The organism is Streptomyces sp. NBC_00503 (genome assembly GCF_036346895.1).
Classification (GTDB): domain Bacteria; phylum Actinomycetota; class Actinomycetes; order Streptomycetales; family Streptomycetaceae; genus Streptomyces.
Genome location: NZ_CP107855.1, coordinates 2,607,201 through 2,663,060, shown reverse-complemented (window position 1 = coordinate 2,663,060; position 55,860 = coordinate 2,607,201). Strand labels below are relative to the sequence as shown.

The 55,860-nt window shown below is 71.5% G+C and carries 55 protein-coding genes and 1 pseudogene (1 of these 56 cut by a window edge); 32 read left to right on the top strand and 24 right to left on the bottom strand.

Features of this window, described 5'->3' with window-relative positions; genetic code table 11:
- A protein-coding gene (locus tag OG490_RS12485; RefSeq protein ID WP_443065795.1) for a YceI family protein crosses the window boundary here: on the top strand, positions 1–877 show its 3' portion. The gene continues 5 nt to the left of window position 1, outside the view; the window shows 877 of its 882 coding nt (coding positions 6–882); its start codon lies beyond the left edge, outside the window; the stop codon is at positions 875–877.
- A gap of 18 nt (positions 878–895) precedes the next feature.
- Here OG490_RS12485 and OG490_RS12480 read toward each other — a convergent pair whose 3' ends face one another.
- Complete coding sequence (locus OG490_RS12480) at positions 896–1,138, bottom strand: hypothetical protein (protein WP_330296362.1); 243 nt, start codon at positions 1,136–1,138, stop codon at positions 896–898.
- Between the two features lie 73 nt (positions 1,139–1,211).
- Between OG490_RS12480 and holA the strand changes: the two genes are divergently transcribed.
- Entirely contained in the window at positions 1,212–2,204 is a 993-nt protein-coding gene (gene holA, locus OG490_RS12475) for a DNA polymerase III subunit delta (protein WP_330296361.1), read from the top strand.
- Between the two features lie 185 nt (positions 2,205–2,389).
- On the opposite strand, the gene OG490_RS12470 is transcribed toward holA, so the two are convergent.
- Positions 2,390–2,878: a hypothetical protein gene (locus tag OG490_RS12470; protein ID WP_330296360.1), complete on the bottom strand. Its 489-nt coding sequence runs from the start codon at positions 2,876–2,878 to the stop codon at positions 2,390–2,392.
- Between the two features lie 511 nt (positions 2,879–3,389).
- Complete coding sequence (locus OG490_RS12465; RefSeq protein ID WP_330296359.1) at positions 3,390–4,754, bottom strand: MFS transporter; 1,365 nt, start codon at positions 4,752–4,754, stop codon at positions 3,390–3,392.
- A gap of 100 nt (positions 4,755–4,854) precedes the next feature.
- On the opposite strand from OG490_RS12465, the gene OG490_RS12460 reads away from it, so the two are divergent.
- A complete protein-coding gene (locus tag OG490_RS12460; RefSeq protein ID WP_330296358.1) occupies positions 4,855–5,469 on the top strand; it encodes a TetR/AcrR family transcriptional regulator in 615 nt (204 codons plus the stop codon).
- 270 nt (positions 5,470–5,739) lie between these two features.
- On the opposite strand, the gene rpsT is transcribed toward OG490_RS12460, so the two are convergent.
- Positions 5,740–6,006: a 30S ribosomal protein S20 gene (rpsT, locus tag OG490_RS12455; protein ID WP_330296357.1), complete on the bottom strand. Its 267-nt coding sequence runs from the start codon at positions 6,004–6,006 to the stop codon at positions 5,740–5,742.
- A 226-nt stretch (positions 6,007–6,232) separates the two neighbouring features.
- On the opposite strand from rpsT, the gene lepA reads away from it, so the two are divergent.
- The 3 genes from lepA to hemW all read left to right on the top strand — a co-directional run bounded on the left by lepA (position 6,233) and on the right by hemW (position 11,566).
- On the top strand, positions 6,233–8,098 hold the full coding sequence (gene lepA, locus OG490_RS12450) for a translation elongation factor 4 (protein WP_330296356.1): 1,866 nt from the start codon (positions 6,233–6,235) through the stop codon (positions 8,096–8,098).
- Positions 8,099–8,350: 252 nt separating this feature from the next.
- The gene (locus OG490_RS12445; protein WP_330296355.1) at positions 8,351–10,243 is read left to right on the top strand and encodes an AMP-dependent synthetase/ligase; all 1,893 of its coding nucleotides are present in this window, start codon (positions 8,351–8,353) and stop codon (positions 10,241–10,243) included.
- A 90-nt stretch (positions 10,244–10,333) separates the two neighbouring features.
- On the top strand, positions 10,334–11,566 hold the full coding sequence (hemW, locus tag OG490_RS12440; protein WP_330296354.1) for a radical SAM family heme chaperone HemW: 1,233 nt from the start codon (positions 10,334–10,336) through the stop codon (positions 11,564–11,566).
- Between the two features lie 47 nt (positions 11,567–11,613).
- Here the strand turns inward: hemW and OG490_RS12435 are convergent, their stop codons facing one another.
- Both OG490_RS12435 and OG490_RS12430 read right to left on the bottom strand, forming a co-directional pair.
- Positions 11,614–12,411, bottom strand: coding sequence for a DUF3097 domain-containing protein (locus OG490_RS12435; protein ID WP_330296353.1), 798 nt, complete (start codon positions 12,409–12,411; stop codon positions 11,614–11,616).
- Positions 12,412–12,439: 28 nt separating this feature from the next.
- Positions 12,440–13,165 carry an MBL fold metallo-hydrolase gene (locus OG490_RS12430; RefSeq protein WP_330296352.1) on the bottom strand — a complete coding sequence of 242 codons (726 nt, stop codon included), beginning with the start codon at positions 13,163–13,165 and terminating at the stop codon, positions 12,440–12,442.
- Positions 13,166–13,328: 163 nt separating this feature from the next.
- Here OG490_RS12430 and hrcA point away from each other — a divergent pair, with 163 nt between their 5' ends.
- From hrcA to OG490_RS12400, 6 genes are all read left to right on the top strand, one after another.
- Complete coding sequence (gene hrcA, locus OG490_RS12425) at positions 13,329–14,345, top strand: heat-inducible transcriptional repressor HrcA (RefSeq protein WP_330296351.1); 1,017 nt, start codon at positions 13,329–13,331, stop codon at positions 14,343–14,345.
- On the top strand, positions 14,346–15,485 hold the full coding sequence (gene dnaJ / locus OG490_RS12420) for a molecular chaperone DnaJ (RefSeq protein WP_330296350.1): 1,140 nt from the start codon (positions 14,346–14,348) through the stop codon (positions 15,483–15,485). It abuts the gene before it with no gap.
- A 191-nt stretch (positions 15,486–15,676) separates the two neighbouring features.
- Positions 15,677–16,768, top strand: coding sequence for a nitronate monooxygenase (locus OG490_RS12415; RefSeq protein ID WP_330296349.1), 1,092 nt, complete (start codon positions 15,677–15,679; stop codon positions 16,766–16,768).
- Positions 16,765–17,511 carry a 16S rRNA (uracil(1498)-N(3))-methyltransferase gene (locus OG490_RS12410; RefSeq protein WP_330296348.1) on the top strand — a complete coding sequence of 249 codons (747 nt, stop codon included), beginning with the start codon at positions 16,765–16,767 and terminating at the stop codon, positions 17,509–17,511. Before OG490_RS12415 ends, OG490_RS12410 begins: the two co-directional genes overlap by 4 nt.
- A gap of 165 nt (positions 17,512–17,676) precedes the next feature.
- The gene (locus tag OG490_RS12405; RefSeq protein ID WP_330296347.1) at positions 17,677–18,036 is read left to right on the top strand and encodes a histidine triad nucleotide-binding protein; all 360 of its coding nucleotides are present in this window, start codon (positions 17,677–17,679) and stop codon (positions 18,034–18,036) included.
- 3 nt (positions 18,037–18,039) lie between these two features.
- Positions 18,040–18,945: a ribonuclease Z gene (locus OG490_RS12400; protein WP_330296346.1), complete on the top strand. Its 906-nt coding sequence runs from the start codon at positions 18,040–18,042 to the stop codon at positions 18,943–18,945.
- 110 nt (positions 18,946–19,055) lie between these two features.
- Here the strand turns inward: OG490_RS12400 and OG490_RS12395 are convergent, their stop codons facing one another.
- Complete coding sequence (locus tag OG490_RS12395; protein ID WP_330296345.1) at positions 19,056–20,507, bottom strand: MFS transporter; 1,452 nt, start codon at positions 20,505–20,507, stop codon at positions 19,056–19,058.
- 270 nt (positions 20,508–20,777) lie between these two features.
- Between OG490_RS12395 and OG490_RS12390 the strand changes: the two genes are divergently transcribed.
- From OG490_RS12390 to OG490_RS12365, 6 genes are all read left to right on the top strand, one after another.
- A complete protein-coding gene (locus OG490_RS12390) occupies positions 20,778–21,884 on the top strand; it encodes a carbohydrate kinase family protein (protein ID WP_330296344.1) in 1,107 nt (368 codons plus the stop codon).
- A 122-nt stretch (positions 21,885–22,006) separates the two neighbouring features.
- A complete protein-coding gene (locus OG490_RS12385; RefSeq protein ID WP_330296343.1) occupies positions 22,007–23,053 on the top strand; it encodes a PhoH family protein in 1,047 nt (348 codons plus the stop codon).
- Between the two features lie 13 nt (positions 23,054–23,066).
- Entirely contained in the window at positions 23,067–23,564 is a 498-nt protein-coding gene (ybeY, locus tag OG490_RS12380; protein WP_330296342.1) for an rRNA maturation RNase YbeY, read from the top strand.
- Positions 23,561–24,868 carry a hemolysin family protein gene (locus OG490_RS12375; RefSeq protein WP_330296341.1) on the top strand — a complete coding sequence of 436 codons (1,308 nt, stop codon included), beginning with the start codon at positions 23,561–23,563 and terminating at the stop codon, positions 24,866–24,868. Before ybeY ends, OG490_RS12375 begins: the two co-directional genes overlap by 4 nt.
- The gene (locus tag OG490_RS12370; protein ID WP_330296340.1) at positions 24,865–25,227 is read left to right on the top strand and encodes an MmcQ/YjbR family DNA-binding protein; all 363 of its coding nucleotides are present in this window, start codon (positions 24,865–24,867) and stop codon (positions 25,225–25,227) included. Before OG490_RS12375 ends, OG490_RS12370 begins: the two co-directional genes overlap by 4 nt.
- Before the next feature lie 236 nt (positions 25,228–25,463).
- A complete protein-coding gene (locus OG490_RS12365; protein ID WP_330296339.1) occupies positions 25,464–25,820 on the top strand; it encodes a cytidine deaminase in 357 nt (118 codons plus the stop codon).
- A 138-nt stretch (positions 25,821–25,958) separates the two neighbouring features.
- On the opposite strand, the gene OG490_RS12360 is transcribed toward OG490_RS12365, so the two are convergent.
- Complete coding sequence (locus OG490_RS12360) at positions 25,959–27,254, bottom strand: MFS transporter (protein ID WP_330296338.1); 1,296 nt, start codon at positions 27,252–27,254, stop codon at positions 25,959–25,961.
- Between the two features lie 71 nt (positions 27,255–27,325).
- Here OG490_RS12360 and OG490_RS12355 point away from each other — a divergent pair, with 71 nt between their 5' ends.
- The 4 genes and pseudogenes from OG490_RS12355 (at position 27,326) to era (ending at position 31,905) form a co-directional block, all read left to right on the top strand.
- Complete coding sequence (locus OG490_RS12355) at positions 27,326–28,429, top strand: GlxA family transcriptional regulator (protein WP_330296337.1); 1,104 nt, start codon at positions 27,326–27,328, stop codon at positions 28,427–28,429.
- A gap of 108 nt (positions 28,430–28,537) precedes the next feature.
- On the top strand, positions 28,538–29,974 hold the full coding sequence (locus OG490_RS12350; protein WP_330296336.1) for a beta-xylosidase: 1,437 nt from the start codon (positions 28,538–28,540) through the stop codon (positions 29,972–29,974).
- Positions 29,971–30,420, top strand: a pseudogene (locus OG490_RS12345) (WxL protein peptidoglycan domain-containing protein); the annotation flags it as partial. The gene OG490_RS12350 and the pseudogene OG490_RS12345, both read left to right, overlap by 4 nt.
- A 534-nt stretch (positions 30,421–30,954) precedes the next feature.
- Entirely contained in the window at positions 30,955–31,905 is a 951-nt protein-coding gene (gene era, locus OG490_RS12340) for a GTPase Era (RefSeq protein ID WP_443065950.1), read from the top strand.
- Between the two features lie 12 nt (positions 31,906–31,917).
- On the opposite strand, the gene OG490_RS12335 is transcribed toward era, so the two are convergent.
- From OG490_RS12335 to OG490_RS12320, 4 genes are all read right to left on the bottom strand, one after another.
- Positions 31,918–32,577 (bottom strand): class I SAM-dependent methyltransferase, encoded by a 660-nt coding sequence (locus OG490_RS12335; RefSeq protein WP_330296335.1) that lies wholly within the window; start codon positions 32,575–32,577, stop codon positions 31,918–31,920.
- A 180-nt stretch (positions 32,578–32,757) separates the two neighbouring features.
- A complete protein-coding gene (locus OG490_RS12330; RefSeq protein WP_330296334.1) occupies positions 32,758–33,576 on the bottom strand; it encodes a GNAT family N-acetyltransferase in 819 nt (272 codons plus the stop codon).
- A 105-nt stretch (positions 33,577–33,681) separates the two neighbouring features.
- Positions 33,682–33,951: a protealysin inhibitor emfourin gene (locus tag OG490_RS12325; RefSeq protein WP_330296333.1), complete on the bottom strand. Its 270-nt coding sequence runs from the start codon at positions 33,949–33,951 to the stop codon at positions 33,682–33,684.
- 10 nt (positions 33,952–33,961) lie between these two features.
- Positions 33,962–35,017 carry a M4 family metallopeptidase gene (locus tag OG490_RS12320; RefSeq protein WP_330296332.1) on the bottom strand — a complete coding sequence of 352 codons (1,056 nt, stop codon included), beginning with the start codon at positions 35,015–35,017 and terminating at the stop codon, positions 33,962–33,964.
- Positions 35,018–35,393: 376 nt separating this feature from the next.
- Here OG490_RS12320 and leuA point away from each other — a divergent pair, with 376 nt between their 5' ends.
- Positions 35,394–37,157 (top strand): 2-isopropylmalate synthase, encoded by a 1,764-nt coding sequence (gene leuA / locus OG490_RS12315; protein ID WP_330296331.1) that lies wholly within the window; start codon positions 35,394–35,396, stop codon positions 37,155–37,157.
- Positions 37,158–37,375: 218 nt separating this feature from the next.
- Positions 37,376–38,071 carry a TerB family tellurite resistance protein gene (locus OG490_RS12310; RefSeq protein WP_330296330.1) on the top strand — a complete coding sequence of 232 codons (696 nt, stop codon included), beginning with the start codon at positions 37,376–37,378 and terminating at the stop codon, positions 38,069–38,071.
- Between the two features lie 49 nt (positions 38,072–38,120).
- On the opposite strand, the gene OG490_RS12305 is transcribed toward OG490_RS12310, so the two are convergent.
- Positions 38,121–39,050 carry an alpha/beta hydrolase gene (locus OG490_RS12305; RefSeq protein ID WP_330296329.1) on the bottom strand — a complete coding sequence of 310 codons (930 nt, stop codon included), beginning with the start codon at positions 39,048–39,050 and terminating at the stop codon, positions 38,121–38,123.
- A 327-nt stretch (positions 39,051–39,377) separates the two neighbouring features.
- On the opposite strand from OG490_RS12305, the gene OG490_RS12300 reads away from it, so the two are divergent.
- The 5 genes from OG490_RS12300 (at position 39,378) to OG490_RS12280 (ending at position 43,610) form a co-directional block, all read left to right on the top strand.
- A complete protein-coding gene (locus tag OG490_RS12300) occupies positions 39,378–40,841 on the top strand; it encodes a nucleobase:cation symporter-2 family protein (RefSeq protein ID WP_330296328.1) in 1,464 nt (487 codons plus the stop codon).
- 100 nt (positions 40,842–40,941) lie between these two features.
- A complete protein-coding gene (gene recO / locus OG490_RS12295; RefSeq protein ID WP_330296327.1) occupies positions 40,942–41,688 on the top strand; it encodes a DNA repair protein RecO in 747 nt (248 codons plus the stop codon).
- 11 nt (positions 41,689–41,699) lie between these two features.
- Positions 41,700–42,521 (top strand): isoprenyl transferase, encoded by an 822-nt coding sequence (locus OG490_RS12290; RefSeq protein WP_330296326.1) that lies wholly within the window; start codon positions 41,700–41,702, stop codon positions 42,519–42,521.
- Between the two features lie 25 nt (positions 42,522–42,546).
- On the top strand, positions 42,547–43,065 hold the full coding sequence (locus OG490_RS12285) for a YcxB family protein (RefSeq protein ID WP_330296325.1): 519 nt from the start codon (positions 42,547–42,549) through the stop codon (positions 43,063–43,065).
- A gap of 11 nt (positions 43,066–43,076) precedes the next feature.
- Entirely contained in the window at positions 43,077–43,610 is a 534-nt protein-coding gene (locus tag OG490_RS12280; protein WP_330296324.1) for a hypothetical protein, read from the top strand.
- Here OG490_RS12280 and OG490_RS12275 read toward each other — a convergent pair.
- Genes OG490_RS12275 through OG490_RS12260 form a run of 4 tightly spaced genes read right to left on the bottom strand, consistent with a single transcriptional unit; the run spans position 43,607 to position 46,753 of the window.
- Positions 43,607–44,044 (bottom strand): Fur family transcriptional regulator, encoded by a 438-nt coding sequence (locus OG490_RS12275; protein WP_330296323.1) that lies wholly within the window; start codon positions 44,042–44,044, stop codon positions 43,607–43,609. The genes OG490_RS12280 and OG490_RS12275 overlap by 4 nt on opposite strands.
- Before the next feature lie 59 nt (positions 44,045–44,103).
- Positions 44,104–44,970 carry a metal ABC transporter permease gene (locus OG490_RS12270; protein WP_330296322.1) on the bottom strand — a complete coding sequence of 289 codons (867 nt, stop codon included), beginning with the start codon at positions 44,968–44,970 and terminating at the stop codon, positions 44,104–44,106.
- Positions 44,970–45,761, bottom strand: coding sequence for a metal ABC transporter ATP-binding protein (locus OG490_RS12265; protein ID WP_330296321.1), 792 nt, complete (start codon positions 45,759–45,761; stop codon positions 44,970–44,972). Before OG490_RS12265 ends, OG490_RS12270 begins: the two co-directional genes overlap by 1 nt.
- A 29-nt stretch (positions 45,762–45,790) precedes the next feature.
- Positions 45,791–46,753, bottom strand: coding sequence for a metal ABC transporter substrate-binding protein (locus OG490_RS12260; protein WP_330296320.1), 963 nt, complete (start codon positions 46,751–46,753; stop codon positions 45,791–45,793).
- Positions 46,754–46,909: 156 nt separating this feature from the next.
- Here OG490_RS12260 and OG490_RS12255 point away from each other — a divergent pair, with 156 nt between their 5' ends.
- Positions 46,910–48,292 carry a glycine--tRNA ligase gene (locus OG490_RS12255; RefSeq protein ID WP_330296319.1) on the top strand — a complete coding sequence of 461 codons (1,383 nt, stop codon included), beginning with the start codon at positions 46,910–46,912 and terminating at the stop codon, positions 48,290–48,292.
- Positions 48,293–48,538: 246 nt separating this feature from the next.
- Here OG490_RS12255 and OG490_RS12250 read toward each other — a convergent pair whose 3' ends face one another.
- From OG490_RS12250 to OG490_RS12225, 6 genes are all read right to left on the bottom strand, one after another.
- Complete coding sequence (locus tag OG490_RS12250) at positions 48,539–49,258, bottom strand: VC0807 family protein (RefSeq protein WP_330296318.1); 720 nt, start codon at positions 49,256–49,258, stop codon at positions 48,539–48,541.
- A gap of 123 nt (positions 49,259–49,381) precedes the next feature.
- Positions 49,382–49,975 carry a TetR/AcrR family transcriptional regulator gene (locus tag OG490_RS12245; protein WP_330296317.1) on the bottom strand — a complete coding sequence of 198 codons (594 nt, stop codon included), beginning with the start codon at positions 49,973–49,975 and terminating at the stop codon, positions 49,382–49,384.
- A 21-nt stretch (positions 49,976–49,996) separates the two neighbouring features.
- A complete protein-coding gene (locus OG490_RS12240; RefSeq protein WP_330296316.1) occupies positions 49,997–51,031 on the bottom strand; it encodes an aldo/keto reductase in 1,035 nt (344 codons plus the stop codon).
- Positions 51,032–51,109: 78 nt separating this feature from the next.
- Positions 51,110–51,538 (bottom strand): MarR family winged helix-turn-helix transcriptional regulator, encoded by a 429-nt coding sequence (locus OG490_RS12235; RefSeq protein ID WP_330296315.1) that lies wholly within the window; start codon positions 51,536–51,538, stop codon positions 51,110–51,112.
- Between the two features lie 7 nt (positions 51,539–51,545).
- Complete coding sequence (locus OG490_RS12230) at positions 51,546–51,962, bottom strand: SRPBCC family protein (RefSeq protein WP_330296314.1); 417 nt, start codon at positions 51,960–51,962, stop codon at positions 51,546–51,548.
- 89 nt (positions 51,963–52,051) lie between these two features.
- Entirely contained in the window at positions 52,052–52,396 is a 345-nt protein-coding gene (locus OG490_RS12225) for a DoxX family protein (RefSeq protein WP_330296313.1), read from the bottom strand.
- Positions 52,397–52,486: 90 nt separating this feature from the next.
- Here OG490_RS12225 and OG490_RS12220 point away from each other — a divergent pair, with 90 nt between their 5' ends.
- Positions 52,487–52,942 carry a MarR family winged helix-turn-helix transcriptional regulator gene (locus tag OG490_RS12220; protein ID WP_330296312.1) on the top strand — a complete coding sequence of 152 codons (456 nt, stop codon included), beginning with the start codon at positions 52,487–52,489 and terminating at the stop codon, positions 52,940–52,942.
- A gap of 61 nt (positions 52,943–53,003) precedes the next feature.
- Here OG490_RS12220 and OG490_RS12215 read toward each other — a convergent pair whose 3' ends face one another.
- The gene (locus OG490_RS12215) at positions 53,004–54,497 is read right to left on the bottom strand and encodes an MFS transporter (RefSeq protein ID WP_330296311.1); all 1,494 of its coding nucleotides are present in this window, start codon (positions 54,495–54,497) and stop codon (positions 53,004–53,006) included.
- 64 nt (positions 54,498–54,561) lie between these two features.
- Here OG490_RS12215 and dusB point away from each other — a divergent pair, with 64 nt between their 5' ends.
- Positions 54,562–55,704, top strand: coding sequence for a tRNA dihydrouridine synthase DusB (gene dusB, locus OG490_RS12210; protein ID WP_330296310.1), 1,143 nt, complete (start codon positions 54,562–54,564; stop codon positions 55,702–55,704).
- The last annotated feature ends 156 nt before the right edge of the window (positions 55,705–55,860 follow it).

Genomic DNA, 55,860 nt, shown 5'->3' with positions numbered 1-55,860 from the left:
CAGTCGCAGACGGGGGATGGATTCGGCGGGAAGTGCGAGTCCCCAGACATCCGCGACACTGACGCTTCCTCATACGGCACGGCTGCTCAGCTGCCGGGTTCTCGACACGGTCCACCAGCCGGTGCGGCAGGCCCAGTTCGAGGTGACCGACCCGATCGGCCGGCGGATCGTCAGCGGGGAGACCGACCCGTACGGCGGCTTCACGGCGACCGTGCCGGCGGGCGAGTACCGGCTGTCCGTCACGGCCGAGGGCTACGCGCCCTTCCACGGGGCGACGCTGGTGGGGGACCCCGCGCAGCCCGGCACCGGGGAGATCATCCTCGATGCGGTGGAGCCGCCGCTGCTGCCGCAGCCCGGCCACTGGGAGCTCGATCCGGCGCATTCCTCGATCGGGTTCTCGTCCCGGCACATCGGCCTGGCCCGGATCAACGGCCGGTTCAACACCTTCGCCGGCGCGGTGCGGATAGCCGACCGCATGGAGGACTCCTCCATGCACGTGATCATCGACGCGGCGAGCATCGACACCGGGCTGCGGATGCGGGACGACCACCTGCGCTCCGCGGACTTCCTGGACGCGGCCCGCCACCCGACCGTGGAGTTCTACAGCGAGCGGTTCATCCACCGGATCGGCAGCCGCTGGTCCGTGGCGGGCGCCCTGACCCTCCACGGGGTCAGCCGCTCCGTGACCCTGGACACCCAGTACCTGGGCCTAGGAGCGGGCATGGAGGGCGAGCCGAGGGCAGCCTGCCGGGCCACGGCCGAGCTGCAGCGGGAGGACTTCACGCTGAACTGGCAGTCGATGCTGGCGCACGGGATCGCGGCGATCGGTTCGAGCGTGGAAGTGGCGTTGGACATCCAGGTCGTGCACAAGGCCTGACCGGGGGGCACCGAGGTCCTACGGGGCTTCGAGCCAGCCGTCGTACTCGGCGGCCAGATCGTCCAGGGCGGTGGCGTCGAGGCCTTCACGGGGGTCCTCGACGACCACCAGCCACTGGGCGTCCTCGGCATCGTCCTCGCCCGCCAGGGCGTCGCGGACCACCTGCGGCTCCTCCGGGAGGCCGAAGCGGTCAACCACCTCCCGGGCCACCTCTTCGGCGGAGTCGCGGTCGGGCAGGACCAGTACATGTCGCACGTTCACCCGGTCATTCTCCGGCACGGGGAACGGGCCGTGGAGCGAGGGGCTGTCAGTACGACATGGGATGCTGGATCCGATGGCCACCAGGAAGAATTCCACCGACGATCCGCTTGCCCCCATCACCCTCGCGGTGGGGCAGGAGGACCTGCTGCTCGACCGCGCCGTGCGGGAGGTGGTGACGGCGGCCCGGGCCGCCGACGCCGACACCGACGTGCGCGACCTCACCTCCGATCAGCTCCAGCCCGGCACGCTGGCCGAGCTGACCAGTCCCTCGCTCTTCTCGGAGCGCAAGGTGCTGGTCGTGCGCAACGCACAGGACCTGTCGGCGGACACGGTCAAGGAGGTCAAGGCGTACCTCGAGGCGACGTTCGAGGAGATCAGCCTCGTCCTGCTGCACGCGGGCGGGGTCAAGGGCAAGGGCCTGCTCGACGCGGCGCGCAAGGCGGGCGCCCGGGAGGTCGCCTGTCCGAAGATGACGAAGCCGGCGGACCGGCTGTCGTTCGTGCGGGGCGAGTTCCGCACGCTGGGCCGTTCCGCGACCCCGGAGGCCTGCCAGACGCTGGTCGACGCGATCGGCAGCGATCTGCGGGAGCTGGCGAGTGCGGCGGCGCAGCTGTGCGCGGACGTCGAGGGCACGATCGACGAGACCGTGGTCGGCCGCTACTACACCGGCCGCGCCGAGGCTTCGAGCTTCACGGTCGCGGACCGGGCGGTCGAGGGCCGGGCGGCCGAGGCGCTGGAGGCCCTGCGCTGGTCCCTGTCCACCGGGGTGGCGCCGGTCCTGATCACGAGCGCGCTGGCCCAGGCCGTGCGGGCGATCGGCAAGCTCGCCTCGGCCCCGCGGGGAGCCCGCCCCGGCGACCTCGCGCGCGATCTCGGCATGCCGCCGTGGAAGATCGACCGGGTCCGGCAGCAGATGCGCGGATGGTCGGCGGACGGCGTCGCGGACGCCCTGCTCGCGGTGGCGGCGGCCGACGCGGGGGTCAAGGGCGGGGGCGACGACCCGGAGTACGCGCTGGAGAAGGCGGTCGTGGCAGTAGCCCGCGCGGCCCGCCGCCCCCGCGGCTAGTGCGGTCACAGCACTAGGGGGTGTCTGATGGATCTCCGCGGCGTCGCGACGCCCGGCACGTGCTCTCGCTGCACCGGCCGAAAGCCCGAGTACGCCCAGTACGCAGGCTTCCGGCCGGCACACCGAGAGCACGCACCGGACGCCGCTCCTTCCCCACGGAGATCCATCAGACACCCCCTAGGCCGTCAGGGCTCAAGGGTGGAGGCGACGCCCACGGCGGCGAGGAGTTGCAAGGGGAACTCCGGATCCGCCTGACCGATCGCCAGGGCGAGCCACCGGGCGGAATCCGGCAGCCGCCACACCTGCATGCTTCCGGCGACGTTGCTCAGCAGGGCGAGCGGTTCGGGAGCCGAGTACTGCGGGTCCGGGTCGTCGAAGCCGAGGTACGGCCACAGCTCGACCGTCTCCGGGCGGCCCCACCGGGAGGTCAGGCTCTTCGACAGCGCGACGAGATCGGCTTCGAGCTCCTGCTCGGCCGCCTCGACGACCTGCTCGCTCCGGTCGTCCCAGAAGTCCCGGCTCTCCCGCAGCACTGCCAGGTGGTACCCCGGCCCTCCCGACCTGCCCTCTTTCCCCGGCCGGAGTTCCTGCTCCGGGAAGGGCAGCGCGATCAGACCGTCGACAGCCGAAAGGTGGGCGTCGCCAGCGCCTGCGGACAGGGAGTAATCGGCCACGGCAGGAGCCTATCCGCCCCTCCCGCGACTGTCGGTGCCCGCTCCTGGGGTGCCGGTATGACCGTGCCCACCGTTGAAGAGTCCTGGATCCGCATCGAGGGCCGGCTCACCCGGCCGGCGTGCGAAACCGGCATCGACACCTACCCGGAGACAGTGCGGGCGCTGGAGCGGATCAGCCGGGACGAACCGGTGGACCTTCCGGCCGACGAGGCCCTCGACCTGCGGATGAGGACCCTGTCCGCGGAGGCCCGTGCGGCACGGGGGCTGCTGGACGCCGCCCGGAACCACCGCGACCGGCGCCCGTCACCGCGGCCGGCTTCACCGCGTGGGCCCTACGGGATTCCGCGGCCGGGGCGCTCGCGGGTTCCTGCTGCTGCCCCTGCCCGCCGCGTGGGGAACGGTCCTGAGCCGACGGCTGTCCGTGCGCCGGCGCGACGACCTCGCGGCGGACCTGGCCCAGGGGGTGTCCGGCAGCCCCGGCCGTCGCCGCGTGGTTGCTCCCCCGCGCGGGTCAGTGGGCCATCGCGTGGGCGGAGGAGACGGCCGGGCGGCCGCGGGGGAGGAGGAGGGGTGCGGCCAGGGCGAGGGCCAGGGCCGGGAGGGCGAGGGTGGTGAAGCCGCCCGAGGCGAAGGCGGCGATGCCGACGGCCGCGCCCAGTTCGTGCGAGGTGCCGACCAGCCCGGAGGCCACGCCGGTGTGGTCGGGGCTCACTTCGGAGAGGGCCGCGGTCGTGGCGCAGACGAACGCCGCACCGAGTCCGAGGGCCAGGAGGGCGAAGCCGGGGACCAGACCCGTCCAGAGCCCGCCGAGGGTGGTCACGGCCGCGCCCGCGGCGGCCAGGGCGAAGGACGCGGCGGCGAGGGGGCGCCAGCCGAAGCGGGGGACGAGCCGGGAGCCGAGGTGTGCGCCCGCCGTGACGGCCACCGCCGCGGGGAGGAAGGCCAGGCCGGTGACGAGCGGGCTCCGCCCGAGGGAGACCTGGATGTGCAGGGAACTCAGGTAGAACGCCGTCACGAGCAGGCCCGCCGCCCCCAGCATCACCGCGGCGCCGCCCAGCAGGTTCCGGCGGCCCGGCAGGGCCCGGGGCATGACGGGGTGGCGCGACCGGCGCTCCGACACCGCCAGGAGCACCCCCGCGGCCAGGGCCCCGACCGTCCAGAGCCAGGAGCGTTCGGTCAGCCCGTAGACGAGCGCGGCCGAAGCCAGGGTCAGGAGGAGGACTCCCGGCACGCCCACCCGGCTCCGGGCGGCCGTCCTCGCACCGCCGGGGGTGCGCGGCGCACGGCCCAGCAGCAGCGGGACGAGGCCGAGGACGAGCGCCCCGACGGGGAGGTTGACGTAGAAGATCCAACGCCAGCCGGGGCCGTCGGTGAGGATTCCGCCGAGCAGCACCCCGATGGCCGCGCCCGCGCCGCCGATCGCAGCCCAGGCGCCGAGGGCGCGGTGCCGTTCGGGGCCCTGGAACAGCGCCGTGACCAGGGCCATGGCGGCCGGGGAGAGCAGCGCCGCGCCGAGGCCCTGCGTGGAGCGCGCCGCGATCAGGGTGGCGGCGTCGGCCGCGAGTCCGGACGCCGCCGAGGCGGCCGTGAAGAGGGCGAGCCCGGCCAGGAACGTCCGCGGCGCCCCGAACCGGTCCGCCAGCCGCCCGCCGGCCATCAGCAGGGCGCCGAAGAAGAGGGTGTACGCGGTGACGACCCAGGTGAGTCCGGACCCGGTGAGGGTGAGGTCGCGGCTGATGGCGGGCAGGGCGACGTTCACGACGGTGACGTCGGCGATCAGCATGAACTGGGCCAGGCCGAGCAGCGTGAGCAGCCGCCACCGCTGCGGATGGGGGCTTCCAGAGTGGTGCGGGGTGTGCGGGGTGTCCGAAGGCATGGCGAAGCCGCTCCTAAAGTTAACAGGGGTGTTAAGAATCTTGGATCCGAGTATGCGGCCCCGCCGGGGGAATGTGAACACCGGTGTTAAGTTTGGCTCCATGGTCACCGACGCACCCCGCCCCCGCCGCGCCGACGCCGAGCGCAACACCGCCGCGATCGTCGATGCCGGCCTGGACTGCTTCCTCGCCGACCCGCAGGCGAGCATGGCCGCCATCGCCCGCGCCGCCGGGGTCAGCCGCGTGACGCTCTACTCGCACTTCCCGACCCGCGAGGCGCTCCTCGATGCCGCCCTCGACCGGGCGGTCGCCGAGTCCGCGGCCACCCTCGAGGCGCTCGACAGCGAAGCCGGGACCGAGGCCGGGGCCGGGATCGGGACCGAGCCCGGGACCTTCGAAGAGGCTCTCGCACGGCTCATCCGCGGCTCGTGGCGGCTGCTGGACCGGCACTCCGCCGTCTTCGCCCTGGTCTCCACGACCCTCCCGCCCGAGCAGCTGCGCGAGCGGCACGACCGGGTCCTGGCCCCCGTCCGGCGCCTGCTCGGCCGCGGCCGGGAGGGCGGCGAGGTGCGCTCGGACCTGTCTGTCGACTGGCTGGTCGCGGTGGTCTACAGCCTCGTCCACGCGGCCGCCGCCGAGGTCCAGGCCGGCCGGATGTCCGCCGAGGAGGCGCCGGAGGCCCTCACGGCCACCGTGCTCGCCGCCGTCGCCGGATAGCGCGAAGCAGCGGGCAGCGGGCAGCGGGCGGCCGGCAGTCGGCAGTCGGCAGCCGGTGACCGGTCGCCGCGACCGGCCCCGGGCAATGCGAAGGCCCCGGCCGTCACCCTGGGGAAGGGTGGGGGCCGGGGCCTTCGGTACTGCTGTGTTGCTGTGTTGCTTTGGTTGCGCCGCACCCGCGTGGCGAACGCTTCGTGTGCGGCGCGGGGTGCCGGTCGGGAGCGGGAGAGAGGGCCCGCTGGATCCCTACCCGGCGATCACATCAGGAGCTCAGCCCTGGAGGGAGGCAGCCTTGATCGCCAGCGCCGACTTCTTGTTGGCGGCAGCGTTCTTGTGGATGACACCCTTCGAGACAGCCTTGTCGAGTGCACGCGCGGCGGCGCGAGAAGCCACGGTGGCCTTCTCGACGTCACCGGCGGCGACGGCCTCGCGGGCCTTGCGGATCGCGGTCTTGAGCGAGGACTTGACGGCCTTGTTGCGCAGGCGCGCCTTCTCGTTCGTCTTGTTCCGCTTGATCTGGGACTTGATGTTCGCCACGAAAGAGCCTTTGCAGGTTCAGAGATTTGATCTTCGGATTTGTGTCCCGGAAGCTTAGAGGGCATACGAGACACAGCTGCTCAGGCTACCAGGCGCGCTCCGACCGGCCCAAACCGAGCGCACTGCCCAGTCCATGGGACCATGGAAGCCTGCGTACAGATCCGACTTGGCGCAGACCGACGCTCACCACTTCGTTCCGACTGAGACCCGAGAATCAGGACACTGCGTGCCCGCGATCCCCAGCCACGTGCCCGAGCCGAGCCGTACCGACCCGGCGCTGATCCGCAATTTCTGCATCATCGCGCACATCGACCACGGCAAGTCGACCCTCGCCGACCGGATGCTCCAGCTCACCGGCGTGGTGGACTCGCGGCAGATGCGCGCCCAGTACCTCGACCGCATGGACATCGAGCGTGAGCGCGGAATCACGATCAAGTCCCAGGCGGTCCGACTGCCGTGGGCGCCGAACACGGGCGAGGACCAGGGCAAGACCCACATCCTCAACATGATCGACACCCCCGGGCACGTCGACTTCACCTACGAGGTCTCGCGCTCGCTCGCCGCCTGCGAGGGCACGGTCCTCCTGGTGGACGCGGCCCAGGGCATCGAGGCCCAGACCCTCGCCAACCTGTACCTGGCGATGGAGAAGGACCTGGCGATCGTCCCGGTCCTGAACAAGATCGACCTGCCGGCCGCGCAGCCGGAGAAGTTCGCCGAGGAGCTGGCGAACCTGGTCGGCTGCCAGCCCGAGGACGTCCTGCGGGTCTCCGCGAAGACCGGCCTCGGCGTGGACGTGCTGCTCGACAAGATCGTCGCCACGGTCCCGGCCCCGGTCGGTCCCAAGGACGCCCCGGCCCGCGCGATGATCTTCGACTCGGTCTACGACTCGTACCGCGGCGTCGTGACCTACGTCCGTGTCGTCGACGGCCAGCTCAACAAGCGCGAGCGCATCCGGATGATGTCCACCGGCGCCACGCACGAGCTGCTGGAGATCGGTGTCTCGTCCCCGGAGATGACCCCGGCCGACGGCATCGGCGTCGGTGAGGTGGGCTACATCATCACCGGCGTGAAGGACGTCCGTCAGTCCAAGGTCGGTGACACCATCACCAGCCTGAACAACGGCGCGACCGAGGCCCTCGGCGGCTACAAGGACCCGCGTCCGATGGTCTTCTCGGGTCTGTACCCGCTCGACGGCTCGGACTACCCCGACCTGCGCGAGGCCCTGGACAAGCTCCAGCTCAACGACGCCGCGCTGGTCTACGAGCCGGAGACCTCGGCGGCGCTGGGCTTCGGCTTCCGCGTCGGCTTCCTCGGCCTGCTCCACCTGGACGTGGTGCGCGAGCGCCTGGAGCGCGAGTTCGGCCTCGACCTGATCGCCACCGCGCCCAACGTGGTCTACCGCGTCGTCCTGGAGGACGGCAAGGAGGTCACCGTCACCAACCCGAGCGAGTTCCCCGAGGGCAAGATCAGGGACGTGTTCGAGCCGGTCGTACGGGCCACCCTGCTCGCGCCCTCCGAGTTCATCGGCGCGATCATGGAGCTGTGCCAGCAGCGCCGCGGCACGCTCCTGGGGATGGACTACCTCTCCGAGGACCGGGTCGAGATCCGCTACACCCTGCCCCTCGCCGAGATCGTCTTCGACTTCTTCGACCAGCTGAAGTCCAAGACGCGCGGTTACGCCTCCCTCGACTACGAGCCCACCGGCGAGCAGTCCGGCAGCCTGGTCAAGGTCGACATCCTGCTGCACGGCGACAAGGTCGACGCCTTCTCCGCCGTCTGCCACAAGGACGCGGCCTACGCCTACGGCGTGCGCCTGGTCGCCAAGCTGCGCGAGCTCATCCCGCGGCAGGCCTTCGAGATCCCGATCCAGGCTGCCGTCGGCTCGCGCGTCATCGCCCGCGAGACCATCCGCGCGATCCGCAAGGACGTCCTCGCCAAGTGCTACGGCGGTGACATCTCCCGTAAGCGGAAGCTGCTGGAGAAGCAGAAGGAAGGCAAGAAGCGCATGAAGATGGTCGGCTCCGTGGAGGTCCCCCAGGAGGCCTTCATCGCCGTCCTCTCCAGCGACGAGTCCGGCGGCAAGAAGAAGTAGGTGCCGTAGAGGCGCTGTGGATCGGACAGGCCCCCGTGCTGCGGCGCGGGGGCCTGTTTCGTTATGAATCGGCGCCCCAAGGGCTCTTACGCGCCAGGCGGACGGCCCCTAGTCTGATCACTGCTCGATGGTTACTCGCCAGTTTATTTTTTAACGGGCGCCGCCAAGCCCTGACTCAGCCACCCTGACCCACCACCCAGTCAGTCCGCCCCTGTGAAGAACAGGCCCTGCCGCGTGGTCCGGAGGATGTCCGTGAGCGACACACAGACCTTGATCGAGAACCGTCCGCCCTCCGTGGCGACCCTCTTCCTGGAGCGTGTCGCCGCCACGCCGAACGCCGAGGCCTACCGCTATCCGGTCCCCGCCGCCGACGGGAAGGGCGGCCCCGACGACTGGAAGTCGCTCAGCTGGGGGCAGGCCGCCGAGCGGGTCTTCGCCATCGCGGCCGGAATCATCGAGCTCGGGATCCAGCCGGAGCAGCGCGTCGCGCTGGCCTCCAACACCCGGGTGGAGTGGATCCTCGCCGACCTCGGCATCATGTGCGCGGGCGGCGCCGTCACCACGATCTACCCGAGCACGAACGCCGAGGAGTCGGCGTTCATCCTCTCCGACTCGGAGAGCCGGATCCTGATCGCCGAGGACGGCAAGCAGCTGGCCAAGGCCCGCGAGCGCCGGGCCGACCTGCCCGACCTCGCCCATGTGGTGGTCCTGGAGGCCGCCGACGCGGTGTCCGCCGAGGGCGACCCGGAGGGCTGGGTGCTCTCCCTCGCCGACCTGGAGGCGCGCGGCAAGGAGTACCTCGCCAAGCACCCCGAGGCGGTCAAGGAGAAGGTCGCGGCCATCACCGCCGAGCAGCTCGCCACCCTCATCTACACCTCCGGCACCACCGGCCGCCCCAAGGGCGTGCGGCTGCCGCACGACAACTGGTCGTACCTGGCCAAGGCCATGGCCGCCACCGGCCTGATCGGCAAGGACGACGTCCAGTACCTCTGGCTGCCGCTCGCGCACGTCTTCGGCAAGGTGCTCACCTCGGGTCAGATCGAGGTCGGCCACGTCACCGCCGTCGACGGCCGCATCGACAAGATCATCGAGAACCTGCCGGTCGTCCAGCCGACCTACATGGCGGCCGTCCCGCGCATCTTCGAGAAGGTGTACAACGGGGTCGCCGCCAAGGCCAGGGCCGGCGGCGGAGCCAAGTACAAGATCTTCCAGTGGTCCGCGGGCGTGGCCCGCGAGTACGCCAAGGTCACCCAGGACAACTTCCGCCGCACCGGCAACGCGACCGCGCCCCTCGGCCTCACCGCCAAGCACAAGATCGCCGACGTGCTCGTCTACTCCAAGCTCCGCGAGGCCTTCGGCGGCCGTCTGCGCGCCGCCGTCTCCGGCGCCTCCGCCCTCGCCCCCGAGATCGGGTACTTCTTCTCCGGCGCGGGCATCCACATCCTGGAGGGCTACGGACTCACCGAGTCCAGCGCCGCCTCCTTCGTCAACCCCGGCGAGGCCTACCGCACCGGCACCGTCGGCAAGCCGCTCCCCGGCACCGAGGTCCGCATCGCCGACGACGGCGAGGTCCTCCTGCGCGGCCCCGGCATCATGCAGGGCTACCACCGGCAGCCCGAGAAGACCTCCGAGGTCCTGGAGGCCGACGGCTGGCTGCACACGGGAGACATCGGCGAGCTGTCCCCGGACGGCTACCTGCGCATCACCGACCGCAAGAAGGACCTGATCAAGACCTCGGGCGGCAAGTACGTCGCCCCGGCGGAGATCGAAGGCCAGTTCAAGGCGATCTGCCCCTACGTCTCCAGCATCGTCGTACACGGCGCCGACCGGAACTTCTGCTCCGCCCTCATCGCCCTCGACGAGCCCTCCATCCTGGTCTGGGCCGCCGAGAACGGCCTGGAGGGCAAGACGTACTCCCAGGTCCTGGCCGCCCCCGAGACGGCCCGTCTCATCGAGACCTACGTCCAGACCCTCAACGAGGGCCTCCAGCGCTGGCAGACGGTCAAGAAGTTCCGCCTGCTGCCGCGCGACCTCGACGTCGAACACGGCGACCTCACGCCCAGCCTCAAGCTGAAGCGGCCGGTCGTCGAGCGTGAGTTCAAGCACCTGATCGAGGAGATGTACGAGGGCTCTCGCGAGGCGTAGCAATACCGGCGGGGCGGTCCACCGCCCCGCCGGCAGTGGGGCGCGGTCCGCGCGGGACCTGCCCAGCGGTGGTTGCGGGACAATGGGCCCATGCCTTCCGCACTGCCCGACGGTGAACCCATGCCCGAAGACGGCTCGCTGCCGCCGCACGCCCTGGCGGGCGCCGGGGAGCGGCCCCTCGGGTTCTACCTGCACGTCCCGTACTGCGCCACGCGCTGCGGCTACTGCGACTTCAACACCTACACGGCCACCGAGCTGCGGGGTACCGGCGGCGTGCTCGCCTCCCGGGAGAACTACGCCGACACCCTGATCGACGAGGTCAGGCTGGCGCGCAAGGTGCTCGGGGACGACCCCCGGGCAGTGCGGACCGTCTTCGTGGGCGGCGGCACGCCCACGCTGCTGCCCGCCGGGGACCTCGTACGGATGCTCGCGGCGATCCGGGACGAGTTCGGACTGGCCGAGGACGCCGAGGTGACCACCGAGGCCAACCCGGAGTCGGTGAACCCGGAGTACCTGGCGGAGCTGCGGGCCGGGGGATTCAACCGGATCTCCTTCGGCATGCAGAGCGCCAAGCAGCACGTCCTGAAGGTGCTGGACCGCACCCACACGCCCGGCCGGCCCGAGGCCTGCGTCGCGGAGGCGCGCGCGGCGGGCTTCGAGCACGTGAACCTGGACCTGATCTACGGCACCCCGGGGGAGTCCGACGAGGACTGGCGGGAGTCCCTGGCCGCCGCGATCGGGGCGGGCCCGGACCACGTGTCGGCGTACGCGCTGATCGTGGAGGAGGGCACCCAGCTGGCCCGGCGGATCCGCCGGGGCGAGGTCCCGATGACCGACGACGACGTGCACGCGGACCGGTACCTGATCCTCGACTCGGTCATGGCCGAGGCGGGGTACTCCTGGTACGAGGTGTCGAACTGGGCCACCACGGAGGCCGGGCGCTGCCTGCACAACGAGCTGTACTGGCGCGGGGCCGACTGGTGGGGCGCCGGCCCCGGAGCCCACTCGCACGTGGGCGGGGTGCGCTGGTGGAACGTGAAGCACCCCGGCGCCTACGCCGCCGCCCTGGCCGAGGGCCGTTCCCCCGGCGCGGGCCGGGAGCTGCTCTCCGCGGAGGACCGCCGGGTGGAGCGGATCCTGCTGGAGTTGCGGCTCGTGGACGGCGTCCCGCTGTCGCTGCTCGCCCCGGCGGGCCTCGCCGCCTCCGGCCGCGCCCTGGCGGACGGTCTGCTGGAGCCGGTCCCGTACGAGGCCGGCCGGGCCGTGCTGACCCTGCGCGGGCGGCTGCTGGCCGACGCCGTGGTCCGGGACCTGGTCGACTGAGCCCGTCCGGACAGGACGGCTACGCCGTACCCGTCCGGACCGCACGGCTACGCCGTGACGTGGTCGATCAGGTGTTCCACCGCACCGAGCAGGGTGGGCTCCAGGTCCTTGTACGAGGTCACCCGCGACAGGATGTGCTGCCAGGCGGCGCCGGTGTTCTCCGGCCAGCCCAGGGCCCGGCAGACGCCCGTCTTCCAGTCCTCGCCGCGCGGGATCACCGGCCAGGCCGGGATGGAGAGCGCGGACGGCTTCACCGCCTGCCAGACGTCCACGTAGGGGTGGCCCACGATCAGGACGTGCGGCGAGGTCACGGCGGCCGCGATGCGCGACTCCTTCGAGCCCGGGACCAGGTGGTCCACCAGGACCCCCAGCCGGGCATCGGCGGCCGGGCCGAACTCCGCCACCACGGAGGGCAGGTCGTCGATGCCCTCCAGGTACTCCACGACCACGCCCTCGATCCGCAGGTCGTCGCCCCAGACCCGTTCCACCAGCTCGGCGTCGTGGCGGCCCTCGACGTAGATCCGGCCCGCCCGGGCCACCCGGGCCCGCGCTCCGGGGACGGCGATGGAGCCCGAGGCCGTACGGGCCGGGCCGACCGGGCCCCGGGCCGGGCGGGTCAGGGTGACCACCGCGCCCTCCAGGAGGAAGCCGCGGGGCTCCAGCGGGAACGCCCGGCGCTTGCCGAAGCGGTCCTCCAGGGTGACGGTGCCGGCCTCGCAGCCCACCACCGCGCCGCAGAAGTCGCCGGCGGCCACCTCGACCACGAGGCCGGGGTCGGCGGGCACCTCCGGGACGGGCTTGGCGCGCTTCCACTGCGGGGTCAGGTCGGGGGAGTACTCACGCATCCGGCCGAGGGTAGGAGAGCGCGCGGCCTCAGCCGTCCGACACGCCGAAGCGGGCCGCCAGTGTGTCGCGTTGCGCACGGACAAAGGCCGCATCCACCACCGCTCCGTGGCCCGGCACGTACAGCGCGTCATCGCCGCCCAGTCCCAGCAGCCGGTCGAGCGCCGCCGGCCACTGCCGGGGCACGGCGTCCGGACCCGCCTGGGGCTCGCCCGACTCCTCGACCAGGTCGCCGCAGAAGACCACCTCGCGGGTTCCGGGCACGAAGGCGGCCAGATCGTGCCGGGTGTGCCCGGGGCCCACGTTGGCCAGCAGCACCTGCACCCCGCCCAGGTCGAGCGTCCACTCGCCCGACACCAGGTGGCGGGGGACCACCAGCAGGTCCACGGCCTCGGCGGCCTCGGCCGGGTCCAGACCGTGCCGGACGGCATCGGCCCGCAGGTCGTCGTGGCTGACGGACAGCAGGGCGTCCAGCCCGACCGGACCGTAGACCTCGGCCCCGGCGAACACCGATCCGCCCAGCACGTGGTCGAAATGTCCGTGTGTGAATGCGAGATGGGTCACGCGCCGGCCCGCCAGCCGCTCGGCCTCGGCCCGCACCTGCGCGCCTTCCCGGACGGAGGACCCCGGGTCGATGAGAAGGGCCGAATCGTCGCCCACCACCAGTCCCACGGTGCAGTCCCACACCGGCAGACGCCGCCGGCCGGCCCGTTCGGTGAGCCGTTCCCAGCCCGCCTCTTCCCAACGCACGTCCATGCCGCGACGCTACCTTGGCGGGCCGCCCTTGCTAGGGGTGTACCACCCCGCCGTACACTGACCGGGGGATCTCTGGCACTCGAATGCGCAGAGTGCCAGCAAACCGACAGCAAACCGGCGGCGGTCCGAGCCGCGGGCGAAGGAAACGACGGAGGTGTGCGCGATGCTCAGCGAACGCAGACTCGAAGTGTTGCGCGCCATCGTCCAGGACTACGTCGGGACGGAGGAGCCGGTCGGCTCCAAGGCGCTCACCGAGCGCCACCGGCTCGGCGTCTCGCCCGCGACCGTGCGCAACGACATGGCCGTGCTGGAGGAAGAGGGCTACATCGCCCAGCCCCACACCAGCGCCGGCCGGATCCCCACCGACAAGGGCTACCGCCTCTTCGTCGACAGGCTGGCGGGGGTCAAACCCCTGTCGACGCCCGAGCGCAGGGCCATCCAGAACTTCCTCGACGGGGCCGTCGACCTCGACGACGTCGTCGGCCGGACCGTGCGGCTGCTCGCGCAGCTGACCCGGCAGGTCGCCGTCGTCCAGTACCCGAGTCTGACCCGCTCGACCGTCCGGCACGTGGAGCTGCTCTCGCTGGCTCCCGCGCGCCTGATGCTCGTACTGATCACGGACACGGGCCGGGTCGAGCAGCGGCTCGTCGACTGCCAGACCCCCTTCTCGGACACCTCGCTCGCCGATCTGCGGGCCCGTCTCAACAGCCGTGTCGTCGGCCGCCGGTTCACCGACGTGCCGCCGCTCGTGCAGGACCTGCCGGAGTCCTTCGAGGCCGAGGACAGGGTGACGGTGAAGGCCGTCCTCGACACCCTTCTCGAAACGCTGGTGGAGGAGGCGGAGGAGCGGCTGATGATCGGCGGCACCGCCAACCTCACCCGTTTCGGACACGATTTTCCCCTGACGATCAGGCCGGTGCTCGAAGCGCTGGAGGAGCAGGTCGTGCTCCTCAAGCTGCTGGGCGAGGCCAATGAGTCGGGAATGGCCGTAAAGATCGGGCATGAGAATGCCTACGAGGGACTGAACTCCACGTCCGTCGTCTCGGTCGGCTACGGTTCGGGCGGCGAAGCAGTCGCCAAACTCGGCGTGGTCGGACCGACCCGCATGGACTACCCCGGAACGATGGGAGCGGTACGCGCAGTGGCACGTTACGTCGGACAGATCCTGGCGGAGTCGTAAGTGGCCACGGACTACTACGCCGTTCTCGGCGTGCGCCGCGACGCATCGCAGGACGAGATCAAGAAGGCCTTCCGCCGCCTCGCGCGCGAACTCCACCCGGATGTGAATCCGGACCCGAAGACGCAGGAGCGCTTCAAGGAGATCAACGCCGCGTACGAGGTGCTCTCGGACCCGCAGAAGAAGCAGGTCTTCGACCTCGGCGGCGACCCGCTGTCCTCCTCGGGCGGTGGCGGCGGCGCGGGCGGATTCGGGGCCGGTGGCTTCGGCAACTTCTCCGACATCATGGACGCCTTCTTCGGCCAGTCCCAGCAGCGCGGACCGCGCTCGCGGACCCGCCGCGGCCAGGACGCCATGATCCGCCTCGACCTGGAGCTGGACGAGGCCGCCTTCGGCACGACCAAGGACATCCAGGTCGACACGGCCGTCGTCTGCACCACCTGCTCCGGCGAAGGCGCCGCCCCCGGCACCTCGGCGCAGACGTGTGACATGTGCCGCGGCCGCGGTGAGGTCTCGCAGGTCACCCGGTCCTTCCTGGGCCAGGTCATGACCTCGCGCCCCTGCCCGCAGTGCCAGGGCTTCGGCACCGTGGTCCCGACCCCGTGCCCCGAGTGCGCGGGAGACGGCCGGGTCCGCTCCCGGCGCAGCCTCACGGTCAAGATCCCGGCGGGTGTCGAGAACGGCACCCGGATCCAGCTCGCGGGCGAGGGCGAGGTCGGCCCCGGCGGCGGCCCCGCCGGCGACCTGTACGTGGAGATCCACGAGCTGCCGCACCCGACCTTCCAGCGGCGCGGGGACGACCTGCACTGCACGGTCACCATCCCGATGACCGCGGCGTCCCTGGGCACCAAGTGCCCGCTGGAGACGTTGGACGGCCTGGAGGAGATCGACATCCGGCCCGGCACCCAGTCCGGGCAGGCGATCCCGCTGCACGGCCGGGGCGTGACGCACCTGCGCGGCAACGGGCGCGGCGACCTGATCGTCCACGTCGAGGTCACCACCCCCGCCAAGCTGGACGCGGCGCAGGAGGACCTGCTGCGCCAGCTGGCGAAGCTGCGCGGCGAGGAGCGGCCGCTCGGCCAGTTCGCGCCGGGCCAGCAGGGGCTGTTCAGCCGCCTGAAGGACGCCTTCAACGGGCGCTGAGCCCCGCGCGGGAACCCGTACCGCAAGTACGGCGTGACCCGCAGGAGAACCACCGCGAGCCCGGTCCGGGGATGCCCCGGACCGGGCTCGTCGCATGCCGCCGACGCGTTTGCGACAACCCGCTGAAGCGGACTATGCCAGGCGAATGCCGTGATTCGGTCCCATGAGCGGGACATGGCACGATGCAGTCCATGTCCTCCGCACCGAACGGTCTGTTCGCGTACCCGATCGTGCAGGCGCCCATGGCGGGCGGCGCGTCCTGTCCGCCGCTGGCCGCCGCCGTGTGCGAGGCGGGCGGACTGGGGTTCCTGGCCGGCGGCTACAAGACCGCCGACGGCATGTTCCAGGAGATCAAGCGGCTGCGGGCGCTGACCCGGCGCCCCTTCGGAGTCAACCTCTTCATGCCGCAGACCGGTTACGTGGACCCGGCCGCCGTGGAGGTGTACCGCGGCCAGCTGGCCAGCGAGGCCAGCTGGTACGAGATCTCGCTCGCCGAAGAGGACATCATCGGCACCTGCGACGACGGCTACGACGCGAAACTCGCCATTCTTCTCGAGGACCCCGTCCCGGTGGTCTCCTTCACCTTCGGCCTGCCGTCCCCCGCGGCCTTCACCTGCCTGCGCAAGGTCGGTACGTACACGATCGCCACCGTCACCTCCGTCGAGGAGGCGCGGGCCGCGCAGGCGGCCGGCGCCGACGCCGTCTGCGTCCAGGGCATGGAGGCCGGCGGCCACCAGGGCACCCACCGCGACGACCCGCAGGCCGATGGCACGGCGGGGCTCGGACTGCTCGCGCTCGTGGCGCAGGTACGGGAAACCGTGGCCCTCCCGATCATCGCGGCGGGCGGCCTGATGCGCGGCTCGCAGATCGCCGCGCTGCTGGCGGCGGGCGCGGAGGCGGCGCAGCTCGGCACGGCCTTCCTGGTCTGCCCCGAATCCGGCGCGGATCCGCTGCACAAGAAGGCGATGACCGACCCGCTCTTCGTCCGCACGGAGATGACCCGGGCCTTCTCGGGGCGCCCGGCCCGCGGGCTGGTGAACCGGTTCATGCGCGAGCACGGGCCGTACGCCCCGGCCGCCTACCCGCAGATCCACCACCTGACCTCGCCGCTGCGCAAGGCGGCCGCCGCGGCCGGGGACCCGCAGGGCATGGCCCTGTGGGCGGGCCAGGGGCACCGGCTCGCGCGGGCGCTGCCGGCCGGGGAACTGGTGGAGGTGCTCGCGGCGGAACTCGCCGCGGCCCAGAACGTTTTGAAGGCAATGCAGATGAGGAGTGCGTCATGACCGCCCCGGTGTTCGTGGTCGAAGAAGTCCCCGCGGGGCCGGAGTTCGTGCTGGACGGCCCCGAGGGCCGCCACGCGGTGTCCGTGAAGCGGCTGAACCCGGGCGAGGACGTGGTCCTCACCGACGGCCGGGGCCGGTGGATCGAGGGCGTGGTCAAGGCGGCGGAAGGCAAGGACCGCCTGGTCGTCATGGACCTGGAGTCCTTCATGGACGAGCCGGAGCCCGACGTCCGGATCACCGTCGTCCAGGCCCTGCCCAAGGGCGACCGGGGCGAGCTGGCCGTCGAGACGATGACCGAGACGGGCGTGGACGCCATCGTGCCGTGGCAGTCCTCGCGCTGCATCACCCAGTGGCGCGGCGACCGCGGGGCCAAGTCCCTGGCCAAGTGGCGGGCCACGGCCCGGGAGGCGGGCAAGCAGTCCCGTCGGGTCCGCTTCCCGGAGGTGGCCGAGGCCATGTCCACGAAGCAGGTGGCGGCGCTGCTGGCCGGGGCCGACCTGGCGATGGTCCTCCACGAGGACCGCGATACCCCCTCCGAGGCGCTGGCCACCGCCGAACTGCCCGTCGAGGGCTCCGTCGTGCTGGTGGTGGGCCCCGAGGGCGGGGTCTCCCCGGAGGAGCTGGCCGTGTTCGCCGAGGCGGGGGCCCACCCCTACCGCCTGGGCCACTCCGTGCTGCGGACCTCCACGGCCGGCACCGCGGCGGTGGCGGTCCTGCTGGCCAGGACGGGCCGCTGGTCCTGACGGGCGGCCGGTCCTGACGGGCTTCTGGTCCTGACCGGCTGACGGTCATGGCGGTTCGCCGGTCCTGGCAGGTCGGGGTCGGAGTTGTCCACAGGCGCGGCGGCCGCCGCCCGGCGGTGGATACGATGCCGGAAGCGATCAACGACCGTCACGGAAGGCTCAGCAATGGCCGGGGAACCGCAGGCCGACTGCCTGTTCTGCAAGATCATCGCGGGGAACATCCCGGCGACCATCGTCCGGGAGACCGAGACGACCGTCGCCTTCCGGGACATCAACCCGCAGGCGCCCACGCACGTGCTCGTCATCCCGAAGGCGCACTACCCCGACGCGGCCTCCCTCGCCGCGGCCGAGCCCGCGCTGGCCGCCGACGTGCTGCGCGAGGCCGGACAGGTCGCCGCCGAGGAGAAGATCGACGAGCACGGCTACCGGGTCGTCTTCAACACCGGAGCCGGCGCCGGCCAGACCGTCTTCCACGCCCACGCGCACGTCCTGGGCGGCCGCGGCCTCCAGTGGCCCCCCGGATAAGCCGTGTCCGTACGGGAATTCGTGGTGCTGGGCACCGCCAGCCAGGTGCCCACGCGCCACCGCAACCACAACGGCTACCTGCTGCGCTGGGACGGCGAGGGCATCCTCTTCGATCCCGGCGAGGGAACCCAGCGCCAGATGCTGCGCGCCGGGGTGGCCGCGTACGACATCAACCGGATCTGCATCACCCACTTCCACGGTGACCACAGCCTCGGCCTCGCCGGGGTGATCCAGCGCATCAACCTCGACCGGGTCCCGCACCCGGTCACCGCGCACTATCCGGCCTCCGGGCAGAAGTTCTTCGACCGGCTGCGGTACGCCACGGCCTACCGCGAGACCGTCCAGCTGGCCGAGGAACCGGTGGCCGAGGACGGGATCCTGGCGCGCGGGGACGCGTACACCCTGGACGCCGTGCGGCTCTCCCACCCGGTGGAGTCCTTCGGCTACCGGGTCACCGAGCCCGACGGGCGCCGGATACGGCCCGAACTGCTCGCGCTCCACGGGATCAAGGGGCCGGACGTGGGCCGGATCCAGCGCGAGGGGCACCTCGGCGGGATCACCCTGGAGGAGGTCAGCGAGGAGCGCCCCGGGCAGCGGTTCGCCTTCGTGATGGACACCCGGCTCTGCGAGGGCGTCGAGACCCTCGCGCAGGGCTGCGACATGCTGGTCATCGAGTCGACCTTCCTCGACGAGGACGTCCGCCTCGCCACCGACCACGGTCACCTCACCGCCGGACAGGCCGCCCGGGTGGCCCGGGACGCCGGGGTGCGCCACCTCGTGCTCACGCACTTCTCGCAGCGCTACGGCGACCCCTCGGAGTTCGAACGCCAGGCCCGTGCGGCCGGGTTCGAGGGCGAGCTGACGATCGCGGCCGACCTCGTACGGGTTCCCGTGCCGAAGCGGGCGTAGTCCCGGGGCGGGACCGGCGCCGGGTCCGACAGCGGGCCCAGGCCCGGACTCGGGCCCGGGCTGCGCCAGAGGCCAGGCAGGGGGGACCCGGGGCCGGGGCCGAGGGCGGGCTACCGGGACCCGGCTCCTGCCCGCCGGCGGGCCAGCTCCCGGGTCCGGCGGGCCGCTGTCGGGGCGAGCAACAGCACCCGGAGCGGGGCCAGCCGGAGCGGGCGGGCCGGGAGGCCGGCGAGTTCCACGACCTCCAGTTCCGGCGCGCCGACCCTCGGCACCGAACCGGCCGGGGTCCCGGCGCCCGCGGCCAGCACCGCGGCCGCCACCCCGCCGCGCCGCCGCACCGAACCGGGGGTCAGCGGGCGTCCGCCGACGTGCAGGGCCACGGCGGCCATCGGGCCGGCCACGACCAGCAGCAGGCCCCCGAGGGCCAGGCCCATGCCGGGGAAGCCGAAGCCCTCGGCGAGCAGGCTTCCGGCGACGGGCCCGCAGGCCACGCCGAGGGAGGACGCGGAGCCGACCAGGACCGCCCAGCGCCCGCGCGGGTCCAGCGCCGCCGCGAGGCCGATGGCGTAGGAGAGGACGACCGGGTAGAAGGCGTTCCACAGCACCTCCCCGGCGGCGAAGGTGCCCAGGCCGTGCGCGTGCGAGGCCAGCACCACGCAGCCGGCGATGGCGGCGGTGCCCGCGCCCACCGGGACGGCCCGGCCCAGCCGTGCGCCGAGCGCGGAGGCGGCGGTGACCCCGAGCAGTCCGGCGCCGAGCGCAGCCGCGAAGACGATGCCGAGGGTGACCTCGGACAGGCCCGCCTGCTGCGCGCCGATGCGGCCGCTGACGCCCCACAGGGCGTTTTGCGCGAGGGACCACAGCATCAGGGCCCCGGCCAGCACCATCCCCGCGCGCGGGTACGGCAGCCGCCCGCGGACCCGTACACCCCGGTCCGCCGCGACCCGGCCCCGTACGGTCCGGCCGCGTACGGTCCAGCCCCGTACGGCCCGGTCCCCAGCGGCGGTGTCCCCCGCAGCCGGTGCGCCGAGGCGGCCCGTGGCGGGCCAGCACGCCGTCGCGATCAGCGCGATCGCGGCGAAGGGCAGCCAGTGGCCCCCGCCGAGCCGGGGCAGGGTCAGGTACAGCGCCCCGGCGGTCGCCGAGACCGACAGCAGCCCGAGCGAGGAAGTGCGGTGCGGGTCGCGCTGCGCGGCGATCCCGGAGGCGGCCACGGCGGTGGCCGTACCGGAGCCGAACCCGCCGACGACCGCGCCCGCGACGACGAGCGGGAGCACCGTGGTGGCGGCCGCCGTGCCGTAGCCGAGGACGGCCAGGAGCAGCCCGAGCCGGGCCAGCGGGCGGGGCCCGTGGCGGGGGATGCGGGAGGCGAGGGCGAATCCGGCGGCGGCGGAGCCCAGGAGTAGGACCGAGCCGATCAGCCCGGCCTGCGCGGGACTCAGCGGGAGGTACGCGTCGAGCCGGCCGACGACGGTCGGCAGCAGGTACGGGGCGGTGTAACCGGCGGTGAAGAGCGCGACGAGCGGCCAGGCGGCGGGCGGCGCGGGGGTGTGGTCCGACACGGGTGTTCCAGGTGGTGCGCAGGCGGAGCGAGAGGTTCCGCACGAGAGGCGGGGCCTCTGTCTATCAAGAGGCCGGAGCCCCGGAATAGGGCGTTCGGGCAGTGATCTGCGTCACACTGTATTCCTGCTGTATTCCGGCCGCGCTCCGCCGTCCTTCCAGGCAGGAAAGACCGGGCGACGACCGGGCCCCGACCCGTCGTCGAGACGAACCACCAATAATTTCGAGCAAGACCGATTCCAGCGGAACGCGTGCCGAACGGGGAGTACATCGTGAGCAGTCGGGACAGCCGCAACAGCCAGGACAGCCGAACCGCCGCCGTGGACCCGCTGGGCCCACTGCGCGACCCACAAGAGCCGGGCTGCGACGTGTTCCTGACCGGAATGGTCTTCCTCGACATCATCTTCACCGGCCTGGACTCGGCCCCGGTGCGCGGCACGGAGTCCTGGGCGCGCGGCATGGGGTCCAGCCCCGGCGGCGTCGCCAACATGGCCGCAGCCCTGGCCCGGCTCGGGCTGCGGACCTCGCTCGCCGCCGCCTTCGGCGACGACCACTACGGCGAGTACTGCTGGGACGCGCTGGAACAGGGCGAGGGCATCGACCTGTCGATGTCGCGGACCGTGCCCGGCTGGCACAGCCCCGTCACGGTCTCCATGGCCTACGAGGGCGAGCGCACGATGGTCTCCCACGGCCACGAGGCCCCGCTCCCGGCCGGCCCCGGCCCGTTCCCGCGGTGCCCGCCGCGCGCCCGCGCCGCCGTGGCTTCGCTGGGCCCGGGCGGCGGCGAGGCCTGGGTGTCCGAGGCGGCCCGGCGCGGGGCGCGGATCTTCGCCGACGTCGGGTGGGACGAGAGCGGGCGGTGGGACCTGGGGGCACTGTCCGACCTGGAGCACTGCGAGGCCTTCCTGCCCAACGCGGGCGAGGCGATGCGGTACACGCGCACCGATTGCCCGCGCGCGGCGGCCCGAGCGCTGGCCGAGAAGGTCCCGATCGCGGTGGTGACGATGGGCTCCGAAGGCTCGTACGCCGTGGACGGGCGGACCGGGGAGAGCGCCGAGGTCCCCGCGATCACGGTGGACGCCCTGGACCCGACCGGCGCGGGCGACGTGTACGTGGCGGGCTTCCTCACCGGCACCCTGGCCGGCTGGCCGCTCGCGGACCGCCTCGCCTTCGCGGGCCTGACGGCGGCCCTGTCGGTGCAGGAGTTCGGCGGATCCCTGTCGGCCCCCGGCTGGCCAGAGGTGGCCGCCTGGTGGCGGACCGCCCCGGAGGCCGTGCGCGGGCGGTACGGATTCCTGGACGATCTGGTTCCGCCGGGCGCCGCCCCCGCCCGCAGGCGCCGGGCGGTTCCGACCATCGGCTTCCGCCACTCGGCGTAGGCCCGGAAGGCTTGTAAAACCCCTCGGGGAAGCGGCGGCGGCGACGTAGGCTTGGAGATCCGGAGGCCGTCGACCGGCGAGGCCCCTCAGTGGGAGGTATGTGCAGGCCACAGTGCCGGCCCATGACTCAGACACCGACAGCCAAGACCCCCGCGCCGGGGCAGGCGCGAGCCCACTTCACCGTTCCGGCCACCCACCCGATGGTGTCCGTCCTCGGCTCGGGCGACGCCCTGTTGCGCGTGATCGAGAAGGCCTTCCCGAAGGCCGACATCCATGTTCGGGGCAATCAGGTCAGCGCGATCGGCGCGGCGGCGGAAGTCGCACTGATCCAGCGCCTGTTCGACGAGATGATGCTGGTGCTCCGCACCGGGCAGCCGATGACGGAGGACGCAGTGGAACGCTCGATCGCCATGCTCAAGTCGAGCGGCAACGGCGAGGGCCCGGACGAGTCGCCCGCCGAGGTGCTCACCCAGAACATCCTCTCCAGCCGCGGCCGCACCATCCGCCCCAAGACCCTGAACCAGAAGCGGTACGTCGACGCGATCGACAAGCACACGATCGTCTTCGGAATCGGCCCCGCCGGTACCGGCAAGACCTACCTCGCCATGGCCAAGGCGGTCCAGGCCCTGCAGTCCAAGCAGGTCAGCCGGATCATCCTGACCCGCCCGGCGGTCGAGGCGGGCGAGCGCCTGGGATTCCTCCCCGGCACCCTCTTCGACAAGATCGACCCGTACCTGCGCCCCCTCTACGACGCCCTGCACGACATGATCGACCCGGACTCGATCCCCCGCCTGATGGCGGCGGGCACCATCGAGGTGGCGCCCCTGGCGTACATGCGCGGCCGCACCCTCAACGAGGCCTTCGTCGTCCTCGACGAGGCGCAGAACACCACCCCCGAGCAGATGAAGATGTTCCTGACCCGGCTCGGGTTCGACTCGAAGATCGTCGTCACCGGTGACGTGACCCAGGTCGACCTGCCGGGTGGGGCCAAGAGCGGTCTGCGTCAGGTCCAGGACATCCTCGAAGGGGTTCCCGACATCGCCTTCTCGCGGCTCACGTCCGAGGATGTCGTCCGGCACAAGCTGGTCGGCCGTATCGTCGATGCGTACGAGAAGTACGACGACAGCCAGGACGGGAAGCCGTCCCGGAACGGCTACCAGCGGAAGTAGACCCCAGCGCACCATGTCGATCGACGTCAACAACGAGTCCGGAACCGAGGTCGACGAGCAGGCGATCCTCGACATCGCCCGCTACGCGCTCACCCGGATGCGGATCCACCCGCTCTCGGAGCTCTCCGTCATCGTCGTCGACGAGGAGGCGATGGAGCAGCTCCACATCCAGTGGATGGACCTGCCCGGACCCACCGACGTCATGTCCTTCCCGATGGACGAACTGCGTCCGCCGTCGAAGGACGAGGAGGAGGCTCCGCAGGGGCTCCTCGGTGACATCGTGCTCTGCCCCGAAGTGGCCAAGAAGCAGGGCGAGGACGCGCCGACGCAGCACTCCATGGACGAGGAGCTCCAGCTCCTGACCGTCCACGGGGTGCTGCACCTGCTCGGCTACGACCACGAGGAGCCCGACGAGAAGGCCGAGATGTTCGGCCTCCAGGCGGCCATCGTCGACGGCTGGCGCGGCGAGCGCGGCGTGACCGGCCCGTCCCCGGCCCCGACCGTCTCGTGACCAGCGACCCACAGCTGATCACCGGTGCCGTACTCCTGGTGGTGGTGGCCTGGTTCGCCGCGTGCGCCGAGTCCGGGATCGCCCGGATCTCCACCTTCCGCGCCGAACAGGCCGTACGGGAGGGCAGGCGCGGAAGCGCGAAGCTGCTCCAGGTCGCCGCCGACCCCACCCGCTACGTCAACGTCGCCCTGCTGGTCCGGATCACCTGCGAGATGGCGGCGGGCGTGTTCGTCACGTACGTCTGCCTCGACGAGTTCGGCGAGAACTGGACGGCGCTGCTCGTCTCCATCGCCGTGATGGTGCTGGTGTCCTTCGTCGCGGTGGGCGTGTCCCCCCGTACGATCGGCCGCCAGCACCCGCTGAACACCGCGACGGCGGCCGCGTACGTCCTCGTACCGCTCGCCCGCGTCATGGGGCCGATCCCGCAGCTGCTGATCCTCCTCGGCAACGCCCTCACGCCCGGGAAGGGCTTCCGCAAGGGGCCCTTCGCCTCCGAGGCCGAGCTGCGCGCGATGGTGGACCTGGCGGAGAAGGAATCGCTGATCGAGGACGACGAGCGCCGGATGGTGCACCAGGTCTTCGAGCTGGGCGACACCCTCGTGCGCGAGGTGATGGTGCCGCGCACCGACCTCGTCTGCATCGAGCGGTACAAGACGATCCGTCAGGCGACCACGCTCGCGCTGCGGTCCGGATTCTCGCGGATCCCCGTGACCGGGGAGAACGAGGACGACATCGTCGGCATCGTGTACCTCAAGGACCTGGTCCGAAAGACGCACGTCAGCCGGGAGTCGGAGACCGACCTGGTCTCCACGGCGATACGGCCGGCGGTCTTCGTGCCCGACACCAAGAACGCGGGCGACCTGCTGCGCGAGATGCAGTCGGTGCGCAACCACGTGGCGGTGGTCATCGACGAGTACGGCGGCACCGCCGGCATCGTCACCATCGAGGATATTTTGGAGGAGATCGTCGGCGAGATCACCGACGAGTACGACCGGGAGATCGCGCCCGTGGAGGAGCTGGGCGGGGACCGCTACCGGGTCACCGCGCGCCTGGACATCACCGACCTCGGGGAACTGTTCAAGGTCGACTCCTTCGACGACGAGGACGTGGAGACGGTCGGCGGGCTGCTCGCCAAGGCCCTGGGCCGGGTGCCGATCGCGGGCGCCTCGGCGCTGGTGGACCTGCCGGACGGGCGGCCGCTGCGGCTGACCGCCGAATCCCCGGCCGGGCGCCGGAACAAGATCGTGACGGTGCTCGTGGAGCCGGTGGCCCCGGCGGCCGCGGCGGAGGAAGAGGCGCAATGACACCGGCCGAACTGCGCGAGTTCTGCCTCGGCTTCAACGCCGCGGTGGAGGAGTTCCCCTTCAATCCGGAGATCTCGGTCTTCAAGGTCCTGGGCAAGGTGTTCGCGCTGAGCGCGCTGGACGGGGAACCGCTGAAGGTCAACCTGAAGTGCGAACCGGAGCTGGCGGTGCGGCTGCGGGCCGAGCACGAGGCGATCGTGCCCGGCTGGCACATGAACAAGCGGCACTGGAACACCGTCACCGTGGGCGGGCCCGGCGCCCTCCCCGACGCGATGGTCCGGGAGCTGGTCGAGGACTCGTACGACCTGGTGGTCGCGGGTCTGCCGAAGGCGGAGCGGCTGCGGCTCGACCGGCCGTGACGCGGCGGGCCCGGTCCGCCGCGGTCCGCCGCGGTCCGCTCCGGTCCGCCCCGTGGAATCGCGGTCGGGTCCAAGGTCACAGATCACGGGACCTTCAGGGCCTCGCAACCACTTACGCAGCGCTTAGTTTTATCCCTGCGCCACCAAGATCCCGGGGGGACACCGGGGGTGGAGGGGAGAGCGCGTCAGCGGGGTCGTCGTGCGGCCCCGCCGACGCGCTCCATATGCTTCGGGCCATGACCGACAGCACCGGGACCAACCCGGAAGACATCAAGATCATCACGCTGGCGCGCAGCGCCCGGGCCCGCAACGGGGTGCCCGAAGGGGCGGCGGTCCGGGACGAGACCGGCCGTACGTACGTCGCCGGAACGGTGGCGCTGGACTCCCTGAAGCTGAGCGCGCTCCAGACGGCCGTCGCCATGGCGGTGGCCAGCGGAGCCCAGTCCCTGGAGGCGGCGGCGGTCGTCAGCTCGGCGGACGCCCCCGCCGAAGCCGACCGCGCGGCGGTCCGCGACCTCGGCGGCCCGGACACCCCGGTCCTGCTGGCGGGCCCGGACGGCACCCTGAAGTCCACGACCCCGGCCGGGGCCTGACGCCCGGAGCCCGACGGCCGGAGCCCGACGCCCGGCGCGGGGAATCCGGCCGGTCGGGGGCACCGCGGGCCCTCGAGGGCCTCGCGCCGATCGAGACCCTCGCGCCCTTCGGAGCCCTCGCGGCCGGCCGGGTTCCGGTCAGGCCGTGAGGGGGCCGGTGGTGGGGGTCGGGCGGCGGCGGATGACCATCGCCATCAGGGCGGCCATCGCGCACAGGGCGCCCGAGGCGTACCAGACGAGGTCGTACGAGCCGAAGGCGTCGCGGGCCAGGCCGCCCAGGAAGGCCACCAGCGCCGCGCCCACCTGGTGCGAGGCCAGGACCCAGCCGAAGACGATGGCGCCGTCCTCGCCGTAGTGCTCGCGGCACAGGGCGATCGTCGGCGGGACGGTCGCGACCCAGTCCAGGCCGTAGAAGACGATGAAGAGCAGCATCGGCGGGTGCACGGACGGGGCCAGCAGCATCGGCAGGAAGAGCAGCGAGATCCCGCGCAGGGCGTAGTAGACGACGAGGAGTCGGCGCGCGTCGAAGCGGTCCGTCAGCCAGCCGGAGAACACCGTGCCGATCACGTCGAAGACGCCGATCACCGCCAGGAGCCCGGCCGCCGCAGTCACCGGCATGCCGTGGTCGTGGGCCGAGGGCACGAAGTGGGTCTTGACCAGGCCGTTCGTGGAGGCTCCGCAGATCGCGAAGGTGCCCGCGAGCAGCCAGAAGGGGCCGGTCCGGGCCGCCCTGATCAGCACGGTGACGGCCCGGCGGGCGGCTCCCGGAACGGGTGCGGGCTTGGCGGCGTACGTGCCTCCGTACGGGGCGGTCCCGATGTCCGCGGGGTGGTCGCGCAGCAGCAGCCAGACGAAGGGCACGACGACCAGGGCCGCCAGGGAGACGGTGACCGCCGCCGGGCGCCAGCCGTGGTGTTCCACCAGCCAGGCCAGCAGCGGCAGGAAGACCAGCTGACCGGAGGCGCCGGCGGCGGTCAGGATGCCGGTGACCAGGCCGCGCCGGGCGACGAACCAGCGGTTGGTCACGGTCGCGGCGAAGGCCAGGGCCATGGAGCCGCTGCCCAGTCCGACCAGGACGCCCCAGTACATGACCAGCTGCCAGGCGGAGGTCATCCACACCGTGGCCACCGAGCCGGCGGATATCACCGTCAGTGCGATGGCCACGACCCGGCGGATGCCGAAGCGGTCCATCAGTGCGGCCGCGAACGGCGCGGTGAGCCCGTAGAGCGCGAGGTTCACGGAGACGGCGAGGCCGATCGTGCCGCGGGGCCAGTCGAACTCCTGGTGCAGCGGCTCGATGAGCAGTCCGGGGAGGGAGGCGAAGGCGGCTGCGCCGATGATCGTCACGAAGGAGACGGCCGCGACGAACCAGGCGCGGTGGATGCGGTGAGCGGTGGCCCTGGGGGCGGGGGAGGGTGCTGTCTGCGTCGTCACGACGACAGTTTCCGGCCAGCGGGGCACCGTACGACAGTGGCCTGACTGACATGCTTCGATATGATCGGGCCATGGATGTCGTCGTGGATCCCGTCGTGGAGTTCAAGCCGCACCGTGTCGTCGTGCTCGCGCTCGCCGGGCTGCTGCCCTTCGAGCTCGGCATCCCCCACCGGATCTTCGGCCGGGCCAAGGATCCGGCCGGGCGGCCGCTGTACGAGATCCTCACCTGTGGGCTCGCCCCCGGCGCCGTGCCCACGGACGCCGACTTCGCGATCCAGGTCGGACACGGGCCGGAACTGCTGGCCACGGCGGACACGGTGGTGGTCCCCGCCTCGTACGAGCTGGGCCCGGTCCACGGAGAAGGCCGGCTCACCCCCGAACTCGCCGAGGCCCTCGCGCACATCAGGCCCGGTACCCGCCTCGTCTCCATCTGTACGGGTGGTTATGTGCTGGCCGCCGCGGGGTATTTGGACGGCCGCCGGGCCACCACCCACTGGTACTGGGCCGAGCACTTCCAGCGGACCTTCCCCGCCGTGCGGGTGGACGCGGGCGTGCTCTACACCGACGACGGGGACGTGCTGACCTCCGCCGGAGTCGCCGCCGGCATCGACCTGTGCCTGTACATCGTGCGCCGCGACCACGGCGCGGCCGTCGCCAACGACGTGGCCCGGCGCACCGTCGTACCGCCCCACCGGGACGGCGGGCAGGCGCAGTTCATCGAACGGCCGGTGCCGGAGCCGCAGCAGGCCAGCACCACCGCGGCCCGCGCATGGGTGCTGGACCGGCTGCACGAGCCGGTGCGGCTGAGCGACCTGGCCCGGCAGGAGGCCATGTCGGTACGGACCTTCACGCGCAGGTTCCGTGAGGAGTCGGGGGTCAGCCCCGGCGAATGGATCGTCGGACAGCGGGTCGAGCGGGCCCGGACGCTGCTGGAGCAGACCGGCCTGCCGATGGAACGGGTGGCGCGCGAGGCCGGGTTCGGGACGGCGCAGTCGCTGCGCAAGCACGTACAGGCGGCGCTCGGGGTGAGCCCGACGGCCTACCGGCGGACGTTCCGGGAGACGGAGGCGGAGGCAGGTGTCGCGGGCGGGGGTCGCGAGCGGGGAGCGGGCGCGAGCGGGCCCACTCTGACATCTCCTGATGGGCCATCAGTTGATGCCGGGTCCGTGCATTGACTTATCCCGCCGCCCGCTCGTGAATGGCCCCCAGTCGGGGTACGGGAACCCAGGGGGCGAGCAGTGCGGACATCGGCGCGGAGCAGAGGGTGGTCGGCTGCCGTCGGCATGGCGGTGCTGGCAGCCGCGACCGGAGGCGCGCTGAGCCCGCCCGCCGCGGCCGAAGGGGCCGGGCCGAGCGCCGGGCCGCCGGGTCAGGTGGAGTTCCCGACGCACTGCCTGCCGCCCCAGGAGGCCGGACTGCCTCCCGCGGACGGGCCCACCACGGCCCGGATCACCGTGGACAACCCGGCGCCGCGCGTGGGGGACATCGTCACCGTGACCTATCAGGTGATCCGAACCCCCGCCGTGAACCCCCTCGCCGCCGGACTCCCCGCCGACGTGCTCACCCCCACCGGCCGGATCGTCCTCGGCGGAGCGCAGAGCGGCGAGGTCACGGTCGTCGGAGCCAAGCGCAACGACCCCGTCAACGCGGGCGACCCGCTGCCCGCCGTCACCATGACCGGCACCTTCACGGTCACCGCAGCCGGTGAGATCACCCTCGCCCCGGGCGGCTACACCCTGCACACCAGCCACCTCATGGACCTCGACACGGTCTGCGCCGCTGCCGCCCCGAACCCGGCCCCGGGTCCGGGTCCGGCCCAGGACCCGACCTCGGCGCCCACTCCCACGACGACTCCCACGCCCACTCCCACGACGGCTCCGACCCCGGAACCGAACCCCGTCCCGGCCCCCCTCCCCGTCCCCGTCCTGACGCCGGTCGCCGAGCGGCTCACCGCGACCGCCCTCCCGACGGCCAACCTGCGCTCCGTCGCACTCGCCACGGCCTCCGGGAGCCCCGGCGCCAAGGTCGAGGTCACCGGTTCCGGCTTCGTCCCCGGCGCGGCGGTCACCGTGGCCGGGCGGGCGGGCGTCGCCGAGACCGTCGACCGGGTGACGGCGAAGGCGGACGAGCTGGGCGTGGTCCTGGCGGAGCTGCCGGTCACGGACAAGGCGACCACGGCGGTCGTGGCCTACGAGGGCGCGGCCTGGTCGGCGGCCGAGGGCTCGGGACCGGCGGCGTACACGGTGATCGACGTCCTCCCGGCGGCTCCGGGCACCCAGAAGGTGACGGCCGTCGTGGAAGGGGGCGAGCTGGGCATGACCCAGCAGGGCGAGGCCGTGACCCTGGGCGCGGTCCCGTACGGGGACGGCGGCGCCGCGGCCGGCCGGATCGGCACCGTCACCGTCAAGGACGCCCGGGGCGGCCCGGCGGGCTGGTCGCTGATCGGAAAGGTCACCGATTTCACGGGCTCGGGCGGACTCCGCATCCCGGGCGCCTCCCTGAGCTGGACCCCGTCGTGCGTGGCGGCCGCGGGCAGCCCCAGTGCCTGTACGCCCGGCAGCGCGGGCCCGGTCGGACCGGAGGGCGCGCTGCTGGCGTCCACGCCGGACGCCACGGTCGTCGGGGGAACCTTCACGATCGACGCGACGGTCGCCCTCCAGGTCCCCCCGTACACCGCGCCGGGCGCCTACACCGCGGTGCTGACCCTGACGTTGTCGTGACGGGCCAGGCACCGGACCCGGCCCACCGGCACGGGCTGCGGGCGGCCGTGGCCGCCGCTCTGGTGCTGCTCGCCGCCGTGTTCCTGTTCGCGCCCGCCGGGACGGCCGCCGCCGCCGACAACGGGCAGTGGTCCGTGCTGCCCGCCGCGAACACCCTCGGCCAGCGGCCCTACTTCTACCTCTCCGCCGCCCCCGGCGGAGCCGTCGCCGACACCGTCACCATCGCCAACCGCACCGATCAGCCCCGTACCTTCCGCCTCTACGCCGCCGACGCCTACAACACCGCCCGCGACGGCGGCTTCGCGGTGCGCGGCCCCGACGAGCCGCGCACCACCACCGGTGCGTGGACGAAGCTCGCGCGGGAGCGGATCACCGTCCCGGCGCGTACCGCGGTCGGAGTCGGCTTCACCCTCACCGTCCCCGACCGGGCCGAGCCCGGGGACCACCCCGGAGCCATCGTCGCCCTGGAGGACCGGCCGACGGCCGCCGGGGCGGAGGGGGCGGGGTCGCAGGGGATCGGCCGGCAAGGAATCGGGGTGCAGCAGGCCGTCGCCGCCCGCGTCTACCTCCGGGTCGCCGGACCCACCGCACCGGCCCTTGCCGTCGAGGACCTCCGGGTCACCGGTCGGGCCGCCGCCGGCGCGGAGATCTCGTACACGCTCCGCAACCTCGGCAACGTCACACTGCGCCCCCGCGCGGCCCTCACCGTCACCGGCGCCCTCGGCCGCACCCTGCGTTCCCGCACCCTGACCGGCCTGCCCGCCGAACTGCTTCCCGGCCAGGAGGTCCGGCTCACGGCCGGCTGGGAGGGCCCCCCGGCGCTGGAATGGACCCGGATCACCGTGACGGCGGGGGCCGACGGAACCAGCTCCCGGGCCACCGCCGGCCACGCCGCGCACCCCGCTCTGAACGGTCTCCTGGCGGCCGCTCTCGCGCTCCTGGCCGCAGCCTGGTCGGCGCTGGGAGCCGCATCGGGGAGAATGGCCCGTATGAGCGATCGTTCCCCCGAGACCACCAGCCCGCACCGTGCGGGCTTCGCCTGCTTCGTCGGCCGCCCCAACGCGGGGAAGTCGACCCTGACCAACGCGCTCGTGGGTACCAAGGTCGCGATCACCTCCAACCGGCCGCAGACCACCCGCCACACCGTGCGCGGCATCGTGCACCGCCCCGACGCCCAGCTCGTGCTGGTCGACACGCCCGGCCTGCACAAGCCGCGCACGCTGCTCGGCGAGCGCCTCAACGACGTCGTGCGCGCGACCTGGTCCGAGGTCGACGTCATCGGCTTCTGCCTGCCCGCGGACCAGAAGCTCGGCCCCGGCGACAAGTTCATCGTCAAGGAGCTCGCGGGGATCAAGAAGACCCCCAAGATCGCCATCATCACCAAGACCGACCTCGTCGAGTCCAAGGTGGTGGGCGAGCAGCTCATCGCCGTCCACCAGCTCGCCCAGGAGCTGGGCTTCGAGTGGGCCGAGATCGTCCCCGTCTCGGCGGTCGGCGACAGCCAGGTCCACCTGCTGGCGGACCTGATCGCGCCGATGCTGCCCGAGAGCCCGCCGCTGTACCCGGAGGGCGACCTCACCGACGAGCCCGAGATGGTGATGGTCGCGGAGCTGATCCGCGAGGCCGCGCTGGAAGGCGTACGGGACGAGCTCCCGCACTCCATCGCGGTCGTCGTCGAGGAGATGATCCCCCGGGAGAACCGCCCGGCGGACCGTCCGCTGCTGGACATCCACGCGAACCTCTACATCGAGCGGCCGAGCCAGAAGGGCATCATCATCGGCCCGAAGGGCGCCCGTCTGAAGGAGGTCGGGATGAAGTCGCGCAAGCACATCGAGGCGCTGCTCGGCACTCCGGTCTTCCTCGACCTGCACGTGAAGGTCGCCAAGGACTGGCAGCGCGACCCCAAGCAGCTGCGCAAGCTCGGTTTCTAGGCGGGCCGGTTCCTACGGGAGCCGCAGCACCTTCACCACGTTGTCCGTACGGGTCCCGGGCCGGCCGTCAGGCCGGTCCTGGGCCCGTACGTGTTCCTCCGCCAGCAGCACCTCCCAGGCGCCGGCCTCCAGCTCCAGCCGGTCGACGACCTCTTCGGCGCTCGGGAAATCGATCTCCGGGCGGTCCTGCTGCCAGGACGCCCAGCCCGCGTGGCCGACGACGAGCAGGATCCCGCCGGGGGCCACGGCCGCGGCGGCCCGGCGCAGGATCCGCTCGCGCGGGAACTCGCCGAAGGTGTGCAGGAAGCACGCGGAGACCAGGTCGTACGCCCCGGCCGGGAAGGACTCCGCGAGGTCGTGCCGCTCCCACTGGGTGCGGTCGTCGACCCCGGCGTCGGCGGCGTGGACGGCCGCCCGCTCCAGGGCGACCCCGGAGATGTCCGTCCCGGTGACCTGCCAGCCCCGCCGGGCGAGCCAGACGGCGTCGCCGCCCTCGCCGCAGCCGAGGTCCAGGGCCCGCCCCGGGGCCAGCCCTTCGGCCTCCCGGGCCAGGACGGCGTTGGCTTCGCCGCTCCAGACCTTGTCGCTCTCGCGGTAGCGGGTGTCCCAGTACTCCTCGCCCACGATCTCGGCCTCGGGGGAGTGGTCGTGCTGGTGGTTCTCGTGCGCCATGGGGACCTCCGGTCGGTACGGGTGCCTACGCCTCCGATGCTCCGCCCGCGCAACCCGTCCGGCCAACCAACTTTGCGGTTTCCGCAAACCGCGCCCGACCGCCGGGACCGCCCGACCGCCGGGACCGCCCGGATCCGGACCGCCGGACCACCCGGGTCCAGCCCCGGTCCCCGGCCCCCGCTACAGCGGCCGCTCCGCAATCAGGGCCGTGCCGACCCGGCGGAAGCCCAGGCGGCCGTAGATCCGGGCCACGTCCTCGTCGCCGGCCGAGAGGAAGACCGTACGGGCTCCGTGGGCCAGGGCGTCCGCGACCAGGGCCGCCGTCACCGCGAGGCCGAGCCCCTGGCGGCGGGCCGACGGGAGGGTGCCCACACCGACCACCTCGGCGACGTCGCCGACCGGGATGTACTGGCCGGAGCAGAGCACCGCGCCTTCGCGCACGGCGGCCGCCAGGGCCGTCCGGGCCGACGCGATCATTCCGGAGACCCGGACCCGGCGGGCCTCCGAGGCCGGGTCCACCGCCGCCACCGCGAGCTCCGCCGGGCCGCCCTCGCCCACCGCCGTGCCGGGCGCGGCGAAGGCCAGCATCGGCACGGTCACCGCACTGCGCAGCAGCGGGTCGGCCGCGCCGAGCACGCGTACGTCCGGATCCGCGGGCAGCCGTACCGACGCGGCGGCCGGGTCCAGCACCATCAGCGGGTGCGCGTGGACGTTCAGCCCGGCGGCTTCCACTGCCGCCCGCAGGGAGGGGGTGGTTTCGGCCACCCACTCGAAGGACTCGGGGACCTCCAGCTCCCGCTGCCGGGCCAGCACCCGCTCCACGTCGGCCGCCGAGACCTCCGCGCCGCCGAGCGCGGGGCGCGCGTAGTACGGCCAGCCGTCGCTCTCCTGGACGAACAGGGTCAGCGGACCGAAGTCCTCGGCCCGGGCCCCGCCCGCCCGCGGTGCGGTGTCGTAGTAGCACTCCAGCTCGGGCAGGCCCCCGGGATTCGCAGTCATCCGGCCATCCAAGCAAAACGGCAGCTCAGGGGCACCTCAATAGATGCCCCTGAGCCCCTGAGCCGCTGAGCCCCTGAGCCCCCGCGCCGCTTCGTGCGTGCGCGGCTAGGCGCCTTCCTTCAGCACCCGTGAGATCAGCTCCCGCTGCGCCTCCGAGAGGTTCGGGTCCTGGCAGAGCACCGTCCGGCCGTCCACCGTGATCCGGTACGAGAAGCCGTCCCGGATCCCCTCCGCCGGGGGGCCCGGCGGACCGGGCCGCAGTGCCAGCTGTGCCAGGGCCTGCCACTCGGCCTCGTCGGGCAGGCCCGAGGTGTCCACCTCGGCCCGCCGTTCGATCCCCGCGAAGCCGCCCGTCCGTATTACCTGAATTTGCATGAGGGGCTTTCTACCCCAGGCCGACCGCGGACCACGCCTTCTGGAGCGCCTGGTGTTCCGCGCCGCCTTCCCCGTACCGGGCCACGGCGGCGGCCACCGTGAGGCGGGCGAAGTCCGCGAATCCGGCCTCCGGGGTCAGGTCCCCGCCGGTCAGCGTGTCGTACCAGATCTGGCCGGTCCGCTCCCAGGCCTTGCCGCCGAGCTCGCTCGCCGCGATGTAGAAGGCGTGGTTGGGGATGCCGGAGTTGATGTGCACGCCGCCGTTGTCGCGGGAGGTGCGGACGTAGCCGTCCATGGTCGCCGGCTGCGGGTCCTTGCCGAGCTCGTCGTCCTCGTACGCGGTCCCGGGCGCCTTCATCGACCGCAGGGCCATGCCGCTGTCGACGGCCGGCCCGAGCAGCCCGGCACCGATCAGCCAGTCGGCCTCCTCGGCGGTCTGGTTCAGCGAGTACTGCTTGATGAGGGAGCCGAACACGTCGGACATGGACTCGTTGAGCGCGCCCGGCTGGTCGTGGTAGGCGAGGTTGGCGGTGTGCTGGGTGACCCCGTGGGTCAGCTCGTGCCCGATGACGTCCACCGAGACGGTGAAGTCGAGGAACAGGTCCCCGTCCCCGTCGCCGAAGACCATCTGGCTGCCGTCCCAGAAGGCGTTGTTGTAGAGGCGGTCGTAATGGACGGTGGCGTCCAGCGGCAGGCCGGCGCCGTCGATCGAGTGGCGCCCGTAGGCCTTGAGGTACAGCTCGAAGGTGGCCCCGAGCCCGGCGTAGGCCCGGTTGACGCTGACGTCCTTGCTGACGTCCTCGCCCTCGCCGCGGACCTTCCTGCCCGGCAGCCGGGTGTGGTGCTGGGCGTCGTAGATGGTCCGCCGGGGCGTCTCGGAGGGTCCGTCCCCGGCCGGGGGCAGGACGGACAGCTGCCGCCGGACGCGGTTCGAGGCGTCGAGCTCCAGGGTCCGGCGCGCGGCGGCCGCGCGGGCGGGGTCGGCGGACTGGGCGATCTTGTCCAGGAGGTGCGGCGGCACCACGGTGCAGAAGACGGGGCGGCGGTGGCTGTGGGAGGCATCCATACCCGGCAATGTGGCAGTGGGTAACTGCCGTGTCACTAGAGGCGACCATGATTCATTCAGTTGTCTGAAAGTGATTGCGCCGCGTTGACGGATCGAACGGACCTCGCGCGGACATGGAAGATGAAAAGAGTCTTAGCTCACAAAGGGTGCAAATCGGACCCCCGGGTCTTGCATACTGAAACAGGCCCCCGCACTACGGGGCGGCTCGGTTAGGCTCGGCCCATCATGCGTTTCGGGCTGCTTCTCCTTAGCTGCCGCGGCGAGGGTCTGTAGTCGTAGGCCGGCCCCCTCCCCGCGGAGTTTGGTGTTGCGGTTTTGCGACCGCCCGTCGGCCGTCCCAGCGAACTACACGCGGACACGCGAGGAGCCCTACGTCATGAGCCAGCACACTTTTGTCGGTCGCCCCACGCCCATCACGAACGCGACCCACACCCAGAAGCCCTCCGGGATGCCGATCCACAAGTACGGCTCCTACGAGCAGGTGGACATCCCGGACCGCACCTGGCCCCAGGCCCGCGTCACCAAGGCCCCCCGCTGGCTGTCCACCGACCTGCGTGACGGCAACCAGTCGCTGATCGACCCGATGACCCCCGCCCGCAAGCGCGAGATGTTCGACCTGCTGGTGCGCATGGGCTACAAGGAGATCGAGGTCGGCTTCCCGTCCTCCGGCGAGACCGACTTCGCCTTCGTGCGCTCCATCATCGAAGAGGGCGCGATCCCGGACGACGTGACGATCTCCGTACTGACCCAGGCCCGCGAGGACCTGATCGAGCGGACCGTGGAATCGCTGGTCGGCGCCAAGCGCGCCACCGTGCACCTGTACAACGCCACCGCCCCCACCTTCCGCCGGGTCGTCTTCCGCGGCTCGAAGGAGCAGATCAAGCAGATCGCCGTAGACGGCACCCGCCTGGTCATGGAGTACGCGGAGAAGCTGCTGGGCCCGGAGACCACCTTCGGCTACCAGTACAGCCCGGAGATCTTCACCGACACCGAGCTGGACTTCGCCCTGGAGGTCTGCGAGGCCGTCTGCGACGTGTGGCAGCCGTCCGAGGGCCGCGAGATCATCCTGAACCTGCCCGCCACCGTGGAGCGCTCGACGCCCTCCACCCACGCGGACCGCTTCGAGTGGATGGCCCGCAACCTGACCCGCCGCGCGCACATCTGCATCTCCGTGCACCCGCACAACGACCGCGGCACCGCCGTCGCCGCCGCCGAACTGGCCCTGATGGCCGGCGCCGACCGCATCGAGGGCTGCCTGTTCGGCCAGGGCGAGCGCACCGGCAACGTCGACCTGATCACGCTGGGCATGAACCTGTTCTCCCAGGGCATCGACCCGCAGATCGACTTCTCGCAGATCGACGAGATCCGTCGCACCAGCGAGTACTGCAACCAGATGGAGGTCCACCCGCGCCACCCCTACGCGGGCGACCTGGTCTACACCGCCTTCTCCGGCTCCCACCAGGACGCCATCAAGAAGGGCTTCGACGCGATGGAGGCCGACGCGGCCGCCAAGGGCGTCACCGTCGACGACATCGAGTGGGCCGTCCCGTACCTGCCGATCGACCCGAAGGACGTCGGCCGCTCCTACGAGGCCGTCATCCGGGTCAACTCGCAGTCCGGCAAGGGCGGTATCGCCTACGTCCTGAAGAACGACCACAAGCTGGACCTGCCGCGCCGCATGCAGATCGAGTTCTCGCGGATCATCCAGGCCAAGACCGACTCCGAGGGCGGCGAGGTCACCCCGAAGGCGATCTGGGACGTCTTCCAGGACGAGTACCTGCCCAACTCCGAGAACCAGTGGGGCCGCATCCAGCTGCGCTCCGGCCAGACCACCACCGACAAGGACGGCACCGACACGCTGACCGTCGAGGCGGTCGTGGACGGCGTGGAGACCGTGCTGAACGGCACCGGCAACGGTCCGATCTCGGCCTTCTTCAGCGCGCTGGCCGACATCGGCATCGACGCCCGCCTGCTGGACTACACCGAGCACACGATGAGCGAGGGCGCCTCCGCCGTCGCCGCCTCGTACATCGAGTGCGCGATCGACGGCCGCGTCCTGTGGGGCATCGGCATCGACGCCAACACCACCCGCGCCTCCCTGAAGGCGGTCATCTCCGCCGTCAACCGCGCGGGCCGCTGATCCCCGTTCGTATGTGCGGTCCGGAACCCCGTTCCTCCTTCCGGAGGGCGGGGTTCCGCCGTTTCTGCACCCGTTCGGCCAGGGAGTTCGCGGGGGCGCGGATCGGCCAAGTACGGGGGCCGGCGGATGTTGTCTTGTCACACTGCTGACGCATCCTCACCGATGTGGCTAACATCACCCAACCCGGCGATGTTGCCGGAAGGTTACGGAGGTGCGACGTGCTGCCAGTTCGGGGTGGGGACGGCCGGAAGCTGACGGTCTGGGGCATCCGCACCACCTGGAACACCGTGGGGGACGGGGAGTTCTTCTGCCCCGACTGCGGTGGGGACCGCAACTACCGCCGGCGCACCGGACGCCGCCGGTTCACCGTCCTGGGGGTGCCGCTGCTGCCGCGCGGGCACGCCGGGCCCGTCATCGAGTGCCAGGGCTGCCGCGAGCGCTTCTCCACCGACATCCTCGACCACCTCACCACCACCCGCTTCTCCGCGCTGCTGCGCGACGCCGTGCACACCGTGACGCTGGCCGTGCTGGCCGCGGGCGGGACGGCCTCGCGCAGTGCGCTGGAGGCCGCCGTGGGCGCCGTACGGTCCGCGGGGTTCCAGGACTGCACCGAGGAGCAGCTGGAGTCCCTCGTGGAGGCGCTGGCCACCGACGAGGGGCGGCTCGGGCTCTACGACGGCCCCGACTGCTGCGGCGCGGCGCTGTCGATCGAGCTCCACGAGGCCCTGGAGCCCCTGGCTCCGCACCTGGCGGCTCCGGGGCGCGAATCGATCCTGCTGCAGGGCGCGCGCGTGGCCCTGGCGGACGGCCCGTACATCCCCGCGGAGCGCGAGGTGCTCTCCACGGTGGGCGCGGCCCTGCGCATCGACGCGGACGAGGTGGCGCGGCTGCTCTCGGCGGTCCGGGCGCCGTAAGGCGGGCGCGCGGGGCCTGTGTGCGGTCCCGTGCGGGCCCCGCGCCGGTTCAGGCGGCGCCGCGCCGGACCGGGGCGGGGTGGGCCGCGATGAAGCGGCGCAGGGCCGCGCACAGGGCCTCGGGGTTGTCGAGGGAGATCAGGGTGCGGGCGTCCGGGATCTCCACGTATTCGCCCCGTGGCAGGAGTTCGGCGAGCCGGCGTCCGGTCGAGGGCGGCATCATCCGGTCCTGGGCGCCCCAGACGACGAGGGCGGGGCGGTCGAAGGTGCGCAGCCGCTCGGCGGCCCGGAGGTAGGTGTCCTTGCGGGTGCCGCGCAGGAACGCGGTGAGATCCCGCCGGATCGCCGGGTCGCCGAGCAGCGGGCCGTACCAGCGCAGCACCAGCTCGTGCGGGATCGGCCGTGCGGCCATGCCGCCCAGGGAGGTCTGCATCCCGGCGAGGAAGGGAGAGCGGAAGCTCTGCAGGAGCAGGCGGAGCGCGCCGGGGATCCTGCCGGCGGCGTGCAGGGCCTTGCCCTGGAAGCCCGGCGGGTAGTTGTCGAGGGCCTCGCAGGAGGCGAGGACGAGGCGGGCGATCCGTTCGTCGTGGACGCCCACGAGGAGCTGGGCGATCCCCGCGTCGTTCTGGACGAGGGTGACCTGCCGGAGCGGAGCGCGATGGCGGGCATGCCGGGTCCCTCTCGGTGGATCCAGTGGACGGTCCGATCCGGGCGAGCGCAGACCCGCGTCCGCGAGCCTCGGGGCCCCTTCCGTCTCACCCCTCGGTCTCGGGGCCGATGGAGGGTCTCCGGCCGGTCGGAATCGGCCCCCGGCGAGGTAACGATCCGGCCCTACGTGCCCGTATTCATGATCCTCGCGCGCCGTTTGAACCGCGGAGGCGTTCCATCCGTAGTGAGTGTTTCCGCCAAATGGACAGCCGGACGAAAGCCTTCTGGTTTGCGGGGACGAACGGCTGCGAAGCCTTAGCCCGCACGTCATCCCGTAGGGCCTTCGCGTTCGTGCAGGGAGAACGGTTCGTTCCGTCCGGCGGGGCCCATAGCGCACGCCGAGTGGTCACCGCCACTGGAGAAACCTCCAGATCGAGGGCTCCCGCGCGTCAACACTTTGTAGAAGTCGACGATATCTGTGAGCGGCCACACAGGCGTTCAATTCCGGTCACACGAGGAGACGCCGCAGTTAACACAGCGGAGCTTCGATTCACGTGAATGCACTGACAACCCTGGCGGATAAACGGGTTAACGACCTACTCCGTCGAGGGATAACCAGATTCCTCTCGTTACCTACCTTTTGAAGGGCAAGGCAGAGATGGCACGTGTCGCCGCCCGGCTTTCCAGCGGAGAGCCCAGCACGCACCCGGTCGACGAGGTGCTCCCCCTCCCCAAGCTGGCGCTGTACGGCTTCCAGCACGTACTCGCGTTCTACGCCGGTGCGGTGATCGTTCCGATCATCGTCGGTGGCGCCCTCGGGCTCACCACCGAGCAGCTGGTCTACCTGATCAACGCCGACCTCTTCACGTGCGGCATCGCCTCGATCATCCAGGCGTGGGGCATCGGCCGGATCGGCGCGCGACTGCCGCTGATCCAGGGCGTCACCTTCACCGCGGTGTCCCCGATGATCGCCATCGGTCTCGGAGCGGGCGGCAAGGAGGCGGGCCTGCTCGTCATCTACGGCGCGGTCATCACCGCCGGCCTTGCCACCTTCGCCTTCGCCTGGCTGCCGCCCAAGGTCTTCGGCACGGTCATGCGGCTCTTCCCGCCGGTCGTCACCGGTACGGTCATCACCGTCCTCGGCATCGTGCTGATCCCCGTCGGCCTCAACGACGCCGCGGGCGGCCTCGGCAGCCCCGACTTCGGTGACCCGAAGAACTTCGCCTACGCCGGCGGCACGATGCTCTTCATCCTCATCCTGATGAAGCTCGGCAAGCCCTTCCTCTCCAGCATCTCCATCCTGCTGGGCCTGGTCGGCGGCACCGCGGTCGCGTTCCTGCTCGGCGACGCCAAGTTCGGCGACGTGAGCAAGTCGGACTGGATCGGCATCAGCACCCCGTTCCACTACGGCGCCCCGAAGTTCGAGTGGTTCCCGATCGTCCTGATGCTCATCGTCATGCTGATCACCATGGTCGAGACCACCGGTGACACCTACGCCGTCGGCGACATCGTCGGCAAGAAGGTCGACAGCGAGACGGTGGCCCGCGCCCTGCGTGCCGACGGCGCCGCGACCGCCCTCGGCGGCATCCTCAACTCCTTCCCGTACGTGGCCTTCGCCGAGAACGTCGGCCTGGTCCGGATGACCAAGGTCAAGAGCCGGTTCGTCGTGGTCTCCGCGGGCGTCATCATGATCGTCCTCGGTCTGCTCCCGAAGGCCGCCGCGATCGTCGCGGCCGTCCCGCACGGAGTCCTCGGCGGCGCCGCGACCGTGATGTTCGCGATGGTGGCCCTGGCCGGTATCCAGACCCTGGCCAAGGTGGACCTCAAGGAGGAGAAGAACGCGCTGGTCGTGGGCGTCTCCCTGGCCTTTGCGCTGCTCCCGGCCACGGTTCCGGTGTTCTTCAAGGACCACATGAACTCGGACCTCTCCTCGCTGCTCAACAGCGGTGTGACGCTCGGTGCCACGGCTGCGATCGTCCTGAACCTGATCTTCAACGGCATGGGCAAGGACGACCCGCACAACGTCTCGGAGGACGACGCCCCGGCGGCGGACGACGAGGCCACGGCAGCCATCCCGGCACAGTCGGCCGAGGGCGAGCCCGCCCCGGCACCGACCGCCTGATCCTCCCAAGGGGTGTCCCCGCCGGGCCTCGTGCCCGGCGGGGGCGCTGCCGTTCCGCTCCCGCGGCCGTCCTGTCAGTGGGGTACGGGACAATGGGCCCATGAGTCTGATCCGCGACGACGGCATCGTGCTGCGCACCCAGAAGCTGGGTGAGGCGGACCGCATCATCACGCTGCTGACCCGCGGCCACGGCCGGGTCCGGGCCGTCGCCCGCGGCGTCCGGCGCACGAAATCCAAGTTCGGCGCCGGGCTGGAACCCTTCTCCCACGCCGACGTGCAGTTCTTCACCCGCGGCAACGAGCTGATCGGCCGCAGCCTGCCGCTCTGCACCCAGACCCAGATCATCGCCCCGTACGGCAACGGCATCGCCACCGACTACGCCCGCTACACCGCCGGCACCGCGATGCTGGAGACCGCCGAGCGGTTCACCGACCACGAGGGCGAGCCCGCCGTACAGCAGTACCTGCTGCTCGTCGGCGCCCTGCGCACCCTCTCGCGCGGCGAGCACGCGCCGAACCTCATCCTCGACGCCTTCCTGCTGCGCTCCCTCGCCGTCAACGGCTACGCACCCAGCTTCGACGACTGCGCGAAGTGCGGGATCCACGGCCCCAACCGGCACTTCTCCGTCGGCGCGGGCGGGGTCATATGCGGGGACTGCCGCGTCCCCGGCAGCGTCGTACCCTCGTCGGAGGCCATCGCCCTGCTCAGCGCCCTGCTGACGGGCGACTGGGGGCATGCCGACGCGTGCGAGGCGCGTCACGTGCGGGAGGGCAGCGGGCTGGTCTCCGCCTACTTGCACTGGCATCTGGAGCGCGGGCTACGCTCCCTGCGATACGTCGAGAAATAGGAGCTGGGCACATGGCACGACGCGGGATTCTGGGGCGCTCTCGCCGCGAGTACAAGGTTCCCGAGCCGCACCCCTCCGGTGAGCGCCCGCCGAAGATCCCCGGCGAGCTGGTCCCGAACCACGTCGCGATCGTCATGGACGGCAACGGCCGCTGGGCCAAGGAGCGCGGGCTGCCGCGCACCGAGGGCCACAAGGTGGGCGAGGGCGTCGTGCTCGACGTGCTCAAGGGCTGCCTGGAGATGGGCGTCAAGAACCTTTCCCTGTACGCCTTCTCGACGGAGAACTGGAAGCGCTCGCCCGACGAGGTGCGCTTCCTGATGAACTTCAACCGCGATGTCATCCGGCGCCGCCGCGACGAGATGAACGAGCTCGGCATCCGCATCCGCTGGGTCGGCCGCATGCCGAAGATGTGGAAGTCGGTGGTCCAGGAGCTCCAGGTCGCCCAGGAGCAGACCGTCGACAACGACGCGATGACCCTGTACTTCTGCGTCAACTACGGCGGCCGCGCGGAGATCGCGGACGCGGCGCAGGCCATCGCCCGCGACGTGGCGGCCGGCAAGCTGGACCCCTCGAAGGTCAACGAGAAGACCTTCGCGAAGTACATCTACTACCCGGACATGCCGGACGTGGACCTCTTCCTGCGCCCCAGCGGCGAGCAGCGCACCTCCAACTACCTGCTCTGGCAGAGTGCGTACGCCGAGATGGTCTTCCAGGACGTGCTGTGGCCGGACTTCGACCGCCGCAACCTCTGGCAGGCCTGCTACGAGTACGCCCAGCGCGACCGCCGCTTCGGCGGCGCCGTCCCCAACCAGGGGGAAGGCGCCACCGGCTGACCTTGCCGGAGCTACCCTCGCCGTCATGAACACGACAGACGAGACGGTCGACTTGTACTACGCGGCCGAGCGGGGGGACTTCCGCGAACTGGGCCGGGTCCGGGCACGCAGGACCGAGACGGGCCGCAGGGAGACGGCGCTCTGCCTGCTGATCCCGCTCGTCGCGCTGGGAGGCGGGGGCACGAAGTCGGGCGCCACTGGCGTGGAACTGGCGGTGCTCGCGGGGGTCGGGCTGCTCATCGGCATCGGTGTGCGCCTCGGGGTCTTCCTGTCCGGGGCGCGCCGCCAGTACGCGCGCGTGGCGGGCGGCGGGGAGTGGCAGTGCACGCTCTCCGACGGGGGTCTGACCTACCGGATGCCTGACGGCACCTCGCTCCCGTACTCCTGGGACCGGGTCTCCGGCTGGAGCGAGACCCGGAGCCTGTTCGTCTTCCGCCACCCGGGCACGGACCTGCTCGGCTTCCTGCCCAAGCGCGGGGCCCTGACCTCCGAGGACCTGGACCGGGCGCGAAAGATCGTCGCCAGGAACGCGCCGCCGCTGTAGGGTCCGCTGTCATGGACATGCAGGGGGAGCAGCAGGTCGAGGTACGGCTCGTCTACCAGATCACCGTGGCGGACGTCGCGCAGGCGGTCCGGGTGCGCGATTCCCGGCTGCCCGCGGGGCGCCGCAGGCGCTGGCTGCTGTGCGGATTCGGGGGAGTGCTGGTCTGCTTCGGCGGCCTGGCGGCCTTCGGCCCCGGGACGGGCAGCGGACCGTTGGCCACCCTGATCGGCGGAGTGCTGATCCTCGCGCTCACGCTCTTCGGCCCCCAGCTCACGGCGCGGGCCTTCGCGGGCCTGCTGGCCAAGGCGGGGGAGACCACGGCGCTGGTGACGGCCACGGGGCTGCAGGTGAGCACCAAGGACACCGATACGCGCATCGGCTGGGCCGCGCAGCCGTTCTACGCGGAGACGGCCGACACCTTCGTCACGCTCAGCATCGCCAAGCGGGCGGCGGCGATGACCATCCTGCCCAAGCGGGGGGCGGCGGACCCGGCCGACATCGACCGGCTGCGGGCCCTGCTCGACCAGAACCTTCAGCGGATCTAGCGCGGCTGGGCCGCGGCCGCGCAGTCCGCGCAGGTGCCGAAGATCTCCACCGTGTGGGCGACGTTGACGTAGCCGTGCTCGGCCGCGATGGCCTCCGCCCACTTCTCCACCGCCGGGCCCTCCACCTCGACGGCCTTGCCGCACTTGCGGCAGACCAGGTGGTGGTGGTGGTCCCCGGTGGAGCAGCGGCGGTAGACGGACTCGCCGTCGCTGGTGCGCAGTACGTCGACCTCACCGGCGTCCGCGAGGGACTGCAGGGTGCGGTAGACGGTGGTCAGGCCCACGGAATCGCCGCGGTGCTTGAGCATGTCGTGGAGCTCCTGGGCGCTGCGGAACTCGTCCACCTCGTCCAGCGCCGCCGCCACGGCGGTCCGCTGCCGAGTGGATCGTCCTCGTACTGGCGCGGTATTCGTCTCGCCAGGCGCAGTCGCCACCGGTTCCTCCTCGTTTCGGCCTCGGCCCATTGTGCCAGGCACAAGGGTGCCCGAGGCCTTCAGACCCTTACGTCATCGCGCGTGCAGACCTCTTCGTCGGCCCGCGCGGCCTTCGCCCGGCGCCGGGCCAGGGGCGTGGACGCCGCCGTCATGACCACGAACACGGCGATGGCGAGCAGCACGATGGCGCCACCGGAGGGCGCGTTGACGTAGTACGTCGCGGCCGTGCCGGAGAGCGAGACCAGGACTCCGATCAGCATGGACAGGCTCAGGGTGGCGGCGAAGCCCCGGGTGACGCGCTGGGCGGCGGCGACGGGGATCACCATCATGGCGCTGACCAGCAGCAGGCCGACGATGCGCATCGCGACGGTGACGGTGACGGCGGCGGTGACCGCCAGCAGCAGGTTCAGGAAGCGCACCGGCAGGCCCGTGACCCGGGCGAACTCCTCGTCCTGGCAGATCGCGAACAGCTGGCGGCGCAGGCCGACGGTGACCGCGATGACGAACACGGCGAGGACCACGGCGGTGATGGTGTCCTCGGCCGAGACGGTCGTGATGGACCCGAACAGGTAGCTGGTCAGATTGGCCGTGGAGCCGCCCGGAGCCAGGTTGATGATCATCACGCCGCCGGCCATGCCGCCGTAGAAGAGCATGGCGAGCGCGATGTCCCCGCTGGTCCTGCCGCGGGAGCGGATCAGCTCCATGCCGACCGCGCCGATGACCGCGACCAGGGTGGCCATCCAGACCGGGCTCGTATTGAGCAGGAAGCCGAGTGCGACACCGGTCATGGCCACGTGCCCGATGCCGTCGCCCATGATGGCCTGGCGGCGCTGCACGAGGTACGTGCCGATCGCGGGGGCCGTGATGCCGACGAGGGCGGCGGCGATCAGGGCCCGCTGCATGAAGGCGTAATCGAGGAGGTCCATCAGCTCAGCAGTCCCGTCCGGAGCGGCTCGGCGTCGTGCGCCGCGTGGGGGTGTACGTGGTCGTGGCCGGGCAGCGCGTGCTGGCCCAGGGCCTCCGGGGGCGGCCCGTCGTGCATGACGCAGCCGTCGCGCAGGACGACGGCCCGGTCGATCAGCGGTTCCAGCGGGCCCAGCTCGTGCAGGACGAGCAGGACGGTGGCGCCGGCGGCGACCTGGGTGCGCAGGGCGTTCGCCAGGACCTCCTGGTTGGCGAGGTCCACGCCGGCCATCGGCTCGTCCATGATCAGCAGTTCGGGTTCGACGGCGAGCGCGCGGGCGATGAGCACCCGCTGGTGCTGCCCGCCGGAGAGGGCGTTGACCGAGGCGTCGGCGTAGGAGCCCATGTCGACCAGGTCCAGCGCGCGCTCGACGGCGGCCTTGTCGCCCTGGCGCAGGAACCCGAAGCGGGTGCGCGCGAGGCGGCCGCCGGAGACCACCTCGCGGACGGTGGCGGGCACCCCGCTCGCGGCGGTGGTGCGCTGCGGGACGTAGCCGATGCGCGACCAGTCGCGGAAGCGCTTGAAGTCCGTACCGAAGAGCGAGAGCTCCCCGGCGCTCAGCGGGACCTGGCCGACCACGGCGCGCACGGCCGTGGACTTGCCGGAGCCGTTGGCGCCGAGGAGCGCGACGACCTCGCCGCGGCGGACGGCGAGGTCGATCCCGCGCAGCACGGGGCGCGAGCCGAGCGAGGCCGTGGCCCCGCGCAGGGATATGACGGGCTGGTCCTGCGCCTGCGTGGGCTCGGACTCCATGGCTCGCGCCTCCGTTGCTGTTACTGCCATTACTTGTTGCCGAGCGCCTTCTGCAGGTTCTTCAGGTTGGACCGCATGACCTCGAAGTAGTCAGCGCCCTGGGACTTGTCCGTGATTCCCTCGAGGGGGTCCAGGACGTCGGTCTTCAGGCCGGTGTCCGTGGCGAGGGTCTTGGCCGTCTTGTCGCTGGCCAGGGTCTCGAAGAACACCGTCGAGACATTGTCCTTCTTCGCGATGGCCTGCAGTTCCTTCATCCGGGCCGGGCTCGGCTCGGACTCGGGGTCGACGCCGGAGATGCCCTCCTGGTCGAGCCCGTAGCGCTCGGAGAGGTAGCCGAAGGCGGAGTGGGTGGTGATGAAGGTCTTGGAGGCCGTGTTCTTCAGGCCGTCCTTGAACTCGGTGTCGAGCGCGCCCAGTTTGGCGAGCAGCTCGTCGGTGTTCTTCTTGTAGTCCGCCGCGTGGTCGGGGTCGGACTTCTCCAGGGCCGCGCCCACGCCCTTGGCGATCTCCGCGTACTTGACCGGGTCGAGCCAGACGTGGGGGTCCTCGCCGGCTTCGCCGTGGCTGTGGTCGTCGGCGCCCTCTTCCGAGCCGTGGTCGTGGCCGGAGTTGCCATGCACCTCCAGCTTGGTGAGGGTGGCGGCGTCGACGATGTTCTTCACGCCGGACTGGGCGACGGCCTTGTCGACGGCGGGCTGCAGCGTCTTGAGGTAGAGGACCACATCGGCCTCACCGAGCTGCGCGGTCTGCTTCGGGGTGATTTCCAGGTCGTGCGGCTCGACCCCGGGCTTGGTCAGGGTGTCGACCTTCACGTGCTCCTTGCCGATCTGCTCGGCGAGGAACTGCATCGGGTAGAAGGACGCCATCACGTCGAGCTTGCCGTCCTTGCCGCCGGTGGCTCCGGCAGCGCCCGAGCAGGCGGTGAGGGCCGTGGCGGCGAGGGCAACGGCTCCGGCGAGGGCGGCGGTGGGTATGAGGCGTCGTACGTTCATGACATCCATTTTCATCAAAGATGGAAACGATTGTCAAAAACCCTGGTGGGGGAGGCGCTGGGCGTCCGCGGAGGGGGGTCCCGATTTGAAAGGGGGGGTGCGGGCGCCGGTAACCTTGAGGCTTCGCCGTTCGTCCTCGTAAATGAAGAGAGCACCGTGGCCGCCGACAAGATCGAAACCATCGTCAGCCTGAGCAAGCGCCGTGGCTTCGTTTTCCCGTGCAGTGACATCTACGGCGGCTCCAAGGCCGCCTGGGACTACGGCCCGCTCGGTGTCGAGCTCAAGGAGAACATCAAGCGCCAGTGGTGGAAGGCGATGGTCACCGGACGTGAGGACATCGTCGGCCTCGACTCGTCCGTGATCCTGGCCCCCGAGGTCTGGGTTGCCTCCGGTCACGTCGGCACCTTCTCGGACCCGCTGACCGAGTGCACCTCCTGTCACAAGCGCCACCGCGCCGACCACCTGGAAGAGGCGTACGAGGCCAAGCACGGCCGCGTGCCCGCCAACGGCCTGGCCGACATCAACTGCCCCAACTGCGGCGTGAAGGGCCAGTTCACCGAGCCCAAGCAGTTCTCCGGCATGCTGGAGACCCACCTGGGCCCGACCCAGGACACCGGCTCCAAGGCGTACCTGCGCCCCGAGACCGCCCAGGGCATCTTCACCAACTTCGCCCACGTGATGACCACCTCGCGCAAGAAGCCCCCGTTCGGCATCGCGCAGATGGGCAAGTCCTTCCGCAACGAGATCACCCCCGGCAACTTCATCTTCCGCACCCGCGAGTTCGAGCAGATGGAGATGGAGTTCTTCGTCAAGCCGGGCGAGGACGAGCAGTGGCAGGAGTACTGGATGCAGGAGCGGTGGAACTGGTACCGCGACCTCGGCATCCGCGAGGAGAACATCCGCTGGTACGACCACCCGAAGGAGAAGCTGTCCCACTACTCGAAGCGCACCGCCGACATCGAGTACCGCTTCAACTTCGGTGGCAATGAGTTCTCCGAGCTCGAAGGCGTGGCCAACCGCACCGACTTCGACCTCAAGGCCCACTCCGCCGCTTCCGGCTCGGAGCTCGTGTACTTCGACCAGGAGACCAAGGAGAAGTACACCCCGTACGTCATCGAGCCGGCCGCCGGTGTCAACCGCGCCATGCTCGCCTTCATGCTCGACGCGTACAACGAGGACGAGGCCCCCAACGCCAAGGGCGTCATGGAGAAGCGCACCGTGATGCGCCTCGACCCGCGCCTGTCCCCGGTCAAGGTCGCCGTCCTGCCGCTGTCCCGCAACGCGCAGCTCTCGCCGAAGGCCAAGGGCCTCGCCGCCGACCTGCGCAAGTTCTGGAACATCGAGTTCGACGACGCGGGCGCCATCGGCCGCCGCTACCGCCGTCAGGACGAGATCGGTACGCCGTTCTGCGTCACCGTCGACTTCGACACCCTCGACGACAACGCGGTGACCGTGCGCGAGCGCGACACCATGAAGCAGGAGCGCGTCTCCCTGGACCAGATCCAGAGCTACCTCGGCAGCCGCCTGCTCGGCTGCTAGCGCCGCGTCAGGCAACATTCGCCCCGTCGCGACGCCCGGCACGCACTCTCGCCGCACCGGCCGAAAGCCAAGTACATCCAGTACGAGCGCTTCCGGCCGGCACGCCGAGAGCACGCACCGGGCGCCGCTCCTCCAGGGCAAACGCTGCCCGACGCGACGCTAGGTTCCCGCCGCGAGAACGGCAGTGGCCCGGTGCGCATCGCGCACCGGGCCACTGCCGTTTTTCAGGGCGCGGTCAGAGCCCGGCTACGCGGGCGCCGGACCTCCCGCGGCCGAAGCCGCCAGGGCCGCGGCCCTGGCCTGGCCCTCGGCCTGGGTCCGCTTCGAGAAGCGGATGGTCCAGAAGATCAGCGAGAGCAGGAAGCCGTAGATCAGGAGAGGACTGACCACGACCATCGTGTCCACGCTCAGCAGGTACACCAGCACCACGCGCAGCGAGGCCTCCACCAGGTAGGCGACGCCCCAGACGGTGGTCATCTTCCGCATCGCCTTGCGGAAGTCGGGGTACTGCCAGAGCCCGTTGAAGTACGCCACGCCCTCCTTGGTCCCGTCGGTGCCGAACTTCCGGCCGAAGTAGAACATCAGCGGACGGGGAGTGAAGAGGGTGGCGATGCAGAGCAGGCCGAAGAGCCCGGTCACCCCCGAGTCCTTGATGAGCAGGGCGCGGGCCGAGTGCGTGCCGATCAGCGTGACGAGCGCGGTGATCACCAGGAAGACGAGGGTGACCACGGCGAACTCGTCGACCTTGCGGCGCCAGGCGAGGTGGATCGCGGAATCGACCACCGGCCAGGCTCCGCTGACCAGCAGCGCGGCGAACTCGCTCCAGCCCCGGTCGGTCAGCATGTTGTACGTGAGGATCGGCGCGACCACGTTGAATCCGATGGTCAGGATCCAGCCGATGGCGGCTGCGGCTCCAGACCGGGCCGGTGGGCCGGACTGTGCTGCCGGTACTTCCTGAGCGGACAAGGTTCCCCCTGGAACAGACCTGATGAAGTGCGGTAAGGGGAACGTAAGAACGCCGCAGGGGTGTGACAAGGGGCTGGGGCCCAAAATGATGATCAAGCCGTCCGGAATGGCCGATTCCTGACTTCAGGCGCGCAGGCCCCGGATGATCAGGGCGGTGACCGCCTCGAACTCCGCGATGATGCTCGGCGAAAGCCAGTCCGCCGCGTACTGCGGATCGTGGAAGCGGCCGGTGGCATCGAACACCGCGCGAGCGGCGGCCGGGACGTCGGCCGCGCTGAGCGATCCCTCCGCGACCCCCTCGCCGATGATCCGGGACAACTGCTCGATCAGCTCGGTCAGATGCCGGTCGACCACACCGCTGTTCTCGGCGAGCAGCACGATGTACGTCGCGAACAGCTCCGGGTCGTCACCCGCCTTGTGGCGCTTGGCCTCGAACAGCGCCTCCAGCCAGGATTCCAGCTTGGAGGGGGCCGGCTCGGCCGGCGCCGAGGCGATCTCCTCCAGCATGACCACGCTCTTGGCGAGCCAGCGGTCCGTGACGGCCTCGCGCAGCGCCGCCTTCGACGGGAAGTGCCGGTACACGCTGCCGTGGCTGACGCCCAGGGCTCGGGCCACGTCGACCACGGTCGCCTTGGTGGGGCCGAAGCGGCGCAGCACCTCCTCGGTGGTGGCGAGGATGCGCTCGGGGCTGAGGGGCTCGGCGGCTGCGGGGGGCATGAGTACGACCGTACAGCCGGATCAGTGCTCGCTGTCCAGGTGGGCCATCTGCGCCGCCGGATACCGCTCCCCGGCCGCGGAGCCGACCGGAACCGCCTCCTCGATGGCGGCGAGGTCGGCGGGGGACAGGTGTATCTCCAGGGCGCCCAGCGCCTCGCCGAGCCGCTCGCGGCTCCGGGCGCCCACCAGCGGCACGATGTCCTCGCCGCGCGAGAGCACCCAGGCGATGGCGGTCTGCGCGACGCTGACGCCCTTCGCGTCGGCGACCTTGCGCAGGGCGTCGACCAGGTCGAGGTTCCGGTCGAGGTTGTCGCCCTGGAAGCGCGGGCTCATCCCGCGGAAGTCGTTCGGGGCCAGCTCCCGCTCGCGGGTGAAGTGCCCGCTGATCAGGCCGCGGGAGAGCACCCCGTACGCCGTGATGCCTATGCCGAGCTCCCGGGAGGTCGGCAGGATTTCTTCCTCGACCCCGCGCGAGATCAGGGAGTACTCGATCTGGAGGTCGGCGATCGGGGCCACGGCGGCGGCGCGGCGCAGGGTGTCCGCGCCGACCTCGGAGAGCCCGATGTGCCGGACGTGCCCGGCCTCGACGGCCTCGGCGATGGCGCCGACGGTCTCCTCGATCGGGACGGCAGGGTCCACGCGCGCGATCCGGTAGATGTCGATGTGGTCCCGGCCGAGCCGCTGGAGCGAATAGGCCAGGAAGTTCTTGACGGCCTCCGGCCGCCCGTCGTACCCGGTGAAGCCGCCTTCGACGGTGCGCAGGGCACCGAACTTCACGCTGGTCAGCGCCTTCTCGCGGGCCGCGGCGGGCGCGGTGCGCAGGGCTTCGCCGATGAGGAGCTCGTTGTGCCCCATCCCGTAGAAGTCGCCGGTGTCGAGGAGCGTGACGCCGGCATTCAGGGCAGCGTGGATGGTGGCGAGGGACTCGGCCCGGTCGGCGTCCCCGTAGAGGGCGGACATGCCCATGCAGCCCAGCCCCAGCGGGAAGACGGAGGGGCCGGTGGTGCCGAGGCTGCGGTATGCGGTGCTGGTGCTGGTGCTCTCGTGTGAGGTCATGGAACGAGAATGGCATGACGGGTGACAGATTTCAATATCTGTCACCCGTCATGTGGATGAACCGTAGAACGGGCGCCGTCAGGCCTCGGGGCGGGCCAGTCGGCTGAGGAGGGTCACGGCGTCCTCGCGCGGCACCGGCCGGAAGAACTCCGCGTCGACCTGCTCCACGGCGGCGATCGCCCGCGGGGCCAGCTCGGCCCCGGCTCCGGTGACGCGCAGCCGCTTGGCGCGGGTGTCGGCGGGGTCGACCTCGCGCGCGACGAGCCCCTTCTGTTCCAGGGTCCGCACCACCTGGGAGGTCATCTTCACGTCGGTGCCGGCCTGCTTCGCCAGGGTCTGCTGGTTGGGGTGTTCGCCCTGGCCGTTGAGCCACCAGGTGCAGGCGAGCAGGACGAACTGCACGTGGGTCAGGCCCAGGGGGCCCAGGGCCGCGGTGATGCCGCGCTGCCAGCGCAGCGTGGCGTGCCAGAGTAGGAATCCGGGGCTCTCGCCGGGGGTCAGGGCCATCGGCCGGTCAGCCCTGAGCGGCCCGGACCAGTGCGGCCATGGTCTCGGGCCAGTCGCCCGTGATGGCCGGGCCGATCTCGGGGCCGACCTCGTCGGCGCCCTCGCCGGTGATCTCCATCCGGTACACCACCCGGCTGCGGTCCGGGCCGAGCGCCTCGATCCGGTGGGCGGTCCGCAGGACCAGCCCGGCGAAGCGTGCCTCGTCGACGAACGACTCGCCTTCGACCGCCTCCGCGACGAGCAGTTCCACGGGGTCCTGGCCGGCCGGGGTCATCGTGATCAGGGCGCCCGCCGCGAAGGGGCCGCGGAGCTCGATCTTCTCGATGTCGGCGTTCCAGGTGCCCCAGTTCTCGACGTCGGCCCACAGGGCCCAGATCGCCGCGGGCGTGGCGGTGGTCTCGATGGCGTGCTCGTACTTCCACATGGTGGCCTCCTCGGCAGATGTTCTGTACGCAGACTATCTCCGCGCAGAATATCTGTCCAGGAGGCCGGTCCCGTGTCGCCCGGCGGGGGTCAGGCGGCCAGTCGCAGGACGAGGGCGGCCACCGCGAGCAGGGCGAGGACCGCCGCCGGGGCGAGTTCGTAGTCCTTCACGCGCAGGTGCGCGATGACGGCCCCGATGAAGTAGAGCGTCACGCCTATGGCGGCCGCGACGCCCAGCGGGGCCAGCCACAGGCCCGCGACCAGGCCGATCGCGCCCGCCGCCTTGACGGCGGCCAGCCGCGGCAGCCAGGAGTCGGGCACCTCGACCTTCTGCATGCTCGACATGATCGCGGGGTTGCGCCGGAGCATGAAGGTGGAGGAGGCGGCGAGGGTGAGGGCGAGCAGGACGCCGACGACGGCGTAGGCGATGAACATGAAGAACTCCAACAATCGGCGATGTCAGATCATTGAATAGCATCAACGATCGATAGGCCACAATCATTTCCGAGTTGTTACGATGTGGCCATGACGGCGCCCCAGGAGTCCTCGCACCACCCGCAGCGGCTGGGCCTGCTCCTGGCCTGGCACGGATCGGTCACCCAGACCCGGATGAAGAGGGCGCTGAGCGCCGCCGGGCTCACCCCGCGCCACGCGATGACCCTGATGCACCTGTCCGACGGCCCCGTGGGCCAGCGGGCCCTCGCCGAACGGCTGGAGGTGGACCCGAGCGTGCTCGTGGGGATCCTCAACGACCTGGAGGGCGAGGGCCTCGCCGAGCGCCGCCGGGACCCGGCCGACCGCCGCCGCCACAACGTGGCCATCACCGACGCCGGGTCCGTCGTGCTCGCCAGGACCAACGCCGCCCTCGACGAGGTCGAGCTCGGCCTCTTCGCGGGCCTCTCGGAGCAGGACCAGGACGTCCTGCGCGGCCTGCTGGCCCGGATCGACTCGCGCGCCGAAGACTTCGACTGCGCGGAGTAGAGCGAGGCCGGACACGACCCCGGACGCAACGCCGGGCACGACCCCGGACGCAACGCCAGGCCTACGGTCCGACGCGCGGCGGAGCGCCCGTCCGGGCCGGGTCGGGCCCGGGCTCCAGGGTGCGGGCCGTGCGCAGGGCCGTCCCGCGGGCCCACCGGCCGCTGGTCAGGAGGCCGACGACCAGGACGAGCAGCCCGCAGACCGTGATGATCCACCAGGCGGGCTCGGCCGCCGCCAGGAAATCGGCGGCGGACGCGGGGCCGGAGTCGGCCCCGGGGGCGGACGCGGAGCCCGCCAGTCCGGCGGCCAGGACCGCGCCCACGACGGCCACGCCCAGGGTCCCGCCGGTCTGCCGGCTGGTGGAGGCGACCGCGGCGGCCACGCCCGCCTGTGCGCGGGGCATCCCGGAGACCGCGGTGTTGGTGATCGGGGCGTTGACCATGCCGAACCCGAGTCCGAAGAGCACGTACCCGCAGAACAGCAGCGGCGTCGAGCTCTCGGCGGAGAAGGCGGCGAACAGCAGCCCGCTCGCGGCCATGGTCACTCCGGCGACCACCAGCGGCAGCCGCGGCCCCCGGGTGCCGACCAGCCGCCCCGACACGGGTGCGCACAGGAAGGCGAGCGCCGCCATCGGCAGCATGTACAGCCCGGCGTGCAGGGCGTCGAGGCCCCGTACCTCCTGGAGGTAGAGGGTGTTCAGGAACAGGAACCCGGACAGCGCGGCGAAGGCGCTGACCGCGATCACCGTGGCCCCGCTGAAGGGGGCGCTGCGGAAGAACCGCGGGTCGATCAGGGGCTCCGCCCGCCGGGGCTCGTAGATCAGCAGCCCGGCCAGGGAGCCCACGGCGAGCGCCGCGCAGCCCAGGATGAGCGGGGAGTGCCAGCCGGCGGCCGGGGCTTCGATGATCCCGTAGGTCACGGAGCCGAGCAGCCCCATGACCAGCAGCTGTCCGACCGGATCCGGGCGGCGGGGGTGTTCGGCCCGCGACTCGGGGACGTAGCGCAGGGTCAGCGCGAGGGCGAGGAGTCCGACGGGGAGGTTGATCCAGAAGATGGACCGCCAGCCCACGGTGTCCACGAGCAGGCCTCCGACCAGCGGGCCCGCGGCCATGGAGATGCCGACGACCGCACCCCAGGCGCCGATGGCGCGGGCCCGCTCGCGCGGGTCGGTGAAGGTGTTGGTGATGATCGACATGGCGACGGGGTTGAGCATCGAGCCGCCGACCGCCTGGACCATCCGGAAGGCGATCAGCCAGCCCAGGCTCGGCGCGAGCGAGCAGAGCACCGATCCGGCGGTGAAGAGCACGAGCCCGACGGTGAACACCCTGCGGCGCCCGATCCGGTCCGCCGTGGAACCGGCCAGCATCAGCAGCGAGGCCAGGACCAGCGTGTACGCGTCGATCGTCCACTGCATGCCTGCCACGGAGGCGCCCAGTTCGCGGCGCATGGAGGGGAGGGCCACGTTCAGTACGGTGTTGTCCAGGCTGACGATGAGCAGGCTCATGCAGCAGATCGCCAGGACCAGCAGGCGTCTCCTGGGGCTCAAGTCGCACATGATGCCGATAGTACGCCTAACTAAAGAAATATGAGGACCGGCGCGTCTGCGCGACAATGGGGGGATGACCACGCTCCCCCCGCCTCTCGCGATCGGCCCGCACACCGTGCAGCCCCCGGTGGTGCTCGCGCCGATGGCCGGCATCACGAATGCCCCGTTCCGTACCCTGTGCCGCGAGTTCTCGGGCGGCAAGGGGCTGTTCGTGAGCGAGATGATCACGACCCGGGCCCTGGTCGAGCGCAACGAGAAGACCATGCAGCTGATCCACTTCGACGAGACCGAGAAGCCGCGGTCCATCCAGCTGTACGGGGTCGACCCCGTGACGGTCGGCAAGGCGGTCCGCATGATCGTCGAGGAGGACCGCGCCGACCACATCGACCTCAACTTCGGCTGCCCGGTCCCCAAGGTCACCCGCAAGGGTGGCGGCTCGGCCCTCCCGTACAAGCGCAACCTGCTGCGCGCGATCCTGCGCGAGGCCGTCGCCGGTGCCGGCGACCTCCCCGTCACGATGAAGATGCGCAAGGGCATCAACGACGAGCACCTCACCTATCTCGACGCCGGCCGGATCGCCGTCGAGGAGGGCATCACCGCCATAGCCCTGCACGGCCGCACCACCGCCCAGCACTACGGGGGCACGGCCGACTGGGAGGCCATCGCGCGGCTCAAGGAGCACGTCCCGGAGATCCCGGTGCTCGGCAACGGCGACATCTGGTGCGCCGAGGACGCGCTGCGCATGGTCCGCGAGACCGGCTGCGACGGCGTGGTCGTGGGGCGCGGCTGCCTGGGGCGGCCCTGGCTCTTCAACGACCTGGTCGCGGCCTTCGAGGGGCGTCCCGAGGACTTCCACAAGCCCACGCTGCGGGAGGTCGGGCAGACCATGCTCCGCCATGCCCAGCTGCTGGGGGAGTGGATCGGCGACGAGGCGCGCGGGGTGATCGACTTCCGTAAGCACGTGGCCTGGTACACCAAGGGCTTCTCGGTGGGTTCGGAGATGCGGCAGAAGCTCGCAGTCACCTCCTCCCTGGCCGAACTGGACGCTCATCTGAGCGAGCTCGATCTGGACCAGCCGTGGCCCGAGAGCGCGGACGGTCCGCGCGGCCGAACGTCCGGAAACAACCGTGTTGTCCTGCCCGAGGGCTGGTTGAAGGATCCGTACGACTGCGCGGGCGTGAGCGAGGAAGCCGAACTGGACACGTCCGGAGGCTGAGAAATCGCTGGCAAACCGTGCCAGTGATGGCGTGACATACGCCACGCATGGGTGAGGTTTCGCTCAGATGAGCGCAATAGTCACGGGTAAGACTTTCAAAGGGTGGCACTGGGTGCCACCCTTTGTGTGTTCAAGTATTGAACGCAAATGTATCGA

Bases quoted from the DNA above. Each gene is read 5' to 3' on its own strand.
- holA (WP_330296361.1), top strand. From the start codon at position 1,212: ATGGCCACCAGGAAGAATTCCACCGACGATCCGCTTGCCCCCATCACC.
- OG490_RS12465 (WP_330296359.1), bottom strand. From the start codon at position 4,754: ATGCCTTCGGACACCCCGCACACCCCGCACCACTCTGGAAGCCCCCAT.
- OG490_RS12460 (WP_330296358.1), top strand. From the start codon at position 4,855: ATGGTCACCGACGCACCCCGCCCCCGCCGCGCCGACGCCGAGCGCAAC.
- hemW (WP_330296354.1), top strand. From the start codon at position 10,334: ATGCCTTCCGCACTGCCCGACGGTGAACCCATGCCCGAAGACGGCTCG.
- OG490_RS12435 (WP_330296353.1), bottom strand. From the start codon at position 12,411: ATGCGTGAGTACTCCCCCGACCTGACCCCGCAGTGGAAGCGCGCCAAG.
- OG490_RS12430 (WP_330296352.1), bottom strand. From the start codon at position 13,165: ATGGACGTGCGTTGGGAAGAGGCGGGCTGGGAACGGCTCACCGAACGG.
- hrcA (WP_330296351.1), top strand. From the start codon at position 13,329: ATGCTCAGCGAACGCAGACTCGAAGTGTTGCGCGCCATCGTCCAGGAC.
- OG490_RS12415 (WP_330296349.1), top strand. From the start codon at position 15,677: ATGTCCTCCGCACCGAACGGTCTGTTCGCGTACCCGATCGTGCAGGCG.
- OG490_RS12410 (WP_330296348.1), top strand. From the start codon at position 16,765: ATGACCGCCCCGGTGTTCGTGGTCGAAGAAGTCCCCGCGGGGCCGGAG.
- OG490_RS12405 (WP_330296347.1), top strand. From the start codon at position 17,677: ATGGCCGGGGAACCGCAGGCCGACTGCCTGTTCTGCAAGATCATCGCG.
- OG490_RS12385 (WP_330296343.1), top strand. From the start codon at position 22,007: ATGACTCAGACACCGACAGCCAAGACCCCCGCGCCGGGGCAGGCGCGA.
- ybeY (WP_330296342.1), top strand. From the start codon at position 23,067: ATGTCGATCGACGTCAACAACGAGTCCGGAACCGAGGTCGACGAGCAG.
- OG490_RS12370 (WP_330296340.1), top strand. From the start codon at position 24,865: ATGACACCGGCCGAACTGCGCGAGTTCTGCCTCGGCTTCAACGCCGCG.
- OG490_RS12365 (WP_330296339.1), top strand. From the start codon at position 25,464: ATGACCGACAGCACCGGGACCAACCCGGAAGACATCAAGATCATCACG.
- OG490_RS12355 (WP_330296337.1), top strand. From the start codon at position 27,326: ATGGATGTCGTCGTGGATCCCGTCGTGGAGTTCAAGCCGCACCGTGTC.
- OG490_RS12350 (WP_330296336.1), top strand. From the start codon at position 28,538: ATGGCGGTGCTGGCAGCCGCGACCGGAGGCGCGCTGAGCCCGCCCGCC.
- era (WP_443065950.1), top strand. From the start codon at position 30,955: ATGGCCCGTATGAGCGATCGTTCCCCCGAGACCACCAGCCCGCACCGT.
- OG490_RS12335 (WP_330296335.1), bottom strand. From the start codon at position 32,577: ATGGCGCACGAGAACCACCAGCACGACCACTCCCCCGAGGCCGAGATC.
- OG490_RS12330 (WP_330296334.1), bottom strand. From the start codon at position 33,576: ATGACTGCGAATCCCGGGGGCCTGCCCGAGCTGGAGTGCTACTACGAC.
- OG490_RS12325 (WP_330296333.1), bottom strand. From the start codon at position 33,951: ATGCAAATTCAGGTAATACGGACGGGCGGCTTCGCGGGGATCGAACGG.
- OG490_RS12320 (WP_330296332.1), bottom strand. From the start codon at position 35,017: ATGGATGCCTCCCACAGCCACCGCCGCCCCGTCTTCTGCACCGTGGTG.
- leuA (WP_330296331.1), top strand. From the start codon at position 35,394: ATGAGCCAGCACACTTTTGTCGGTCGCCCCACGCCCATCACGAACGCG.
- OG490_RS12305 (WP_330296329.1), bottom strand. From the start codon at position 39,050: ATGACGTGCGGGCTAAGGCTTCGCAGCCGTTCGTCCCCGCAAACCAGA.
- OG490_RS12300 (WP_330296328.1), top strand. From the start codon at position 39,378: ATGGCACGTGTCGCCGCCCGGCTTTCCAGCGGAGAGCCCAGCACGCAC.
- recO (WP_330296327.1), top strand. From the start codon at position 40,942: ATGAGTCTGATCCGCGACGACGGCATCGTGCTGCGCACCCAGAAGCTG.
- OG490_RS12290 (WP_330296326.1), top strand. From the start codon at position 41,700: ATGGCACGACGCGGGATTCTGGGGCGCTCTCGCCGCGAGTACAAGGTT.
- OG490_RS12285 (WP_330296325.1), top strand. From the start codon at position 42,547: ATGAACACGACAGACGAGACGGTCGACTTGTACTACGCGGCCGAGCGG.
- OG490_RS12280 (WP_330296324.1), top strand. From the start codon at position 43,077: ATGGACATGCAGGGGGAGCAGCAGGTCGAGGTACGGCTCGTCTACCAG.
- OG490_RS12270 (WP_330296322.1), bottom strand. From the start codon at position 44,970: ATGGACCTCCTCGATTACGCCTTCATGCAGCGGGCCCTGATCGCCGCC.
- OG490_RS12265 (WP_330296321.1), bottom strand. From the start codon at position 45,761: ATGGAGTCCGAGCCCACGCAGGCGCAGGACCAGCCCGTCATATCCCTG.
- OG490_RS12260 (WP_330296320.1), bottom strand. From the start codon at position 46,753: ATGAACGTACGACGCCTCATACCCACCGCCGCCCTCGCCGGAGCCGTT.
- OG490_RS12245 (WP_330296317.1), bottom strand. From the start codon at position 49,975: ATGCCCCCCGCAGCCGCCGAGCCCCTCAGCCCCGAGCGCATCCTCGCC.
- OG490_RS12240 (WP_330296316.1), bottom strand. From the start codon at position 51,031: ATGACCTCACACGAGAGCACCAGCACCAGCACCGCATACCGCAGCCTC.
- OG490_RS12235 (WP_330296315.1), bottom strand. From the start codon at position 51,538: ATGGCCCTGACCCCCGGCGAGAGCCCCGGATTCCTACTCTGGCACGCC.
- OG490_RS12230 (WP_330296314.1), bottom strand. From the start codon at position 51,962: ATGTGGAAGTACGAGCACGCCATCGAGACCACCGCCACGCCCGCGGCG.
- OG490_RS12225 (WP_330296313.1), bottom strand. From the start codon at position 52,396: ATGTTCATCGCCTACGCCGTCGTCGGCGTCCTGCTCGCCCTCACCCTC.
- OG490_RS12220 (WP_330296312.1), top strand. From the start codon at position 52,487: ATGACGGCGCCCCAGGAGTCCTCGCACCACCCGCAGCGGCTGGGCCTG.
- OG490_RS12215 (WP_330296311.1), bottom strand. From the start codon at position 54,497: ATGTGCGACTTGAGCCCCAGGAGACGCCTGCTGGTCCTGGCGATCTGC.
- dusB (WP_330296310.1), top strand. From the start codon at position 54,562: ATGACCACGCTCCCCCCGCCTCTCGCGATCGGCCCGCACACCGTGCAG.